This is a genomic window from Bartonella phoceensis (assembly GCF_902825145.1).
Classification (GTDB): Bacteria; Pseudomonadota; Alphaproteobacteria; order Rhizobiales; family Rhizobiaceae; genus Bartonella; species Bartonella phoceensis.
Window position 1 is genome coordinate 288,358 of record NZ_CADEAD010000002.1, and the last position, 57,671, is coordinate 346,028.

Annotated in this window: 44 protein-coding genes and 1 pseudogene (2 of these 45 only partly in view); 24 read left to right on the forward strand and 21 right to left on the reverse strand. The window is 39.2% G+C overall.

Annotated features, from left to right (window positions below):
• Positions 1 to 819 carry the 3' portion of a succinyl-diaminopimelate desuccinylase gene (dapE, locus tag J7R07_RS03425; RefSeq protein ID WP_208435536.1) on the forward strand. Its footprint begins 354 nt before the window's first position, so 819 of the gene's 1,173 nt are visible here — the last part of the coding sequence; the start codon falls outside the window, past its left edge; it ends in the stop codon at positions 817 to 819.
• 99 nt (positions 820 to 918) lie between these two features.
• Here dapE and hemW read toward each other — a convergent pair whose 3' ends face one another.
• Both hemW and J7R07_RS03435 read right to left on the reverse strand, forming a co-directional pair.
• Entirely contained in the window at positions 919 to 2,118 is a 1,200-nt protein-coding gene (gene hemW / locus J7R07_RS03430) for a radical SAM family heme chaperone HemW (RefSeq protein WP_208435537.1), read from the reverse strand.
• A complete protein-coding gene (locus J7R07_RS03435; RefSeq protein WP_208435538.1) occupies positions 2,115 to 2,762 on the reverse strand; it encodes a non-canonical purine NTP pyrophosphatase in 648 nt (215 codons plus the stop codon). The genes hemW and J7R07_RS03435 overlap by 4 nt, the downstream gene beginning before the upstream one ends.
• Before the next feature lie 312 nt (positions 2,763 to 3,074).
• Here J7R07_RS03435 and hrcA point away from each other — a divergent pair, with 312 nt between their 5' ends.
• Both hrcA and grpE read left to right on the forward strand, forming a co-directional pair.
• Positions 3,075 to 4,145 (forward strand): heat-inducible transcriptional repressor HrcA, encoded by a 1,071-nt coding sequence (gene hrcA / locus J7R07_RS03440; protein ID WP_208435539.1) that lies wholly within the window; start codon positions 3,075 to 3,077, stop codon positions 4,143 to 4,145.
• Positions 4,146 to 4,270: 125 nt separating this feature from the next.
• On the forward strand, positions 4,271 to 4,933 hold the full coding sequence (gene grpE, locus J7R07_RS03445; protein ID WP_208435540.1) for a nucleotide exchange factor GrpE: 663 nt from the start codon (positions 4,271 to 4,273) through the stop codon (positions 4,931 to 4,933).
• A gap of 104 nt (positions 4,934 to 5,037) precedes the next feature.
• Here grpE and thpR read toward each other — a convergent pair whose 3' ends face one another.
• From thpR to J7R07_RS03475, 6 genes are all read right to left on the reverse strand, one after another.
• Positions 5,038 to 5,577, reverse strand: coding sequence for an RNA 2',3'-cyclic phosphodiesterase (gene thpR, locus J7R07_RS03450; RefSeq protein WP_208435541.1), 540 nt, complete (start codon positions 5,575 to 5,577; stop codon positions 5,038 to 5,040).
• A 648-nt stretch (positions 5,578 to 6,225) separates the two neighbouring features.
• Positions 6,226 to 6,522, reverse strand: coding sequence for an HPr family phosphocarrier protein (locus tag J7R07_RS03455; protein ID WP_208435542.1), 297 nt, complete (start codon positions 6,520 to 6,522; stop codon positions 6,226 to 6,228).
• Positions 6,523 to 6,547: 25 nt separating this feature from the next.
• The gene (locus tag J7R07_RS03460; protein WP_208435543.1) at positions 6,548 to 6,937 is read right to left on the reverse strand and encodes a PTS sugar transporter subunit IIA; all 390 of its coding nucleotides are present in this window, start codon (positions 6,935 to 6,937) and stop codon (positions 6,548 to 6,550) included.
• A 131-nt stretch (positions 6,938 to 7,068) separates the two neighbouring features.
• Positions 7,069 to 7,533, reverse strand: coding sequence for an HPr kinase/phosphatase C-terminal domain-containing protein (locus tag J7R07_RS03465; protein WP_208435645.1), 465 nt, complete (start codon positions 7,531 to 7,533; stop codon positions 7,069 to 7,071).
• A 23-nt stretch (positions 7,534 to 7,556) separates the two neighbouring features.
• The gene (locus J7R07_RS03470; protein WP_208435544.1) at positions 7,557 to 9,341 is read right to left on the reverse strand and encodes a sensor histidine kinase; all 1,785 of its coding nucleotides are present in this window, start codon (positions 9,339 to 9,341) and stop codon (positions 7,557 to 7,559) included.
• Positions 9,342 to 9,380: 39 nt separating this feature from the next.
• Positions 9,381 to 10,103: a response regulator transcription factor gene (locus J7R07_RS03475; protein ID WP_208435545.1), complete on the reverse strand. Its 723-nt coding sequence runs from the start codon at positions 10,101 to 10,103 to the stop codon at positions 9,381 to 9,383.
• Positions 10,104 to 10,480: 377 nt separating this feature from the next.
• Between J7R07_RS03475 and lysM the strand changes: the two genes are divergently transcribed.
• On the forward strand, positions 10,481 to 10,936 hold the full coding sequence (gene lysM, locus J7R07_RS03480) for a peptidoglycan-binding protein LysM (RefSeq protein ID WP_208435546.1): 456 nt from the start codon (positions 10,481 to 10,483) through the stop codon (positions 10,934 to 10,936).
• 125 nt (positions 10,937 to 11,061) lie between these two features.
• Here lysM and J7R07_RS03485 read toward each other — a convergent pair whose 3' ends face one another.
• Positions 11,062 to 11,616 carry a copper chaperone PCu(A)C gene (locus tag J7R07_RS03485; protein ID WP_208435547.1) on the reverse strand — a complete coding sequence of 185 codons (555 nt, stop codon included), beginning with the start codon at positions 11,614 to 11,616 and terminating at the stop codon, positions 11,062 to 11,064.
• Between the two features lie 861 nt (positions 11,617 to 12,477).
• Here J7R07_RS03485 and dnaK point away from each other — a divergent pair.
• From dnaK to lepA, 5 genes are all read left to right on the forward strand, one after another.
• Positions 12,478 to 14,370, forward strand: a complete 1,893-nt coding sequence (dnaK, locus tag J7R07_RS03490; protein WP_208435548.1) for a molecular chaperone DnaK — start codon at positions 12,478 to 12,480, stop codon at positions 14,368 to 14,370.
• A gap of 158 nt (positions 14,371 to 14,528) precedes the next feature.
• Positions 14,529 to 15,674 carry a molecular chaperone DnaJ gene (gene dnaJ / locus J7R07_RS03495; protein WP_208435646.1) on the forward strand — a complete coding sequence of 382 codons (1,146 nt, stop codon included), beginning with the start codon at positions 14,529 to 14,531 and terminating at the stop codon, positions 15,672 to 15,674.
• Positions 15,675 to 16,298: 624 nt separating this feature from the next.
• Positions 16,299 to 17,204, forward strand: a complete 906-nt coding sequence (gene argB / locus J7R07_RS03500) for an acetylglutamate kinase (RefSeq protein WP_208435549.1) — start codon at positions 16,299 to 16,301, stop codon at positions 17,202 to 17,204.
• A 33-nt stretch (positions 17,205 to 17,237) separates the two neighbouring features.
• Entirely contained in the window at positions 17,238 to 18,152 is a 915-nt protein-coding gene (locus J7R07_RS03505; RefSeq protein WP_208435550.1) for a DMT family transporter, read from the forward strand.
• Between the two features lie 558 nt (positions 18,153 to 18,710).
• A complete protein-coding gene (gene lepA, locus J7R07_RS03510) occupies positions 18,711 to 20,516 on the forward strand; it encodes a translation elongation factor 4 (RefSeq protein WP_208435551.1) in 1,806 nt (601 codons plus the stop codon).
• A 79-nt stretch (positions 20,517 to 20,595) separates the two neighbouring features.
• Here the strand turns inward: lepA and dapD are convergent, their stop codons facing one another.
• Positions 20,596 to 21,444, reverse strand: coding sequence for a 2,3,4,5-tetrahydropyridine-2,6-dicarboxylate N-succinyltransferase (gene dapD, locus J7R07_RS03515; RefSeq protein ID WP_208435552.1), 849 nt, complete (start codon positions 21,442 to 21,444; stop codon positions 20,596 to 20,598).
• Between the two features lie 112 nt (positions 21,445 to 21,556).
• Between dapD and J7R07_RS03520 the strand changes: the two genes are divergently transcribed.
• A complete protein-coding gene (locus tag J7R07_RS03520) occupies positions 21,557 to 22,420 on the forward strand; it encodes an LOG family protein (protein ID WP_208435553.1) in 864 nt (287 codons plus the stop codon).
• A gap of 31 nt (positions 22,421 to 22,451) precedes the next feature.
• Here J7R07_RS03520 and truA read toward each other — a convergent pair whose 3' ends face one another.
• The 3 genes from truA to def are packed head-to-tail and all read right to left on the reverse strand — an operon-like array spanning position 22,452 to position 24,656.
• Positions 22,452 to 23,195 carry a tRNA pseudouridine(38-40) synthase TruA gene (gene truA, locus J7R07_RS03525; protein WP_208435554.1) on the reverse strand — a complete coding sequence of 248 codons (744 nt, stop codon included), beginning with the start codon at positions 23,193 to 23,195 and terminating at the stop codon, positions 22,452 to 22,454.
• A gap of 1 nt (position 23,196) precedes the next feature.
• Positions 23,197 to 24,126 carry a methionyl-tRNA formyltransferase gene (fmt, locus tag J7R07_RS03530; protein WP_208435555.1) on the reverse strand — a complete coding sequence of 310 codons (930 nt, stop codon included), beginning with the start codon at positions 24,124 to 24,126 and terminating at the stop codon, positions 23,197 to 23,199.
• Entirely contained in the window at positions 24,126 to 24,656 is a 531-nt protein-coding gene (gene def, locus J7R07_RS03535; protein WP_208435556.1) for a peptide deformylase, read from the reverse strand. The genes fmt and def overlap by 1 nt, the downstream gene beginning before the upstream one ends.
• Before the next feature lie 89 nt (positions 24,657 to 24,745).
• Here def and J7R07_RS03540 point away from each other — a divergent pair, with 89 nt between their 5' ends.
• A complete protein-coding gene (locus tag J7R07_RS03540; RefSeq protein ID WP_208435557.1) occupies positions 24,746 to 25,930 on the forward strand; it encodes a DNA recombination protein RmuC in 1,185 nt (394 codons plus the stop codon).
• A gap of 101 nt (positions 25,931 to 26,031) precedes the next feature.
• Complete coding sequence (locus tag J7R07_RS03545) at positions 26,032 to 26,619, forward strand: transglycosylase SLT domain-containing protein (RefSeq protein WP_208435558.1); 588 nt, start codon at positions 26,032 to 26,034, stop codon at positions 26,617 to 26,619.
• Positions 26,620 to 27,157: 538 nt separating this feature from the next.
• Here J7R07_RS03545 and J7R07_RS03550 read toward each other — a convergent pair.
• Positions 27,158 to 27,409, reverse strand: coding sequence for a BQ00720 family protein (locus J7R07_RS03550; protein WP_208435559.1), 252 nt, complete (start codon positions 27,407 to 27,409; stop codon positions 27,158 to 27,160).
• A gap of 26 nt (positions 27,410 to 27,435) precedes the next feature.
• Positions 27,436 to 27,867, reverse strand: a complete 432-nt coding sequence (locus tag J7R07_RS03555; protein WP_208435560.1) for an Hsp20 family protein — start codon at positions 27,865 to 27,867, stop codon at positions 27,436 to 27,438.
• A 118-nt stretch (positions 27,868 to 27,985) separates the two neighbouring features.
• Here J7R07_RS03555 and nth point away from each other — a divergent pair, with 118 nt between their 5' ends.
• The 10 genes from nth (at position 27,986) to J7R07_RS03605 (ending at position 37,741) form a co-directional block, all read left to right on the forward strand.
• A complete protein-coding gene (gene nth, locus J7R07_RS03560; protein WP_208435561.1) occupies positions 27,986 to 28,726 on the forward strand; it encodes an endonuclease III in 741 nt (246 codons plus the stop codon).
• A gap of 170 nt (positions 28,727 to 28,896) precedes the next feature.
• Positions 28,897 to 29,100: a 50S ribosomal protein L35 gene (rpmI, locus tag J7R07_RS03565; RefSeq protein WP_208435562.1), complete on the forward strand. Its 204-nt coding sequence runs from the start codon at positions 28,897 to 28,899 to the stop codon at positions 29,098 to 29,100.
• Positions 29,101 to 29,133: 33 nt separating this feature from the next.
• Entirely contained in the window at positions 29,134 to 29,535 is a 402-nt protein-coding gene (gene rplT, locus J7R07_RS03570) for a 50S ribosomal protein L20 (protein WP_208435563.1), read from the forward strand.
• Between the two features lie 96 nt (positions 29,536 to 29,631).
• Positions 29,632 to 30,705 carry a phenylalanine--tRNA ligase subunit alpha gene (pheS, locus tag J7R07_RS03575; RefSeq protein ID WP_208435564.1) on the forward strand — a complete coding sequence of 358 codons (1,074 nt, stop codon included), beginning with the start codon at positions 29,632 to 29,634 and terminating at the stop codon, positions 30,703 to 30,705.
• A gap of 42 nt (positions 30,706 to 30,747) precedes the next feature.
• A complete protein-coding gene (pheT, locus tag J7R07_RS03580; RefSeq protein WP_208435565.1) occupies positions 30,748 to 33,162 on the forward strand; it encodes a phenylalanine--tRNA ligase subunit beta in 2,415 nt (804 codons plus the stop codon).
• Between the two features lie 297 nt (positions 33,163 to 33,459).
• Positions 33,460 to 34,368 (forward strand): metal ABC transporter substrate-binding protein, encoded by a 909-nt coding sequence (locus J7R07_RS03585; RefSeq protein ID WP_208435566.1) that lies wholly within the window; start codon positions 33,460 to 33,462, stop codon positions 34,366 to 34,368.
• Positions 34,365 to 35,195, forward strand: a complete 831-nt coding sequence (locus tag J7R07_RS03590; protein ID WP_208435567.1) for a manganese/iron ABC transporter ATP-binding protein — start codon at positions 34,365 to 34,367, stop codon at positions 35,193 to 35,195. Before J7R07_RS03585 ends, J7R07_RS03590 begins: the two co-directional genes overlap by 4 nt.
• On the forward strand, positions 35,192 to 36,046 hold the full coding sequence (locus tag J7R07_RS03595) for a metal ABC transporter permease (protein WP_246464837.1): 855 nt from the start codon (positions 35,192 to 35,194) through the stop codon (positions 36,044 to 36,046). The genes J7R07_RS03590 and J7R07_RS03595 overlap by 4 nt, the downstream gene beginning before the upstream one ends.
• Before the next feature lie 7 nt (positions 36,047 to 36,053).
• On the forward strand, positions 36,054 to 36,959 hold the full coding sequence (locus J7R07_RS03600; RefSeq protein ID WP_208435568.1) for a metal ABC transporter permease: 906 nt from the start codon (positions 36,054 to 36,056) through the stop codon (positions 36,957 to 36,959).
• A 395-nt stretch (positions 36,960 to 37,354) separates the two neighbouring features.
• Positions 37,355 to 37,741 (forward strand): YbaN family protein, encoded by a 387-nt coding sequence (locus J7R07_RS03605; protein WP_208435569.1) that lies wholly within the window; start codon positions 37,355 to 37,357, stop codon positions 37,739 to 37,741.
• Between the two features lie 380 nt (positions 37,742 to 38,121).
• On the opposite strand, the gene pncB is transcribed toward J7R07_RS03605, so the two are convergent.
• The 5 genes from pncB to aroA all read right to left on the reverse strand — a co-directional run bounded on the left by pncB (position 38,122) and on the right by aroA (position 52,177).
• On the reverse strand, positions 38,122 to 39,417 hold the full coding sequence (gene pncB / locus J7R07_RS03610) for a nicotinate phosphoribosyltransferase (protein ID WP_208435570.1): 1,296 nt from the start codon (positions 39,415 to 39,417) through the stop codon (positions 38,122 to 38,124).
• 125 nt (positions 39,418 to 39,542) lie between these two features.
• Positions 39,543 to 48,125, reverse strand: a complete 8,583-nt coding sequence (locus J7R07_RS03615; RefSeq protein ID WP_208435571.1) for a glycoside hydrolase family 94 protein — start codon at positions 48,123 to 48,125, stop codon at positions 39,543 to 39,545.
• A 245-nt stretch (positions 48,126 to 48,370) separates the two neighbouring features.
• On the reverse strand, positions 48,371 to 50,071 hold the full coding sequence (gene rpsA / locus J7R07_RS03620; protein WP_208435572.1) for a 30S ribosomal protein S1: 1,701 nt from the start codon (positions 50,069 to 50,071) through the stop codon (positions 48,371 to 48,373).
• A gap of 133 nt (positions 50,072 to 50,204) precedes the next feature.
• Positions 50,205 to 50,852, reverse strand: a complete 648-nt coding sequence (gene cmk, locus J7R07_RS03625) for a (d)CMP kinase (protein ID WP_208435573.1) — start codon at positions 50,850 to 50,852, stop codon at positions 50,205 to 50,207.
• Positions 50,849 to 52,177, reverse strand: a complete 1,329-nt coding sequence (gene aroA, locus J7R07_RS03630) for a 3-phosphoshikimate 1-carboxyvinyltransferase (protein WP_208435574.1) — start codon at positions 52,175 to 52,177, stop codon at positions 50,849 to 50,851. Before aroA ends, cmk begins: the two co-directional genes overlap by 4 nt.
• A 188-nt stretch (positions 52,178 to 52,365) precedes the next feature.
• Between aroA and J7R07_RS03635 the strand changes: the two are divergent.
• Positions 52,366 to 52,569 (forward strand): annotated as a pseudogene (locus J7R07_RS03635) (TIGR02300 family protein); the annotation flags it as partial.
• A 447-nt stretch (positions 52,570 to 53,016) separates the two neighbouring features.
• On the opposite strand, the gene mutS reads toward J7R07_RS03635, so the two are convergent.
• Entirely contained in the window at positions 53,017 to 55,752 is a 2,736-nt protein-coding gene (mutS, locus tag J7R07_RS03640) for a DNA mismatch repair protein MutS (protein ID WP_208435575.1), read from the reverse strand.
• Positions 55,753 to 55,962: 210 nt separating this feature from the next.
• On the opposite strand from mutS, the gene J7R07_RS03645 reads away from it, so the two are divergent.
• A protein-coding gene (locus J7R07_RS03645) for an NADP-dependent malic enzyme (protein ID WP_208435576.1) crosses the window boundary here: on the forward strand, positions 55,963 to 57,671 show its 5' portion. The gene runs 589 nt beyond the window's last position; the window shows 1,709 of its 2,298 coding nt (coding positions 1-1,709); its start codon is at positions 55,963 to 55,965; its stop codon lies beyond the right edge, outside the window.

A 57,671-nucleotide genomic window follows, 5' to 3' on the forward strand; every position in this document is an offset into this window, starting at 1 on the left:
CTTGCTCGGGTTCTTGAAAAACGATTCATAAAAGGAATGATAAGCCTTTTGATTACCGGTGATGAAGAAGGTCCTGCAATTAACGGTACAGTCAAACTTCTCAAATGGGCAGAACAAAAAGGTGAAAAGTGGACCGCAGCTCTTGTGGGAGAACCAACGAGTGCCAAGATTGTTGGTGATGTAATCAAAATTGGTCGTCGGGGATCAATTTCTGGTATTATAACGGTTAAAGGGCGTCAAGGTCATGTTGCTTTTCCCGAGCGGGCAGCCAATCCATTGCCGTTAGTCAGTAAGCTCATTCAAGCGTTGACACAAACGGCTTTAGATCAAGGCACAAAAAATTTTCAACCAAGTAATTTGGAATTAACAACCATTGATACGGGTAATTCTGCGGTAAATATTATTCCAGCGCAGACGATGGTTCGTTTTAATATACGTTACAATGATCTTTGGACAAAAGAAGCGCTTATGGCAGAAATTGAAAAGCGTCTCTCTTCAGCGCATTCAAAAAACAAGGGTGATCAATACCCCTCCTACCAACTTGAATGGATTCCAAGCTTGGGGGATGTTTTTTTGACTAAAAATGATAAACTCGTTAAAACTTTATCAAACGCTATTGAAAGTGTAACAGGGAATATACCAGAATGTTCAACTTCAGGGGGGACGTCGGATGCGCGATTTATTAAAGATTATTGTCCCGTGATTGAATTTGGTTTACCGGGGCAAACTATGCATATGGTTGATGAATGTGTGACCCTTGATGCAATGGAAACCCTCACAACTATTTATGAACGTTTTATTGTTGATTTTTTCGCGTAAAAAAGAATTCACTGTTTTTTTAGAAGTCTTTTTACTACGAATTGAAAACTGTGAAATTATATCATAAGTAATATGTAGTAGGTGTAAGTTATGGAGATTTTAATTTGCTAATTGGTTGATGATATAGTCAAGAAGGATCCGTCCTTTGCTTGTCGCTTTTAAGCGCTGGTTTCCTAGCATTTCTACCAGCCCTTGTTGTTGTAAATCGATAAGCTTTTCCATTGGTAAGCTCTTTGCGTTTAAGGTTTCATAACGCGCAAGATCTAAACCCTCACAAAGACGCAAACCCATGAGGAGCATTTCATTTGCTTGTTGCTTAAGAGTCAATAGCTCTGTTTCAATACAACCATGCCCCGTAGTTTCTACCAATTCAAGCCAATGTTCGGGATATTTTTCATTTATTGTCACATAACGCTTACGATGTTCAACGGGAAAGGAAAGTGCTTTTGAAGAGGTGGAGGAATGATTCGATACATGTTCAATAAAGCGACCATGTGCTCCTGGACCAAAGCCTGCGTATTCGTGATAACGCCAATAGAGAAGATTATGTTCTGATTCGGAACCGGGGATTGCATGGTTTGAGATCTCATAGGCTGGAAGCCCACGTGTGGCAGTTATTTCTTGGGTAAGATGATACAGGTCTGCTGCGAGTTCTGCAGCGGGGAGGATAAGCCTTCCTGCAGCATGAAGCCGTTTGAAAGCAGTTCCCTCCTCGATCGTCAGTTGGTAAAGAGAGAGATGATCTGCTGCCAAATCAATGGCTTGAAAAAGTTCACCTTTCCATTGCTCAATTGTTTGTTCAGGGCGCGCATAAATGAGATCAAAGGATAAACGCGGAAAGATTTCTCGTGCTAGAGTGATAGCATAAAGAGCTTGTTTTACATCATGGAGACGGCCAAGTTGTCGTAGCGCCTTGTCATTAAGTGCCTGTACACCTAGGGATAAGCGATTAACGCCTGCTGCGCGATATCCACGAAAGCGTTCTGCTTCTACACTTGACGGGTTAGCTTCCAATGTGATTTCAGCTTTATCATCAATTGTCCACTTTTTTGTAAGTGCTTGCAACAGGGCATCAACAGTTTGAGGCGTCATAAGAGAGGGTGTTCCCCCGCCAATAAAAATACTCGTAATATGACGTGGACCTATTTTATGGTACTGCGTTTCCATCTCGCGTTCAAAAGCAGTTACAAAACGTGGTTGATCAACACCATGGACGCGAACATGGGAATTAAAATCACAATAAGGACATTTTGCAGCACAAAAGGGCCAATGAATGTAAATACCAAAAGATTTATTCATGAAAGTGACAAAAGGTTTTCTGCTAAAAGCTTGAAAGCACGTGCGCGATGCGAGAGGGGTGTTTTATCATCGAGTTTCCAGCCGTGTTTTTGCTCCGTTGACATTTCTCCAAAGGTATTTTCATATCCATCTGGTAAAAAAATGGGGTCAAAACCGAAACCTTTATTTCCACGTGGAGGCCAAATAAATGTTCCTTCGACGCTGCCGCGAAAATAATCTGCATGAGCATCGGGCCAGGCAATACAAATGACCGATATAAAACGACATTTTCGTTGACTTTTTTCCTGCGCTCCTATTTTTTGGAGTTCATCTTCTATTTTTTGCATAGCTTTTAAAAAGTCACGTGTACCATCAGGTTGAAGAGCAAGGTTAGCTGTATAAACGCCTGGTGCCCCATCCAATGCATACACTTCCAAACCTGAATCATCAGAAAGAGCAGGAAATCCTGTACTTTTTGCTGCCGAAAAAGCTTTTATGTATGCATTTTCTTCAAATGTTGTTCCCGTTTCTTTTGGTTCTGGTAATCCGAGCTCTTTTGCGGATTGTATTGTTAAACCGAAGGGAGCAACTAAAGTGGTAATTTCGTGCAATTTACCAGTGTTATGTGTAGCAATTACCAGATTCTTGGCTGCTCTGTTTCTCATAGACATTTCTCCAAAAATGAAAAGGGAATAGTCTGTGCTAAAAACTAGCTTAGACATTCACATATACGCGTTCTGCTAGATTTTATGCAACACAATCTTTTTGCATGTTTATTGATATTCCACTCAAATAAAATCTTTAATATTTTGTAAGGATAATGATCAAAAAGACTTATAATTGGCCCCTTTTTTTGATGATAGTATTTTTTTATAATAATATATAATATGCTTTTGCGCTACTTTAGCCTATTTGACCAAACCTTAGCAAAACTTATATAAGAGAGAAGTATTTTTAAAGTAGTATAAAGAGTCTTAATGAAGCACAAACCTATTGATGAGGAACTGAAATATCTTGATGAGCGTTCGCGTGACATCTTTCGTCATATCGTGGAAGCCTACCTTAGTGATGGTGAACCTGTAGGATCACGAAATCTTTCAAGACTATTGCGACAGACATTATCGCCTGCAACGATTCGCAATGTGATGAGTGATCTTGAACATCTTGGTTTGATTTATGCACCTCATGTATCTGCGGGGCGAATGCCGACACAATCGGGATTACGGTTTTTTGTTGATGCATTTATGGAAGCAGGTGATTTACCAAGCGATGAGCGCGAAAGTATTGAAATGCAAGTTAAGGAAGCTGGCCATGCACAATCAGTTGAACACTTTCTTATTCAAGCGAGCCAGGTTCTTTCAGATCTTTCACGTGGAGCGGGTCTCGTTTTAGCAACGAAACATGAAGGGACATTGAAGCATATTGAATTTGTGCGCCTTGATAGGGAACATGCTCTTGCCGTTTTGGTGACTCAACAAGGTGAGGTTGAAAATCGTATTGTTCATTTACCAGAAGGGGTTACCCATGCGCAATTAACAGAGGCAACGAATTTTCTCAATGCGCATATTCAAGGGCGTACATTGAGTGAAGCTAAAGAAGAAATAGCACGTTTATGCTTAGAAACACGGGCTGCTCTTGATCATTTGTCTCATCATCTTGTTGAAACGGGTTTAGCTCTTTGGGGAGGAGAAGATGCTGATCATAAGATACATCTTATTGTTCGCGGGCGCGGTAACTTGCTTGAAGATGTGAAGGCAGAAGAAGATTTAGAGCGGTTAAGGCATCTCTTTGATGACCTTGAAACGCGCGAAAGTATGGCACAGCTTCTCGATTTAACGGATGAAGGTTCGGGAGTTCGTATCTTTATTGGTTCAGAAAATAAGCTATTTTCTCTTTCTGGTTCTTCTTTAGTAGTGGCACCTTATCGTGATTCAAAACAAAGAGTTATTGGAGCCTTAGGAGTTATTGGGCCCACACGGCTTAATTACGCAAGGATTGTGCCTATGGTTGATTATACCGCTCAACTTGTCTCACAACTGTTGCGTTAAAACGACAAAGTGAATATTTATATTATAGATGTTCATTGTATGTAAGATATGTAAAGACCCCTTGATTTTTGTCTGCAAAATTTCGATATCGAGAATAACAAATCTGATGAAGGAATGGAATTTTTATGTCTGATGAAAAAAACAAATTTACTGATGCTTCATTTGAAAATCGCGATTTGAAAAATCCAACTGATCGCGATGCGCTTAAGCAAGCAGCTGATGCGTTTTTAAAAACGCGAGAAGCAGAAGATCGTGCAGAGGTTGAAGAGGAAAAAGATGAGTTTATCGATCCCTTGGTTGCTTTGCAGGACGAAAATAAAGAGCTGAAAGATCAGCTTTTACGTCTTGCTGCAGATATGGAAAACCTTCGGCGTCGTACCGCGCGTGATGTAGCGGATGCAAAAGCTTATTCAATTGCTAATTTTGCGCGCGATATGTTATCTGTTTCTGATAACCTCAGTCGTGCTTTGGAAGCTATTCCAGAAGGGGCAAAAGAGAATGATGCTGGTTTGAAAACATTGGCTGAAGGTGTAGAAATGACTGCGCGTGCAATGATGGCAGCGCTAGAACGCCATGGAGTACAGAAAATTCATCCCGAAGGGCAAAAATTCGATCCTCACTTTCATCAAGCGATGTTTGAAATTCCTAATTCTGATATGCCAGATAATACCGTTCAGCAAGTTGTTCAGGCTGGTTATATTATCGGTGAGCGTGTCTTGCGTCCTGCTATAGTAGGTGTGGCCAAAGGGGGAACGAAAGAATCTTCTATAGAATCTGATTCGACTTAAAATGTACCATGACAACGTTTGCAGTGTAAAATATAACACAGCATAAAATCCTACATTCGTAAGGCATCTATAAAAGAGAATTCTAAAGGGTGTTAAGCACCCTTTTATTCTTGAAGTGTCCAGCTTCCTTTTAAAATATACGGGGCATTGCTTGAGGGAGAGGGCGATGATAATAAAACAAAATGATTGATCTCAAAAGGAGGAAACGAAAAATCACCTCGAGAAGCCAGATAAGAAGGAAGATCTTCAGGTTTAATATCAAGCAGTCGCGCAACAGTAATATGCGGAATGAATTGTTTTTCATCAGGCATTAAGCCCAACCTATTTCGAATAGATTGCATTTTTTCATGTAAAAGGTTGAGTGTTTCACAAGGCTCAATGCGGACAACAAGAGAATGTGGAACATCGTTTGAAGTAAAAACTTCAAAACCCTTTATCTGTAGTAAAAAAGGAGGGAACTTTATTGTATCAAAAGCATGCATAAGTTCATTTGCTACAGTACTTTCAACTTCACCAAAAAAAGATAAAGTAATGTGAAAATTCTGCGGATTAATCCACTGTGCGTTTGATAAGCCATTTTGCAGTGATATGAGTGCTTCTTTTGTTTGTTGGGGAATCTGAAGGGCACTAAATAAACGATACATAATATCTCCTTACAGTAAAAGAATGCTACCGCAAACGCGATGGCGAAGAAGTTAAAAGTGGTGTACGTCACTAAAGATAAGAAAATGGTGTAGAAAAATAGTGTTTAAAAAATGTCTGCTATAATGATGAATTGCATTCATAAAGCTTCCTAGTTTTGAAAGAATGGCTATTATGATAATAAAAGTTAGATTCATATGCGTTTTATCACGAGGATGTGGAGTGGGAAGTTTTTTGTGCTTTCATCTATCAACACCACAAACACGGCTTAAGATAAGAAAAGTGGAGAGACTTATAAGCGTGAGAACATTTTTACATTTCCTTAAAATAGCTTAAAATTAGCATATTTAGCAAAGGATAAATATCCCTCTTTTCTGTAAATAATTCATCTTACATGTTAAGTGTGAAAACAGTTGTAATGTGTAACAAACATACAAATTGATCAAATAGTGTTAATAGTGAAAGCAAACACAAATATTGTGCACGACACAATTACTACGAACATTTATGCTTAGTATAACCGTAACATCAATCCATAACGAATATTGGTACTTTTAAGAGAAAAACAAAGAAGCAAATCAGAATAATCATAGCAAGAAGTCTTTGCTTATCTTATGAGTGATCTTATATCTTTTTTTGGGTAAGGAACTTTAGTTCTCTTCTCCAAATTTATTATTGATAAGTTTTTCAAGAGCATCGAGAACATCAGTTGCTTCTGGTCCCGAAACACGAATGGTAAGGTTACAACCAGGAGAGGCTGCTAACATCATAAGTCCCATAATTGATGAACCGCCAACGATTTTTCCATCTTTTTCAACTTCAACAATAGCGTTGAAATTATCAACAATTTGGACAAATTTCGCAGATGCACGTGCATGCAAACCACGCTTATTACAAATATTAAAATGACGGCTTAGTTTGGATGGAAGAGGGCTTTTAGAAAACATCAGTGTTTAATTATCCGCTATAAAATCATACTGGTACATTAATATATTTACGTCCTGCTTCTTGCGCTATTCTTAAAGCTTCTGATAACGAAATATCAGGACATTGTCGAATAGAAATTAGTTTAATGAGCATAGGTAAATTAACTCCTGCGATCATTTCAACGCGTCCTTTTTCGATAGCAGGAATAGCTATATTCGACGGTGTTCCACCAAACACATCCGTTAATATGATAACGCCATGGTTTGTATCTATAGAGGAAACTGCGGCTATAATATCACCACGGCGCTGGTCTATATCATCATCGGGATGAATGCATATTGTTGCGAATTTTTCTTGTGTTCCAACAACATGTTCCACTGCATGTAGAAATTCAACAGCCAACTCACCGTGCGTTACAAGCACGAGTCCAATCATTTACACAAACTCCTGTTAACTAGAGATCCGACCATAGTGGTGGGAAGTATATTTTACAAAGCTTTAGCCTGCTGCCAAGAAAAATTTGCAAAAAAAGCAAAAATAATGATTTTTTTATATTTAGAAAAAAATTATACAGATTTACACCATATTTTTCTAAAAAAGAATGCTTCAATGGCCTGACAGATGGCTGTACAATCGGCTTCACGAAGGCTAGGGAGTTTTAAAAGAGGAATATGTATATCTGCAAATTGAAAAGTTTGATTTGTAGAAAAACGCTCATATTCAGGCCCAAGAAGAATAACGCAATCGATAGCCGCTTGTTTTTCAAACTCTATCATATAAAGGCCAACACCGCGAATCTCAATACCGCCTTGCAAATCTTCTGGAGTGCACCCATAAAGTTTTCCATTTTCTACACGGAGCATTGTATAATCATCACTGATAAATTTTGCCTCACGTTTTGACCATTCAGCACGGTCGAGCAAAGAAAGGGTAAGGGTTGATTTTCCTGATCCCGATGGGCCTATAATCAAAAGCCCCTTTCCTCCCAGTTGAAGGCAGTTTGCGTGTAGTATTTCATTTTTTGTTTTCATACCTTCTACTTTAAATAAAAGATTCATTTAGCTAAGGGAAGCATAATAATAAAGCGTGCACCAGTTTTATTACTTCCAAATTCAGAATCAACAATATTTTCGGCTGTAATTGTTCCATTATGAGCTTCTATAATTTGCCGACTAATAGAAAGGCCAAGGCCTGAGTTTTGACCAAAAGTATCTTCATTTGGACGATCAGTATAAAAACGTTCAAAAATGCGTTCAATATTTTCTGAACGAATACCAGGACCATTATCTTCAATAGTTAAAGTGAGGGTTGAAGCATGACTTTTCATAGTTATAGAAATTTTACCACTATCATGAGGAATAAAGGAACGTGCATTCTCAATGATATTAGAAATGACCTGCCCCAAACGAAGTTCATGTCCTAACACGAAATAGGATTTTCCATGAGGACGTGGAACAATCTTAAGGCTTATATCAATAGTTTGCCTATTACGATATACTTCCTGAACAGCATGAACAAGACTTTCTAAAAGCAGTGTCATATCAACAATCTGTGCAGTTTCACGAGCAAGCTCTGCATCGAGCCGCGAGGCATCAGAAATATCAGTAATCAAACGATCAAGACGACGCACATCATGTTGAATAATTTCAAACAATTGTTCCTGCGCTTCTTCATTTTTAGCCAGTGGGAGTGTCTCAACAGCACTACGCAGTGAAGTCAGAGGATTTTTTAATTCGTGGCTTACATCAGCGGCAAAACGTTCAATAGCTTCAATACGTGTATAGAGGGCATTTGTCATATCACGAATAGAGGTTGAAAGGTGCCCAATTTCATCTTCACGCATTGAAAAATCAGGAATTTCTACGCGCTTATTATTTCCGTTGCGTACACGGTTGGCGGAGGCAGATAATTTGCTCAAGGGATGCGCAATCGTGTGTGCCAAAAAGAGGGAAAGCACTAACAGCACACTGCCTACGACGGCAAAGACTTTAAAAATAACGAGTCTTTCACCTTTTACAATATTGTCAATATCTGAACCAGTGGTTGAAAGAAGAAGCGCTCCCACCACTGCACGATAGCGTTGAACAGGCACGGCAACAGAAACGATTAATTGACCTTGTCTGTTGCGTCGTTTGGCAGTAGAAAGAGATCCATTTAATGCCTGATATACTTCTTTATAAGCAATATTACTATTTTTTATTTGCTCTTTATCAAGAGTAATACCATTGCTATAAAATTTACTTGAGAACCATGAATAAAAACGTTCCCATATATTTTGTTCAGTTTTAAGTGGGGGCAAATCATAGCTAAAAACTTCGCCACTAGAATAAAGAACACGTGAATCAAGAAGTAAAGTAGCATCACGATCATAAATACGTGCTCTTGTTGTTTTAGGTGTGATGAGGCGTCGTAAAAGAGGGGCAACTTGTTCAGGATTAATGGGAAAGTCCCAAGAATCAGTTGATTGAGGTGCAGGCGTGACGCTTTCTCCAGCCTGTAATTCTAGAAGTTTTTGTGGGTCAATAAGAATAGAATTCGTATCTACTGTTGCAGAAGCGGCAATGGCCCCAGCAATAATTTTTCCTTGGATGCATAAACTTTTAATTTTAGCTTCAATCAAACCATCACGAAATTGATTAAGGTACAAAATACCCGTAACCAAAATAGCGAGGGCAGCAATATTTAACATAACAATACGGCGTGTAAGACTGGAAAAAAACAACTGTCTAAGGAGACGCTGCACCCTAAGACGCAAATGCATAAACATAGCAAATAACGTCAAAATCATTCCATTGGGTGTTGTATTTTGTAAAGTTTCCAGTTGAGGATCTTTTGTCATAGATTTGATCGCCGTTCAAACTTGTGCGACAAAATAGCTTCATATTTCGTGGAAACGATAGCCTACACCATAAAGTGTTTCAATCATTGCAAAATCATCATCCACCTGTTTAAACTTTTTACGCAGACGTTTAATGTGACTATCGATGGTACGGTCATCTACATAGACTTGATCGCTATACGCAGCATCCATCAAAGCATCACGACTTTTTACAACTCCTGGTCTTTGTGCTAGAGTCTGTAGAATCAAAAATTCTGTAACAGTCAGAATAACAGGTTTATCTTTCCATGTACAGGTGTGACGCTCTTGATCCATCACAAGATCTCCACGTTTGAGAGAAGAGGTCGGAGAAGTTCCTGTTACAAGCGGTTGGTTGCGCGCATTGGAACGGCGTAGAATAGCTTTCACGCGTTCAATGAGGAGGCGTTGCGAGAAAGGTTTGGTGATAAAATCGTCAGCTCCCATTTTAAGGCCAAACAGCTCATCGATTTCATCATCTTTAGAGGTAAGAAAAATAACTGGAATATCAGATTTTTGACGCAATCGGCGCAAGAGTTCCATTCCATCCATGCGGGGCATTTTAATATCAAAAATAGCTAAATGCGGGGGATGAAGTGTTAAACCTTTGAGGGCAGATGCTCCATCTGTATAACTTTCAACCCTATAGCCTTCTGTCTCAAGCGCAAAAGATAAAGATGTCAAGATATTACGGTCATCATCAACAAGTACAATCGTTTGCGTGATTGCTGGTGTATCTTTCATGGCTTCTTAGACCTTTCTATTGTCGTGGTAGCAAACTACTCACGCTATTTATATGGGAGTTCACATTTTTTTTGCAAAATAAATATGATACAAATTGTAGCAAAGTAAAAACCCTTTCATTTTTACGGTAAAAGCTTGTTTTATCTTTGTAATTTTATAATGCCTTTGCGCGTGTTAAGATCCCTTCGATTGAGAGAAAATTTTTATAAAGACGTTTTTTTACAAAGTTTATAGCTACATTTGTCCCATAATTGAACAGGTTTATTTTTGATTGTTGAAGTTTAGAAAAACTGCCTATCTCTTTTTAAGAGCAAAGAAAAGAGTGTGATGACATGTGCGTAAAAAATTTACTTCCACTGTAAACAAAGGAGGCCATAATGGGATTTTTTAATTTTGTGAAAACGGTTGGTGAAAAGCTAGGTATTGGCGATCATGAACCAGAAGAAAAAGATTTTAAGGCTGCATTTGATAATTTTCAGCTTGGTACGGAAAAAGTGAATATTCAGGTTAAAAATGGCAAAGCTGTTTTGAGTGGTGAGGTTCCAGATAGGGAAACACTTGAGAAAGCACTTTTGGTTGTTGGCAATTCGCAGGGTATTTCTTCTGTTGATATTGATCAATTAAAGGTTGCGGATACTACGTCGGTTAAAGCTTCTCGTTTTTATGAAGTTAAATCTGGTGATAATCTTTGGAAAATTGCCGAAGAAGTTTATGGAAAAGGACAAGGTAATAAAAATACATTTATTTTTGAAGCAAATAAGCCGATGCTAAAATCTCCTGATAAAATTTATCCGGGACAAGTTTTGCGTATTCCTGAACTTAATCACGCTTAAATAATAAGGCAGAAGATAAGTTTTTTATATTTTCTTACACTATATTTTCCAGCATTAAACAAAACAAGAAGCGTAAAAAGATTGTCACGCTTCTTGTTTATCGGTATAAGTGATAATAAAAGAACCTAGTGAGTATGAGTGGATTTGGAGGGTGATCCTCCTACCATAGCGTTCACAGAGAAATCAATGTCAACGGTTCCTGCTTTCTCAAACGTCAATTTTGCGCTGATTTTGTCACCTGGTTTGAATGGTTGTGAAAGCCCCATGAACATAACATGATCACCCCCAGGCTTAAGGGTAACTTCACCATTGCCCGGAATTTCAATGCCATGATGAATATTTTCCATTTTCATGATGTCGTTAACGACTGCCATAGAATGAATTTCCGTTGTTTGTACCCCTTGTGTTGAAATAGAAATCAAACGATCTGGGGTATTACCATGATTAATTATGTAGAGATAACCACTTCCAACTTTTATACCTTCAGGTGTTGCGCGTGTCCAGGGATGTAGGATTTCTATGTCTCCAACTCTATATTGCTGAGCGGTTGCAGGTAAAGCTGTGCAAGCAAAAAGAAGAACACACACAATATTTATTATAACTTCTTTGAATGGGTGTTGTGTGCGAGCTGTATATTGAGAGGCGAGCCTCTTTCTCTTCACGACGAGAAATGTTATCATTGATTAACCCTCCTTCATTAGATTTACTTTTTTATGTTTTCTTTTATTTTTAGCAGAGTTTTTGTTCAAAATAAAAGAAAGAATTACCTATCGTTATATGAACAAAGATAGAAGGGCATAGATCTGATTTAAAGGAGCAGTCCATTTCAAGGCGAAGAAGGCAGCCTTAGGATATTTTGCAAATTTCGTATATATATTAAAGAAAAGGTCATGTTGGATGTATTCAGAACGTGTCTTTCAAAGAGCAATTAAGAACTCAAAAATGGAATTATTAAGGATAGGTTAACAAGAAGATATCCTCATAAATAATATATTTAAAAAGATGATGTTTAACGTCATAAGTAAGTGATGTAAAATACATCAACATCTGTTGATGTATAAAGATTGGTATTCATTATAGAGGTTTAGCTAAAAATGGTTGTGATATTTGTGGTGTAAGCCACTTGCTTGTGGCAATATTATAAGAGGGTCTTCCTATCAGGATCTCGTGTGGTTGTGAGAAACCGAGGAGAGATGTGTGGTTATAATCTTTATTTTCCCAATTTTTATAGATCGATATATCATTATGAACATTGTAAGAAAGATATGCTATGATGTTCATATCCTCAGTAGAGATGGTATTTACGTCTAAGTAAAATGCCTATTCTAAAAGAAAAATTTTATTTTGAGAATGTTTCTCTCGTTATTCTCTTGTAGCGATAAGAGCCTGTTCTTATATACGGAGCAGAAAGGCTTGTTGTGACTTGAAGTTTATTGTTTGTATAATTTGAAGTGAGATGCGGCCTTTAAGTGTTATGAGGAGCTGTCTTAAAAAAATGCTTGATGAAGGTTGAGGTAGCTTGCTGAAATGGAGATTATAATATGGCAAAAGTAATTGGTATTGATTTGGGGACAACGAACTCTTGTGTCGCTGTTATGGATGGCAAAAACGCAAAGGTTATTGAAAATTCAGAAGGAGCGCGGACAACACCTTCTGTTGTTGCTTTTACTGATGGGGGAGAACGGCTTGTTGGGCAACCTGCTAAACGACAAGCGGTTACAAATCCTGAAGGCACGGTTTTTGCGGTTAAACGCTTGATTGGTCGCCGTTTTGATGACCCCATGGTTGAAAAAGATAAAGCACTTGTACCTTATAAAATTATCAAAGGCGATAATGGTGATGCGTGGGTTGAAGAAGCGGGTAAAAAATATTCTCCATCGCAAATTTCCGCTATGATTTTGCAAAAGATGAAAGAAACGGCGGAGTCTTATCTTGGTGAAAAAGTTGAGCAAGCGGTTATTACAGTTCCTGCGTATTTTAATGATGCCCAACGTCAGGCTACCAAAGATGCAGGTAAAATTGCTGGGCTTGAGGTTTTGCGGATTATCAATGAGCCGACAGCTGCTGCTTTAGCGTATGGTTTGGATAAAAAAGACGGAAAAACCATCGCTGTTTACGATCTTGGTGGTGGTACATTTGATATTTCTGTGTTGGAAATCGGAGATGGTGTTTTTGAAGTTAAGTCGACCAATGGAGATACTTTTTTAGGTGGTGAAGATTTTGATATGCGATTAGTCGGTTATTTTGCCGATGAATTTAAGAAAGAACAAGGCATTGATCTGAAAAATGATAAATTAGCGTTGCAGCGCCTAAAAGAAGCGGCAGAAAAAGCAAAGATTGAACTTTCTTCCTCACAACAAACGGAAATTAATTTGCCATTTATTACGGCAGATCAATCTGGTCCCAAGCACTTAACAATGAAATTGACTCGGGCAAAATTTGAATCGCTCGTTGATGATTTGGTGCAGCGTACTATCGAGCCTTGTAAAGCCGCATTGAAAGATGCAGGGCTAAAAGCTGGTGAGATTGACGAAGTTGTTCTAGTGGGTGGCATGACACGTATGCCTAAAATTCAAGAAGTTGTGCGTAGCTTCTTTGGTAAGGATCCACACAAAGGCGTTAATCCTGATGAAGTTGTAGCGATGGGAGCTGCCATCCAAGGTGGTGTATTGCAGGGCGATGTAAAAGATGTATTGCTCTTGGATGTAACACCTTTATCTTTGGGTATTGAAACGTTGGGTGGAGTTTTTACACGACTCATTGAACGCAATACCACTATCCCAACTAAAAAATCACAAGTCTTTTCAACAGCTGATGATAATCAAAGCGCTGTGACTATTCGTGTTTTCCAAGGTGAACGGGAGATGGCCAACGATAACAAGTTACTAGCTCAATTTGATCTTGTTGGTATTCCGCCAGCACCGCGTGGTATGCCTCAGATTGAGGTTACTTTTGATATTGATGCGAATGGTATTGTCAATGTCTCTGCTAAGGATAAAGGAACTGGTAAAGAACATCAAATTCGTATTCAAGCATCAGGTGGTTTAAGTGATACCGACATCGAAAAAATGGTGAAAGATGCAGAAGAACACGCGGCTGAAGACAAAAAGCGCCGTGAAAGTATTGAGGCGAGAAATAAAGCAGAAGCTCTTATCCATTCAACTGAAAAAGCGCTAACAGAATATGGTGATAAGGTATCAGCTGAAGATAAGAGCCAAATTGAAACTGCAATATCTGATTTGAAATCTGCACTTGATGGTTCTGATACTGAAGAAGTAACAGCAAAAATGCAGAAATTAGCAGAAGTGAGTATGAAGCTTGGACAGGCTATGTATGAAGCTTCACAAACAGCAACAGCTAACACTGAAACAGATACAAAGGATGATGATGTGGTTGATGCTGATTTTGAAGAAATTAATGACAAGAAGAAATAATGTAAGCAAATGTGGTGATCACTTAATAAACCCGGCCTTTGAAATATAAGGCTGGGCTTTGTTATATGGGATAAGTTGCAACTTTTTTGCTAAAAATATAAATTGGAAGCAAATATTATTCATAAAGATGGATGACAGAAAATTATCAGGAATACATGATGAAAGTAGATTATTATGAAGTTCTTGGCGTGACTCGCGAATGTGATGATAAAAAGTTGAAATCTGCTTTTCGTAAGTTGGCAATGCAATATCATCCTGATCGCAACGCAGGAAATAAAGAAGCAGAACGAAAATTTAAAGAAATTGGTGAAGCTTATGAAGTCTTAAAAGATCCTCAAAAACGTGCTGCTTATGATCGCTTTGGCCATGCGGCTTTTGAAGGGAATGGCCGCGAGGGAGCAAATCCCTTTAGTGGTTTTACCGCAAGTGGTGGATTCGCCGATATTTTTGAAGATTTTTTTGGTGAAATCATGGGAGGGGTGCATCGCAAACGTGGTGATGGCCGCGAGCGTGGTGCTGATCTAAGTTATAATATGGAAGTGACTTTGGAAGAAGCGTTTTCAGGAAAAACGGCACAAATTAATATTCCAAGTTCGGTTACGTGTGATACCTGTGAAGGATCAGGTGCGAAAAAGGGTTCTAAGCCACAAGTTTGTGGAACTTGTCATGGATCTGGTCGTGTGCGTGCTGCACAAGGTTTCTTTTCTATTGAACGAACATGTCCTTCATGTCATGGACGTGGTGAAACCGTTACGGATCCATGCCCAAAATGTCAGGGGACAAGACGGGTAGAAAAAAACCGTTCATTGAGTGTGAATATTCCAGCTGGCATTGAAGATGGTACGCGTATTCGTCTTTCTGGTGAGGGAGATGCTGGCATTCGTGGTGGTCCTAGCGGTGATCTTTATATTTTTCTTTCCATTAAATCTCATGAGTTTTTTCAGCGAGAAGGGGCAGATCTTCATTGTCGTGTTCCTATTTCAATGGTTACAGCTGCTTTAGGAGGTGAATTTGAGGTTTCTGACCTTAATGGTGTCAAAACGCGCGTTAAGGTTCCAGAAGGTACACAAAATGGGCGTCAATTCCGCTTGAGAGGAAAAGGAATGCCCATGTTGCGCCGTCAGCAAGAAAGGGGCGATCTTTATATTCATATCACTATTGAAACACCACAAAAGTTGACACAGGAGCAACGCGAATTATTGCAAAAATTTGAGAAGCTTTCAAATCATGAGAATTCACCACAATCGCATGGTTTTTTTTCACGTATGAAAGAATTTTTTGAAAATATCTCGGGAAAAAATTAACGAATGTGCATCACAATTTTTGGAAGAATGAACATTTTTCTTTTTTGAAGAGGGAAAGGCTAGGTACTTTTCTGTTGCTATCTGTAGATGGTTTCAGATACTAGAGTTATAATGAACAGAAGAAAAAATTGAATGATTTTATAGCTCTCTTCAAGGAATTTTGTATGGTCTAGAGGTACAGAACTGTATTTGTGCTAGAAATTTTCTGATATAGCTCTATACTGGCGACATGGCACTTTATTTCGTCATTATAGAAGGGTTTTATTTTTATCTTATAAAATCAATGATTATATATATTTGTATTCATTTTTAAAGATCCATAGGGTAAAATTAGTGAGTTAAGTGTACGGCGTGGTTTGGAAATTATTCTGAATTCTGCTTCCAGGTTTTAGATATGATGTCATAAGATAATGATGTTTTGTACACCTATTTTGTTTGATTTTTAGATAGTAATTCTTTTTAAGAAAGCTGCTTTTGTCTCATCTCGTTATTACTTTTGTGATAATTTAAAGGAAAATGAATGTTTTTCAGGGGGGATGGATAAAGTAAAACTTGTTTTAAAATTTATTTGCGCTTTTCCTAAGTTCCACTAAGGGTAGGTAAAAGTGATGAGGAGGCTTTTTGATGGATGATGTTGAAAGTGGTGTTACAGATGTCTTTGAAAAACAAGCAGCATTTTTATCGTCTGCTCTACCTTATATGCAAAAATATGAAAATGAAACGGTCGTTGTAAAATATGGCGGTCATGCTATGGGTGATCCTGCTTTGGGGCGGGCATTTGCGCGAGATATCGCTCTGTTAAAGCAATCGGGAATCAATCCCGTCGTTGTTCATGGAGGAGGTCCTCAAATCGCTGAAATTTTGGTAAAAATGGGGATTGAATCACGGTTTGAAAACGGTTTACGCGTAACTGATGAGCGGACCGTTGAAGTGGTGGAAATGGTTTTGGCAGGCTCCATAAACAAGGAGATTGTTGCTCTCATCAATGCTGAGGGTGAATGGGCGATAGGATTATGTGGCAAAGACGGCAATATGGTTTTTGCTGAAAAGGCTTATAAAACTGTCATTGATCCCGATTCGCATATTGAACGTGTTTTAGATTTAGGATTTGTTGGTGAACCTGTGGAAGTTGATCGTACGTTATTGGATCTTTTGGCGTGCTCTGAGATGATTCCAGTTCTTGCTCCTGTGGCTCCAGGTCGCGATGGCAAAACCTATAATATTAATGCTGATATTTTTGCTGGAGCCATTGCTGGTACATTAGAGGCTAAACGTCTTTTATTTCTTACTGATGTTCCTGGTGTCTTAGATAAACAGGGTAAAATTTTAAAAGAATTGACAATTTTTGAAGCAGAAAACCTTATCAAAAATGGAACAATTTCAGGGGGTATGATCCCAAAAGTAGAGACTTGTATGAAAGCCCTTCAAAATGGTGTGGAAGGTGTTGCTATTTTAAATGGCAAGACTCCCCATTCTGTATTGCTAGAACTGTTTACTGAACAAGGAGCTGGAACGCTTATTGTTTCATAAGGCATACAGAGAAATTGGAGGAAGAAAACTTTCATGATTAATATAAAACGATTGAAACACTCTTTCTTAAGCAAGCCGGAACTCGCTTTATTTTTTGCAACAATATTGTGGGGTATTACATTTTTAGTCATTCACATCGCGGTACGTTATAGCGGTCCTCTCTTTTTTGTTGGATTTCGTTTTATTGTTGCATCACTTATATGTGGGACAATTTTTTGGCGCTCTATGAAAAGTATAACTGTTTATGAGATTTTTGCTGGAATGGCTATTGGTTTAGGAATGTTTTTGGGTTACGCTTTGCAAGCGATGGGGCTTCAAACGATTATTAGTAGTCAGTCAGCTTTTATTACGGCGCTTTATGTTCCGATAGTTCCAATATTACAATGGATTGTTTTTAAAAAGCCACCCCGTTTAGCCTGTTGGATTGGTATTATTTTTGCTTTTATTGGTTTGGTCTTTATCTCTGGACAAAAGCCAGGAAGTCTTGATTTTTCAAAAGGTGAAATTCTGACTTTGTTAGGCGCTTTAGCAATTGCAGGAGAAGTTATACTCATCAGCATTTTTGCCAGCAGTGTTGATAGCCGGCGCGTAACAATTGTACAGTTATTTTTTAGCGGTCTTTTTTCGTTTTTTTGTATGCCTTTGATGGGTGAAAGCATTCCTGAATTTTCGTGGGTATGGCTGAATATTGGTATAGGATTGGCTTTGATGAGTGCCATCATTCAATTGGCAATGAATTGGGCACAAAAGTCTATTTCGCCTACGCGTGCAACACTCATTTATGCAGGTGAACCTGTATGGGCTGGTATTGTCGGTCGTTTAGCTGGTGAGCGTTTGTCTCCTTTAGCTTTATTGGGGGGATTACTTATTCTGATTGGGATTGTAGTGGCTGAATTCCAGCTTTCACAATGGCGTAAGAAAGCTAAAGTAACTAAAAAAATTGATTAGCTTTACATCTCTTTTGTCGTAATTTTACCACATAATATTTGTGTTGGAAGAAATATCATTTTGTTTTTTTAATGAAATTAAGTAATTTTTTGATGTTTTTTCATCTTTAAGAAAAAAGAAAAGGAATCTTTTAGAAGATACGTACTTTTTTACAAGAATATTACGCAAGAAAATACATCTCTAAAGTTTTGACAGTTGAGAAAGTCATTGGTTTCGGTATCGAGTTTTTGATTTTATATAAAATTTATAAAACAAGCTGGTTACTGCGCGCAAAGGCAAAACAGTGCTTTTTGTGAATTTTAATCGCAAGTGGAGGCGTTATATGCATTGCTCATAATACAAGAATATATGAGTGATAAGGTCAGCGCGTATGAAAAAATGAAGAGCATTTGAATAGTTCTAATCATTGAGATTGTGTTTAGCAAATAAAAGCCTCATTTTTTATGCTATGCGAAGTTGTGTTTGAAAAAGCTTTTTTCATTTATATTCTTTTGAAAGGTTTTCAAAGGGGTACAATTGGTCTTTGCGTTTTGTACTATTCTTTGCTAAATCGCCTGTATGACAATAGATCGTAATTATATTCGTAATTTTTCCATAGTGGCCCATATAGACCACGGGAAGTCGACTTTAGCTGATCGTTTGATTCAAATGACAGGAGGGCTTGAGACACGTGAGATGAAAGAGCAAGTGCTCGATTCTATGGATATTGAGCGTGAACGTGGCATTACGATTAAGGCACAAACGGTACGTTTACACTATAAAGCAAAGAGTGGTGAAACCTATATTTTAAATCTTATTGATACGCCTGGTCATGTAGATTTTGCTTATGAAGTTTCCCGATCGCTAGCAGCTTGTGAGGGTTCACTGTTGGTGGTGGATGCGAGCCAAGGCGTTGAGGCGCAAACATTGGCGAATGTTTATCAAGCTATTGATAATTCTCATGAATTGGTTGTTGTACTCAATAAGGTTGATCTTCCAGCTGCAGAACCTGAGCGTGTAAAAGAACAAATTGAAGATGTCATCGGTATTGATACATCTCAAGCAGTAGAAATATCAGCAAAAACAGGTTTAGGTATTTCTGATGTTTTAGAAGCAATAGTCGCACAATTACCCCCTCCCCATACTGGTGAAGTAAACAAGCCTTTAAAAGCGATGTTGGTTGATAGCTGGTATGATACATATCTTGGTGTCATCGTTTTGGTGCGAATAATTGATGGTGTATTGAAAAAAGGTCAAACCATTCGCATGATGGGGACCGGGGCAAAATATCCAGTTGAACGGGTTGGAGTTTTTACACCAAAAATGATTCATGTCGATGAATTAGGGCCTGGAGAGATTGGCTTTATAACTGCTTCTATCAAAGAAGTTGCTGATACACGGGTTGGTGATACCATTACGGAAGAACGCTGCTCCTGTGAAGAGGCATTGCCGGGTTTTAAACCAGCTCAGCCGGTTGTCTTTTGTGGACTTTTTCCAGTTGATGCAGCCGATTTTGAAGATTTGCGTGCAGCTATGGGGAAGTTGCGCTTAAATGATGCAAGTTTTTCTTTTGAAATGGAAACATCAGCGGCTTTAGGGTTTGGTTTTCGTTGTGGTTTTTTAGGGCTTCTCCATCTTGAAATTATTCAAGAGCGGTTAGAGCGCGAGTTTAATTTGGATTTAATTGCAACAGCACCTTCAGTTGTATACCGCATGAATATGAATGATGGTACTGTGAAAGAACTCCATAATCCAGCGGATATGCCTGATATTATCAAAATTTCTTCTATCGAAGAACCATGGATTAGGGCGACAATAATGACTCCTGATAACTATCTTGGATCAGTTTTAGAACTTTGCCAAGAACGTCGAGGGAGACAGGTTAGTTTGTCCTATGTTGGGGCGCGTGCTATGGTGACATATGATTTGCCGCTCAATGAAGTTGTTTTTGATTTTTATGATCGTTTAAAATCAATTTCAAAGGGTTATGCTTCCTTCGATTATCAGATAACGGATTATATGGAAGGCGACTTAGTTAAAATGTCTATTTTGGTGAATGGAGAGCCTATTGATGCATTGTCAATGCTTGTGCACCGCACTATTGCAGAAAAACGTGGGCGTTCACTGTGTGAAAAACTAAAGGATCTTATTCCCCAGCATATGTTCCAAATTCCAGTTCAAGCAGCAATTGGTGGTAAAATCATTGCGCGTGAAACAATTCGTGCTTTGCGTAAAGATGTAACGGCGAAATGTTATGGAGGTGATGTCACGCGTAAACGAAAACTTTTAGAAAAGCAAAAAGAAGGTAAAAAACGTATGCGCCAATTCGGAAAAGTAGAAATTCCACAGTCAGCTTTTATTCAAGCACTTAAAATGAACAAATAATAAAAAAATGGAGGTTACTCCCTTAATTGAGTATACTTTTGTATTTTGTTGATTGCTTGGGATTGTTAAAGAATATTTTTTAATCACGTAAAAGATCATTAATAGATGTTTTCTCTCGTGTTTTTTGATCAACGCGTTTTACGATAACAGCACAATAAAGGTTGGGGCCTGCTTCACCATTTGGCAGTGGTTTTCCGGGGAGAGAACCTGGAACAACAACAGAATAGGGAGGCACTTCGCCTGTAAAAATTTCACCTGTTGTACGATCAATAATCTTTGTGGATTTTCCAATAAAAACTCCCATCCCTAAAACAGCGCCTTCACGGATAATGCAACCTTCAACGACTTCAGATCGTGCACCGATAAAACAATAATCTTCAATGATAGTTGGATTTGCTTGTAGTGGTTCTAAAACGCCTCCGATTCCAACACCACCAGAAAGATGAACATGTTTACCAATTTGTGCACAAGAACCAACGGTGGTCCATGTATCAACCATTGTACCTTCATCAACAAAAGCCCCGAGATTCACAAAGGATGGCATAAGTATGACGTTTGGTGCAATATAAGCAGAGTGGCGTACAATTGCTCCAGGAACGGATCGGAAGTCGGCTTTTTGAAAGTCAGCTTCTTGCCAACCAGAAAACTTCGAATGAACTTTGTCCCACCAATATGTTTCATTGACTCCACCGGAAATGATACGCATAGGATTGAGGCGAAAAGAAAGAAGGACAGCTTTTTTCAACCACTGATGAACATGCCATTGTCCATTTTGTTGACGTTCTGCAACACGGATTTCACCTTTATCGAGAAGGTTTAATGCATGTTCGACACTCTCACGAATTTCACCCTTTGTGTTGATATTGATAGAATTGCGATCTTCAAATGTTTTTTCAATAATCATTTCAAGTTTTGTGAGATGCGTCATGATTAAGATTCCATTAAATAAGTTGAAAGCTTCAAGATTTATCCTTTATGATCTACGCGAAGAAATATTTTCAGTCAACAAAACGATAAAGAAGAGAAAGTAGGGTAGGTGTATGAAAAAAGGCTATAAAGAAAAAAGAGAAGAAGCACAAAAAAATTGGGTGCCACTGACTCATGTGAAAGATGCCCTAAAACAGGTAAAAAAAGTTTCTGATTCAGCACAAATGCGTTCCCCTACTTATCGTTTGGCTTATATTGATCAAGAATTTATGATGCGTCCTGAATTACGTTCACAACGTATTGGTCTTGAGTTTTTAAAGCCAGAATTAACGCTTCAAGAATATGGTATTCAATCAACCGTTGTTTTATTTGGTGGTGCCCGTATTCCTGCGCCTGAGCAAGAAGCGTGGGCAGCAAAAAATGAAACGCAAAAGAAAAATTTGCATAGTATGTCGCATTATTACGATGAGGCAAGAGAATTTGCACGTTTGTGTTCACGCTATTCTGCCACAACCGAGTATCGTGAATTTGTGATTGTCACAGGGGGAGGACCAGGGATAATGGAAGCGGGAAATCGTGGTGCCATTGATGCTGATGCACCAACGATTGGTTTAAATATTGTTTTACCGCATGAACAAGAGCCTAATTCTTATGTGACACCACATTTATGTTTTAATTTTCATTATTTGGGGATGCGTAAAATGCATTTTCTCATGCGGGCGAAAGCATTAGCTGTTTTTCCTGGAGGGTTTGGTACTCTAGATGAGTTGTTTGAAACATTAACTTTAATACAGACAGGACGGATGAAACAAGTTCCGATTTTACTTTTTGGCAAAGAATTTTGGAACAAAGTGGTCAATTTTGATTATTTGTCAGCGCAAGGTACTATCTCTCCTTCCGATGTTGATTTGGTAAAATTTGTCGATACAGCAACTGAAGCTTTTGAAGAAATTTGTGCTTTTCATACACTTCCTTAATCACTTTTGAAGAAGTAACTTTGCAAGATAGTTAATATTCCACTTTGGTCAAATAAAGCCCTGAAGGGGGTGCGACAACACCACAACGTGTACGGTCTTTAGCGTGAAGAGCTGCTTCAAGATCTTGAGCCGTCCAGCGCCCAATACCAACTTCCATAAGGCTCCCTGCAAATGAACGGATTTGATGATGAAGAAAAGAACGCGCTTGTGCATAGAGAAAAATTTCTTCTCCTTCTCTTTGAACATCAAGGCGTTCAAGAGTACGGATAGGACTTTTGGCTTGGCAATGTACTGAGCGAAAAGTTGTAAAGTCATGTTTTCCTACAAGTTTTTGGGCTGCTTCATGCATGGCTTGCGCATTAAGGGGTTTTGGCAACCACCACACGCGTTTGGCATTGAGAGCTGGTGGCGAGCGGCGATTGAGAATTTTAAAAAGATAATGGCGTTTGATTGCGGAAAATCTTGCATCAAAGCTATCAGAAACATTTTCTACATTCAAGATTGCAATATCTTCACCTTGTTTTTGTAAATATGCATTGAGTGCATCACGAACAGTATACGTCGGCCAACTTTTTTCAAAATCAACATGTGTAACTTGTCCTGTAGCGTGTACACCTGCATCAGTTCGACCTGCTGTCGTAATGGTTAATTGTTGGCCACAAAAGCTAAAAAGTACCTGTTCAAGAGCTCCTTGGATAGTGTGAAGCCCTACTTGACGTTGCCAGCCAGCATAATTTGATCCATCATATTCAAGAGTAAGTTTAAAACGTGGCATTTTAAAAAACAGCAGAGATATGAGCGCCTCGCAAAAAGGTTGCATTCTCAAGAATTTTACCACCAGATCTTTGGAGATGGGTGATTTCAAGACGTCCTTGTCCACAATGGATAATCAAAGAATCTGGTTCTATTCGACCAATTTCAAGAGAAGGACCTGTTGTTAAGCGGCTTCCAAGAATTTTTACGCGTTCTTCTTTTTCACCGATAATCATGTTACACCAGCAACCAGGATAGGGCAAAAGTGCACGAATATATCTGTGAATACATTCTGCAGATTTTGTCCAATCAATGCGGGTCTCTTCCTTTGTGATTTTTGAGGCATAGGTTACGTCGTTATCTGGTTGTGGGGTAAGTTTAAGCTGACCTTTTTCAAGAGCTGAGAGAGCTTCTACCATAAGTTTTGCACCTATATGTGAAAGTTTATCTGAAAGTTCAGAGGCGGTCATGGTATCGGTGATAGGGATGGAATGGGAGAGAGCGATAGGTCCTGTATCAAGTCCTTCATCCATTTTCATAATCATCATCCCTGTTTCTTTATCACCAGCCATAATTGCACGCTGAATAGGTGCAGCGCCACGCCAACGTGGCAAGAGTGAAGCATGTGCATTAAAACAACCAAAACGTGGTGCCTCAAGGATAGGTTTCGGTAAGAGGAGTCCATAAGCAACAACAACAGCAACGTCAACACAAAGTGCTGCAAATTGTGCTTGCTGTTCAGTTGTTTTCAGTGTTTGGGGCGTGAATACAGGAATGGATTTTTCTTGTGCTGCATTTTGAATCGCTGAAGGGATCAGTTTAAGACCACGACGCCCTGCTGGGCGAGGAGGTTGGCTGTAAACAGCTACAATCTCATGGCCTGCGTCTAACAAAGCATGTAAAATGGGAACAGAAAAATGAGGTGTTCCCATAAAACTTAACCGTAATGCCATTACAAAACTGATTCCTGTGTATTGTTTTCTTTTGCGCGTTTTTTAAATTTTCGTATTACCATATCGCGTTTGATTTTTGAAATATAGTCAATAAAAAGACGACCATCTAAATGATCCATTTCATGCTGTAAGCAAGTGGCTAGAAGATGATCTGCTTCTATTTCTGTTTGTTTCCCTTCGCGATCTATATAGCGAACACAGAGGCGTTTGGGACGTTCCACATCTGCGTAATATTCAGGAATAGAGAGACAGCCTTCTTTGTAAATATTGCGCTCATCTGAAAGCCATAAGATTTCTGGGTTTATAATAACAAGCGGATTTTTCGGGGTATCATTCCCAGAGACATCTATGACCAACATGCGTAGAGGTATACCGACTTGAATAGCAGCAAGACCAACACCTCCGGCATGATACATGGTTTCCACCATATCATCAGCAAGGGTTTGAACAGCTGAATCAACATGCTCTACAGGTTTAGACACTTCCCGCAAAATCGGGTCTGGTAAAATAACTAAAGGTTTAATCGGCATAAGCACAGCTTAATCAATGCTTTGTTATGGGTCAATATTGAATAATGAATCTTGCGCTTTTTTATATTAAGAGCGTTATATTATTTTCCATGTTTGATTCGTTTTTTTCTTTCATGCTCGCTGATGAGTCTTTTGTTAAACTAAGTGCTTTGTTTTTACTGGTAATTTTTTGCTTAGTATTTTTGATGTTGATACATTCTCATCGGAAAAAAGCACTCTGGCAAAGAGAAGCTGCTGAACGCGCCCGTGAAACACAAATGCAGATAACTGCATTACTCAAAACACAAGCTGAAATGCAAGGACGGATGCAAACCATGGCAGAAATTTTTGGTCAAAGACAGGCTGAATTGAATAAGTCACTAAGTGAGCAGCTCAATGGGATGACAGCCAATTTGGGTCAAACGCTTCAGATACAGACCAAATCAACCTATGAAAATTTAAATCGTTTACAAGAGCGTTTAGCGGTGATTGATGCAGCACAAAATAATATCCAGTCACTTACAGGTCAAGTTGTTCAGCTACAGGCTATTTTAAGCAATAAACAGACGCGTGGTACTTTTGGTCAAGGACGGATGGAAGCAATTATTGCCGATGCTCTACCAGCAAATGCTTATGCTTTTCAGGCCGTTCTCTCAAATGGAAAGCGGCCAGATTGTCTCATTTATATGCCCAATAAAGCACCTTCTCTTGTTGTTGATGCTAAATTTCCTCTAGAAGCCTGGAATGCTATGCGTAAAGCAATGACAGCTCAAGAACGTCAAGAGGCAGAACGCCAATTTCGTACCAACATGGAAGTTCATATTCGTGATATTGCACAAAAATATTTAATTCCTGGAGAAACATACGACACTGCTTTTCTCTTTGTGCCATCGGAATCTATTTTTGCCACAATCTATGAGGATTTTGAACCATTGGTACAAAAAGCCAACCGCGCACATGTGATCGTTGTATCACCATCTTTGTTGATGCTTTCTGTTCAGGTTGTACAAACCATTATGAAAGATGCACGGATGCGTGAACAAGCGAATTTGATTCAGTCAGAAGTAGCAAAATTAATGGAAGATTTTGGACGAATGGATAGCCGTGTTCGTGCATTACAGAAGCATTTTTACAAAGCAGGTGAAGATATAGAGGGAATTTTAATATCATCTTCCAAAATTATGAAACGGGCTAACCGCATTGAAAATTTTGAATTAAAGGACAATAATTCTGAACCAACGACAATGACAACATCTGTTCAGTCACAAACATTGTGTTTTGTTGATGAGGAGTAAGACAAGATTCTCAGTATTATTGATATAGTTATACCCTTTATGGATTGGTAATGATTTTTTAGTACCCATACCTCATTATTTTAATGAGAGGAAGAAAGAATATGCGACACCTTTTGTTTTTAGGGGCATTGGTGTTTCTGCTGGAAGGTTGTGCCACAACTGTCCCGATTTATACAAACAATGCTTGTGCCGTTTTAGCTCAAAAAGACAGTTTTTTTGATAATTGGGGAAAGGCTTCTAAAAGAGCAGAAATGCGCTACGGGATTCCTATGCCTATTATTCTTGCAACCATTAATATGGAATCGAGTTTTCGTCATAATGCACGTCCTCCACGCACAAAATTGCTTGGTTTTATTCCCTGGAAGCGCCGATCGACAGCTTATGGTTATTCTCAAGCGCTTGACAGCACGTGGGCAATGTATCTCCGCTCTACAGGAAGGTCTTTTGCACGGCGTACGAATTTTGCAGATGCCGCTGATTTTGTTGCTTGGTACCATCGCCAAACTGTTCAGCGTAATGGTGTGAGGTTTGATGATGCATATAACCTTTATTTAAATTATCATATGGGGCATGGTGGGTATGCGCGCAGTAAGGAGCGAGTGAGTAGTGCACTTGTACAGGCTGCCCAGCGTATGGCAAGAATGTCTAGACAATACGATCAGCAATTAAAAGCATGTGGGCGGCGGTAGGAAAGATTATCAGAATACATGATCAAAAATTGAGTTGATTCGCAATTGGCTTAAGGACGGAATTTCTCATAAGCAGAATAAGCAGCTGTCGCTTTTTTGATCAGACAAATTACATAAATCCATATAACAGAAAATTCTTTCAATGCATTTGAGAACATAACGAAAAGGTTTTTTTCAACAAACTTTTGTGAAACAGAAAATGTAAGATTAAGAGGTAACACGTTCAATCTAAAAGATTGCTAACAGAATAATACAAAATAGCACCAATCAGAAAAGCTCTTTCTTTATAAAAGCCAAACACTAGAGTGTAAAAGTGAAAAAAGAATAGATACTACCATACAAAAAGGTTGATAACCTATACCTATAAGAGAGAGCGTGGAGTTAAGTGTGATCGCACTTTTTGATTAAAGCAGTTACAGTATCTCTGAAACTGGAATGATTTTTTTCCAATTTATTCATAAAAAACTACAATACCACACTTTCTCAGGCATGGTCGACAAAATTTGTAAGGATACCCAATGATTTTTTATGAAACAATCTAGTGTAGAGTTACAATTTGTAGCTCATGCTCATCAGCTCCTGCAAGAGCGATAGAGCGTTCATCAGATAAAATAATTGGATAACCTGTCTCACCAAAAAGAGCCCATATTGTAATGCCTGGGGTCATTGGTGGAAGATCTGGAAAGTTTTTAGCAAGATCGTCTGTACAAACTTTTTTTAAATAAGCGATCTGCCCTGCCTCAAAGTAAGACGTGTTATGCAACGACACATTTTGTTTATGCTCTCCCATTTCATTGTTCCTTTACGCCTTGATTTTTATGACTCATCACTACTGACTTTAATCGGAATCTGTTTTATTTGTTTTTTTGATTTTGGTTGATGTAGATTAATTGATAAAAGACCATTTTTCAACTCGGCATTTGTAACGTGTATTCCTTCAGCGAGAACAAAGGTCCGTTGGAATTGGCGAGCCGCTATCCCATGATACAGATATTGGTGATTTTGATTGTCTGTTTGCTTGCCATGAATGATCAGTTGATTGTCATCGAGCAAGATGTTGAGATTATTGACTTTAAATCCAGCAACTGCCAAAGTTATGCGTATATGGTTTGCATTGTTGTTTTTGTGTAAACGCTCAATATTATAAGCTGGATAAGTTTCATCAGCTTTACCAATACGTCGCAGTATTTTTTCTACCGTTTCAAATCCTAAAAGAAAGGGATTGGAGAAAGGCGTCACATGTGTCATTGTGAAATTCCTCTTCAAAGCGGTTTTGTTTGACCAAGCTCTTAAAAAGTGTTTGCTGCATTCCCCTCATATGGCGAGTGTGGATGATAACTTCAAGAGAGCAGATAGAGAGAGTTCAATGACTCAAAAAGCAATAAAATTGTTAAAGACGCAAGAATCTTCTGGAATATTGTATGCAGAAGATGAAATTGAAGAAATATTTCGCCGTTTTTCTGTTCAACGTCCGATACCTAAGAGTGATCTTTTCTATACCAATGTTTTTACTCTTTTGGTTGCGGTTGTTCTTTCGGCTCAGGCAACAGATACGAGTGTTAATAAAGCAACACAAGAATTATTTCGCCTCGCGGATCAACCAGAAAAGATGGTAGCATTAGGAGAAGAAGAGATTGCACGTTACATTCGTACGATTGGTCTTTGGCGTGCTAAAGCGCGTAATGTTTATGCGCTTTGTAGCTTTTTAATTGATCACTATGGCGGTAAAGTGCCTAATACGCGTGAAGCACTTATGGCCCTTCCTGGAGTGGGGCGTAAAACGGCGAATGTTGTTTTGAATGTTGCTTTTGGTCATCTTACACTGGCAGTAGATACGCATATTTTCCGCCTGGGGAACCGTCTTGGTTTAGCACCTGGCAAAACACCAGAAATTGTCGAAGAAAAGTTGCTCAAGATTATACCGATCCATTATCTTCGTCATGCGCATCATTGGCTCATTTTGCATGGGCGTTATATTTGTCAAGCGCGTAAAGCACAATGTACACGATGTATTATTGCTGATCTCTGTAAAGCAACAATCAAAACAAATGCAATTCCAGCGCCTTTGGTTGAAGTTCAAGGCAATGGAGCTCCCATTTTTTTTTGATACACTCTTGCTATTTTCTGTATACTAGCTTATGAGAAAGCTGTTAGAACCGCCCGGCAGGGCATGCCGTGGCTGTTTAAATGCTTGTTCAAGCGTCGGTCCGCTTGAGTCAGTAAATTCTCTTTAATAAATTAAAGTTGTTAATGAATGAAATTGTATGGAGTAGCAAAATGCCCAAGATGAAGACCAAATCATCCGCTAAAAAGCGGTTTAAAATCACTGCGTCAGGCAAAGTTAAGGTTGCAGCTGCCGGTAAACGTCATGGTATGATTAAACGTTCGAATAAATTTATTCGCGATGCACGTGGAACAATGCTTTTGTGTGAACAAGATGCCAGAAAAGTTATGCACTATTATTTGCCGAATGGTTTTTAAATCTGACGCTTTTGATTTTTAGGAGAGTATTACATGGCACGTGTAAAAAGAGGTGTGACAGCGCACGCTAAACACAAAAAAGTTCTGAAACAGGCTGAGGGTTTTTACGGTCGGCGTAAAAATACCGTTCGTGCAGCAAAGGCGGCGGTAGATCGTTCAAAACAGTATTCTTATCGTGATCGCAAAAATAGAAAGCGTAATTTCCGCGCTTTGTGGATTCAGAGAATTAATGCGGCTGTTCGCGCAGAGGGCTTAACTTATGGGCGCTTTATTGATGGTTTATCGAAAGCGGGTATCGAGGTTGATCGTAAAGTTCTTTCAGATATAGCGATTCACGAAAAGGCAGCATTTTCTGCTTTAGTTTCTTCTGCAAAGAAGGCTTTGGAATATCTGAAAAACACAACGCCTAATGCTTTTGAAGGCGCTGTCAAATAAGCCAGTCGTGTTTCTTAAAGCATTTATTTATTCGGGTTCCCGTACTGGTTTATTGCTAGTGCGGGTTTTTTCTATTCAAGAAAAGTAGGCAAAGATATGAGAGACATTGAGCGTCTGGAACAAGAAATTTGTTTAGCTTTAGAGGCAGCTAGTGATGAACAGGCACTTGAAATAGTGCGTATTGCGGCATTAGGCAAAAAAGGCAGCATATCTGAAAAATTAAAGGCATTAGGAAAAATGGATGCTGAAGAGCGCCAAAAAGTCGGACCAGTTCTTAATGGGATAAAAAATCGCATTTTAGAATTATGGACGCAAAAGCGTGATCTTCTGAAATGCCAGGCAATGAATGCACGCCTTTCTCGTGAGGCGGTTGATATAACTCTACCTGTACGTTCTTCACCTGTAGAACGAGGGCGCATTCATCCTGTCTCACAGGTTATTGAAGAAATTATAGCCATTTATACAAAAATGGGTTTTTCCCTTGCAGAGGGACCAGATATTGAAACGGATTATTATAATTTTACGGCATTGAATTTTCCTGAGGGTCATCCAGCGCGCGAAATGCATGATACTTTCTTTTTTGATGTTGATGACGCAGGAAAGCGAAAATTATTACGTACCCATACATCTCCTGTACAAATTCGTACGATGGAAAAACAAAAAGCACCAATACGTATCATTATTCCTGGAAAAACGTATCGTATGGATTCGGATGCAACACATTCACCTATGTTTCATCAGGTAGAAGGTCTTGTAATTGATAAAACCTCTACCATTGCCCATATGATGTGGCTCCATGAGACTTTTTGTAAAGCTTTTTTTGAAGTTCCTTCAGTAAAGATGCGTTTTCGTCCCTCTTTTTTTCCTTTCACTGAACCGTCTATGGAAGTGGATATCCAATGTGATCGTTCTGGATCAGAGGTAAAGTTCGGGGAAGGAGAGGGTTGGTTAGAAATCTTAGGATGTGGAATGGTACATCCTCATGTATTAAAGAATGTTGGTTTAGATCCCAATGAATATCAAGGTTTCGCGTGGGGCATGGGCATTGATCGCATTGCCATGTTGAAATATGGTATGCCTGATTTACGCGCCTTTTTTGACGCTGATTTGCGTTGGTTAAATCATTATGGTTTTCGCTGTTTTGATATGCCTGCTTTTTTTCCGGCTTAAGCAATGTGTGATCTTATCACAGTTTTCATATGAGGTTTTAAAATGAAATTTACATTGTCGTGGATAAAAGATCACTTAGAAACAGATGCATCTTTGGATGAAATTTGTGATAAACTAACGGCGATAGGCCTTGAGGTTGATCATGTTGATGACCGTTCTTCTTTAAAAGGTTTTGTCATTGCAAAAGTTTTAACGGCAGTAAAACACCCTGATGCAGATAAACTTCAGATTTTGTCGGTAGATACGGGGGCTGGTATACCTCTGCAAGTTATTTGTGGGGCACCAAATGCACGCGCTGGGCTTATTGGTGTTCTTGCATTACCTGGCACTTATGTACCTGGACTTGACGTAACGCTATCGGTAGGTAAAATTCGTGGTATTGAAAGTTTTGGAATGATGTGTTCACAAGCAGAGCTTGAACTATCAAGTGAGCATGATGGAATTATTGAACTTCCAGAAGATGCACCTATTGGAAGTTCATTTATAGCTTATGCAGGTTTAGATGATCCGATCATTGATATTGGTTTGACTCCTAATCGTTCTGATTGCACGGGTGTTCGTGGTATTGCCCGTGATCTTGTTGCCGCTGGAATTGGACAATTAAAAGAATTATCCTTACCACAATTTGACACTTCTTTTGAAACATCGCTTGATGTTTCTTTAGATTTTGCACAAAGCGCGCCATTATGTTTAGGTTTTGCTTGGCGTGAGGTACGAAATGTTCAAAATGGGCCATCTCCACAATGGATACAACAGCGTTTAAGTGCAATTGGTTTGAGACCGATTAATGCCCTGGTTGATATGACCAATTACATAAGTTTTGATCTTGGTCGTCCACTTCATGTTTTTGATGCAGATAAAATTAAAGGCAATTTGTATGTACGTTGTGCTCGTGAAGGTGAACAGCTTCACGCACTAAACGGAAAAATCTATAATTTGGGTGTTAAAGATTGTGTCATTGCCGATGAAGAGGGGATTATTTCAATTGCCGGTATCATGGGTGGTGAGAGAACAAGCTGTAATGAGACGACGCGTCGCGTTATTATTGAGTCAGCACTTTGGGACGCAAAGAGCATTGCACAGACGGGGCGTTCATTAGGCCTTATCAGTGATTCTCGTTATCGATTCGAGCGGGGTGTTGATCCAGCTTTTATGAAAACCGGTCTTGAAATTGCAACAGAATTGTCTTTACGCTTTTGCGGTGGTGAAGTGTCAAAAACGAGAATCGTTGGTTATCATCAACCAGAAGTCAAACAGATTGTATTTCCTTTTTCTGAAATTCAACGTTTAACATATTTGCAAATAGAGCGTGAACAAGTCGTGGCGATTTTAACAAAGCTTGGGTTTTGTGTTGAAGGAGAAGGAGATATTGTTACGGTTCAAGTACCGACATGGCGCCCTGATATTGCCGGTAAAGCTGATTTAGTGGAAGAGGTGATGAGGATTTATGGGTTGGATAAAATTGAGCCTATTCCATTGGAAAGTTTTGCAGAGGGAACCAGTCAAATTTTAACAGATTTACGGTTTCGTTCACGTATCACACGTTTGGCTTTGGCGCATCGCGGTATGAAGGAGGTGGTAACCTGGTCTTTTATTTCGGAAAAACAGGCGTTAGCTTTTGGAGGCGGCCAAGCACAGCTTCAATTAGTCAATCCTATTTCTGCTGATATGTCGGTTATGCGTCCTTCTCTTTTACCCGGTTTGCTGATGGCGGCACAGCGAAATGCGGATCGTGGTTTTCTAGATCTTGCTTTGTTTGAGGTTTCCAGCATCTACGAGGGCGATACTCCTGATAAGCAGAAACATGTTGCGGGCGGTATTCGTCGTGGAACAGAACAGTTTGAAGGGGCTGGGCGCTTTTGGAATGCAAATGCGGCAGCAGTTGATGTTTTTGATGCAAAAGCAGATGCATTAGCTGTTTTAGAAGCATGCGGCGTAGATATTGACAGAGTTCAAATTGAAGCTGGAGCACCTGATTGGTATCATCCTGGTCGTTCGGGCGTCATAAAGCTTGGATCGAAGATTATTCTTGGTTTTTTTGGCGTTTTTCATCCCGCTACATTGGAAAAATTAGATGTCAGTGGACCTGTATGTGGTTTTGAAGTTTTTCTTGATCAAATTCCAGAGTCAAAGAAAAAAGCAATCAAAAGTCGCTCTCCATTGAAAGTATCCCCTTTTCAAATGGTGCGGCGTGATTTTGCATTTGTAGTTGATAAAAAAGTTGCCTCCTCTCTTATTGTACGTGCTGCAAGTGGAGCGGATAAAAAACTTATTCATTCCGTACAGATTTTTGATGTTTTTGAAGATCCCAGCCTTGGTGAAGATAAAAAATCTGTTGCGATTGAAGTTGCTATTCAGCCCATGGAACGGACTCTCACGGATGAAGATTTAGAAGTGCTTACCTTAAAGATAGTGGAAAATGTCACGAAGCAGACAGACGCCTGTTTGCGCTGCTGAATATTCTTATCTTCTCTTGGATTATTTTACAAAAAGGGAGCATTTTTATGTGCTCCCTTATTTTTTTGCCATTTAAGAGCCATAGAGTTTTTTGAAAGAAAATTATACCACAGTAGTGCTCTTTAAGTCATAAGTCTTTTTCAAGGTGAGAAAGAATATTTTCAACATTTTTAAAATTTATTTTTTCTCATAATCCTTCATTGCCAATATGAAAGATAACTGTTAATGCTAAATGGTAATGCAAATCATTCGCAATAAATAGGGGAAACTATGAAAGAAAGAGAAGATCGAATATTAATGAACATAAAAACATTGTTTACCATAGTTTTGGGGAGTATTATTTTTTTTACACCCAATTTTGCTTTGTGTGCTGGTAAGTTTAAAGCTGTTACAACATTCACCATCATTGCTGATATGGCGCGGAATGTAGCAGGTGAAGCTGCTGATGTTGAATCAATCACAAAACCAGGTGCTGAAATTCACGAATATCAACCTACACCTCGTGATCTTATGCGCGCGCAGGGAGCAGATCTTATATTGTGGAATGGGTTAGAGTTGGAGCTTTGGTTTGAAAAGTTTTTTCAAAATATCAAGGATGTTCCAAGTGTCGTTGTGTCAGAAGGCGTTGTACCAATTAAAATTGGTGAAGGTCCCTTTAGTGGTAAGCCAAATCCCCATGCATGGATGTCACCGATCTCTGCTCTAATTTACATTGATAATATTCGTGATGCTTTTGTAAAATACGATCCTGAACATGCTGCTATTTATAAAGAAAATGCCGAAATTTATAAGCAGAAGATTCGTGCAACAATTGAACCCATCAGGGCTGAATTGGCAGCGGTTCCTCAAGACAAACGTTGGCTTGTAACGAGTGAGGGTGCATTTAGCTATTTGGCGCGTGATTTTGACCTGAAAGAACTTTATTTATGGCCAATTAATGCTGATCAGCAAGGGACACCGCAGCAGGTTAAGCATGTTATTGATATTGTTCGTAAACACAATATTCATGCAGTTTTTTCTGAAAGCACTATTTCTCCGGCACCTGCTAAACAAGTTGCGAAAGAAACAGGGGCTAAATACGGTGGTGTTCTTTATGTTGATTCTTTAAGTGAGGAGAATGGTGAGGTCCCAACCTACATCGATTTATTACGTGTCACAAGCGAGCGCATTAGTAATGCCTTATTAGAGGGAGTAAAAGGCCAATGACGAAATCTGGGATATTTGCTCAAGAGGTAACTGTAACTTATCGTAATGGGCACACAGCTTTACGCGAAGTAAATTTTGAGAGCCCAACAGGTTCTATTACAGCGTTGGTAGGCGTAAATGGATCAGGCAAATCGACATTATTCAAAGCTATTATGGGGTTTGTGCGTCCTTCAAAAGGAAAAATTCGCATTTTTGATTTGCCTGTTGACACGGCTTTGAAGCAAAATCTTATTGCTTATGTTCCTCAGAGTGAAGATGTTGATTGGAATTTTCCTGTTCTGGTTGAAGATGTTGTTTTGATGGGACGCTATGGTCACATGAATTTCTTTCGTTATGCACGGGCACGGGATTATGAAGCTGTACGTGTTGCATTAGAACGTGTTGATATGTTGGCATTTGCCAAGCGTCAAATTGGTGAACTTTCTGGTGGGCAGAAGAAGCGTGTTTTCCTAGCACGTGCTCTTGCACAGCAGGCAAAAGCTATTTTATTAGATGAGCCATTTACAGGGGTTGATGTCACAACAGAAGATAAAATTATTGCTTTGTTACAAGATCTTCGTAAAGAAGGGGCTGTGATATTAGTTTCTACGCACAATTTGGGTTCTGTTCGTGAATTTTGTGATCACACGGTTTTAATAAAGGGCACAGTTTTGGATTCTGGGTTAACTGAAACTGTCTTTACAAAAGAAAATCTTGAGAAAACTTTTGGTGGTGCTTTGCATCATCATATTTTTGATCTTCAAGATGCAAAAAAAAATGAGGTTTTCATGGGGAAACAACAGTCTGGAATGCGTGAGAATATTCAAAGAATGGAGCATGTCGCATGATTTCTTGGTTGCTTGAACCACTGAGCTATCAATATATGGTTAATGCGATGTGGGTTTCGGGATTAGTTGGATGTGTTTGTGCTTTTCTTTCCGCTTTTTTGATGTTAAAAGGCTGGTCGCTCATTGGTGATGCGCTTTCTCATTCGATTGTTCCTGGTGTAGCAGGCGCTTATCTTTTAGGATTACCTTTTTCGCTTGGAGCTTTTTTTTCTGGTGGCCTTGCAGCAGCAGCGATGCTGTTTTTTAACCACCGGACAAAACTGAAAGAAGATACCATTATTGGTCTCATTTTTTCTTCTTTTTTTGCTTTTGGATTATTTCTTAAATCATTAAAACCTATGGCTGTTAATATTGATACGATTGTGTTAGGAAATATTTTAGCAGTCAGTTCATCAGATATTATACAATTAGCTTTTATTGGTTTTTTTTCTTTGCTTTTATTGCTTTTGAAATGGAAAGATCTCCTCGTTTCTTTATTTGATGAAACGCACGCGCGTGCTATTGGATTAAATGTAAAGTTTTTAAAAATTCTTTTTTTCACACTGCTTGCCGCTTGTACTGTTGCCGCTATGCAAACCGTGGGAGCGTTCTTGGTTATTTGTCTTGTTGTGACACCTGGAGCAACAGCCTATCTTTTAAGTGACCGTTTTGTGAATGTTCTGGTTATTGCAGTGGTGATTGGGACATTCACAAGCGTGTTAGGTGTTTATGTGAGTTATTTTTTGAATGCGCAAACAGGTGGTGTTGTTGTACTTTTTCAAGCATTTCTGTTTATTTTAGCTTTTATTTTTGCTCCTAAACACGGTTTTATTATTGCACGTTTACGTATCAATGCAGCAAAAAAAGTATGATGTTATTATGATTGATCAATTACTACTTCCTTTTCAGTTTTCTTTTATGCTTAAGGGCATGCTTATTGTTATGATCCTTTCTATTCCAATGGCGATGCTTTCTTGTTTTCTTATTTTGAAAGGATGGGCACTTTTAGGAGATGCAATTTCTCACGCGGTTTTTCCTGGTGTTGTTGTCGGCTATATGACAACGCCATTGGTGATAACATTTTTGGCTTCTTTGCCATTTGCTTGGTTTCAGCATATGCGTCCAGAGAATATTACAATGTCTTTGATTGCTTGTGGAGCTTTTATTGCCGGTATGATTTGTTCTCTCCTGACCGGTTTTTTAGGGAGCAATAGCCGTATCAAACAAGATACGGTAATGGGTGTTGTTTTTTCATCGATGTTTGGTTTAGGACTTGTTTTGGCAACTTCTATTTATAGTAGCCTTGATTTAAATCATATTCTGTTTGGTAATCTCTTAGGGGTTAATTGGCTTGATATTACGCAGACAGCGGTTATTTCTGCTATTGTTACTTTTATTATAGTTGCAAAATGGCGTGATTTTATGCTGTATATTTTTGATTCTGTTCAAGGTCGTGCAATGGGATTACGAATATCTGTTCTCCACTATACTCTTTTAACGATGATTTCTCTTACAATCGTTGCAGCTTTAAAGGCTGTCGGTATTGTTCTTGTTATTTCTTTATTGATAGCGCCAGGAGCAATTGCTTATCTTATCACGAACCGGTTTTCTTTTATGTTGGTAATTGCTGTGTTTGTTGCAGCTTTTTCTGGTTTTTTAGGAATTTATCTAAGCTTATTTGTTGGTTCTGATTCTGCTTCCACAATTGTGTTGATTTTAACGCTAATTTTTATGGCTATTTTTATATCGATTTTCTTTCGTCAGATCAGGGTTCAAAAAATCTAAGTATACCAATTTATGCATATCAGCCATACATTTTTATGAGTTGTCTCTCATGTTTGTTTTAACTAGAAAGCACGCTGCTAGACTGTTTTCCTCCTAATGTCTAGCGGATGGGTGCAGTATGTATTCTCCCCCCCCAACGCTGCATTCGTAGTTAAAAGGCTGTATTGATTTATTCTGCAGCCTTTTTGTTTTCGGTTTACTTAAAAGTTTATGCTGTTTCCTTGAAAAATTTTAAATGATCATCATATTGCGTAAGCTGTTTTGCACTTTAGAAAAATTATCACAAGAAATGTGTTTATGAACAAAATAGATATTGGAGAATAATTGTGTGTTAAAGCGTTTGAAAAGTAGAAGAATACATAATGGTCTTATCGAGAGGAAAATAGTGATAAAGGATGAAAAAAGATTTTAAGACATCTCACTTTTGGCGTATTGGTACTGCTATAGTAGGATGGATAATGGTTGGATTGGGTATTGTTGGTGTTATGTTACCTATTCTGCCAACAGTACCGTTTTTATTGGTCGCTTCATGGTGTTTTGCTCGTTCATCACCACATTTTCATCGTTGGTTGAATAATCACCGCATTTTTGGCCCGCCTATTAAGCAATGGGAAGAAAAGAGAGCTATTTCCACATTTGTTAAAGTTCTTGCGGTGGTGAGTATGGCCGGTGGTTTTTTATCCTTTATGGTAATAGCACATCCTGCTTTGTGGTTTGCGTTGTTCGTTGCTGCTATTTTGCTATTTATTGCCGTTTATATTGTGACACGCCCATCTCCATAATGGCGGAAATAAAAGGCTTTATGAGCTTAATGTCTTTTTATCTTGGCTTTTTTGTAAAAATGATCGACAAAGATTTTTATCTGCGAAATTTAGAGAAACGATCACAGATCAAGGATGTATAAGATAATAAGTTTTTTAGAATAATTCATGAGATAAAATGATATATTCGTAAAACAATCTTATGCGTCGAGAGAACTGTGTGCAAGCATCTTAATAAATATTCGTAAAGTCGCTTTGATGGGCAATGATAAACCACCTTCATAGAGAGACGATATTTCTGTTAATGCATAAAAGAAATGCACATATAGCTGATCCGTCAGTAACGCATTTTACAGCCTATTTGTCTTTAATTTTGCATAAATGAGCTTATAGTCAAGTCTTTATGGGTCTAACAAGTGTTCTTCATTACCAAAAAAGTTGAGATAGCGTTGTATTTCTTGTGGGTCCCCAACAGTTTTTTCAGGATTATCTGAAAGTTTTACGGCCGGTTTACCGTTTGCATGAGTGGCTTTACAAACAAGGGAAAGAGCATCAAAGGTTGCAATTTTTTGGGGTGCACAGCCTGCAAAATCGTTGGTAAGATCTGTTCCCCACCCAAAACTCATACGGACTCTTCCGTGGAAGTGATGGTAGGTTTTTTCAATTGTATCGACATCAAGAGCATCAGAAAAAATCAATAATTTTTCGCGCGGATCTTTTCCTTTTTCTTTCCACCATTGAAGAATACGCTCGCCACCTTTGATGGGTGGAGCACTGTCAGGTCTAAAACCTGTCCAATCAGCTACCCAATCTGGTGCATTGCGTAAAAATGCTTCTGTACCAAAGGTATCAGGTAAAACAATGAGAAGATTTCCACCATAATATCGGCTCCAATCTTGTAGAACTTTATAAGGTGCTTTGCGCAATTGATTATCATTATTGGCGAGAGCAGCAATGACCATGGGCAATTCATGTGCATTTGTACCAAGAGCTTCTAAATCTGTATCCATGGCGAGAAGAACATTGGAAGTCCCGGTAAAAGAGTCGCCAATACCTTCTTTTAATGCTTCAACACACCAGCGTTGCCATAAAAAAGAATGACGACGCCTTGTACCAAAATCAGATATTTTAATATCAGGCAATTTTTTAAGACGTTCAACTTTACTCCACATTTTTGCTTTAGCACGTGCATAAAGCACATCGAGAGCAAAACGATCCAAGTTTTTCATAGCAGCACGTGAACGTAATTCACTGATGATAGCAAGAGCGGGAATTTCCCACATGGAGCTATGGGCCCATGGGCCATGGAAATGAAGAATATATTGGCCGTCTTTGCGGGTAAGTTCATATTCTGGTAGTTGAAAATTCTCAAGCCAATGAAGAAAATCTGGCTTGAAGATTTGTTTACGTCCATAAAATGTATTACCGGCAAGCCATATCATTTCTTTTTTCGTAAAACGCAGACTGAGAGCGTGATCAAGTTGGGCACGCAACTCACCTTCATCAATATCATCGGTAAGACGTATTGTTTTGGTGCGGTTTATGAGAGAAAAAGTAACATTCACATTGGGATAAAGTCCCCAAATCATCTGTACCATAAGAAGCTTATAAAAATCTGTATCAAGTAGTGAACGAATAATGGGATCAAGTTTCCAGGTATGATTGTAAACACGTCTCGCGATATCTGGGTGATTCATAACCCTCTTTCTTTCAATCTTGTAGAATCTAAAATTATTGTGCACTAACACGATCAATATAGGGACTGCAGAAACTATAACAATTCTAAGATTTTGGGCAAGAATAAAAAATCTTGTTATATTTTCTACTGTGAGGATTGAAGAATACGTATAATTTCATGTTTTCCCGTTTTTTGTAATTGTATTCCTGCATGAACTTTTGCATATTTCTTACCATCAATACTGAGCGTATTTTCAGAGCCCCATTTCACTTTAATGGTATAAAGAGCATCATGAAATTTCATTTTTGCTTCATATTCGGGCCATGAAGAAGGCAAATGTGGATGTAAAAATAACCGATCAGCTTGACGATTAATCCCAAGAATGGCTTGTGTTGCGGCGCGATAAAACCATCCTGCCGATCCTGTATACCATGTCCAACCGCCTTGTCCACGCCGTGGTTCAGTGGCGTAAATATCTGCAGCTATAACATAAGGTTCAACACGATAAATTGCAGGATCTTGCCCATGGGTGATTGGGTTGATCATGGAAAATAAAGCATAAGCTTTATCGCTTTTACCCATTTGTGCAAGCGCTAAAATACTCCAAATTGCTCCATGCGTGTATTGACCACCATTTTCTCGAATTCCTGGAGGGTAACCTTTTATATAACCGGGTTCGAGAGTAGTTTTATCAAAAGGCGGCCAGAAAAGACGTAAAAGCCCTCCTTTTTCATCATAAAGATGCTCAAGCATTGATGCTATTGCTTGTTTTTGACGCTTAAGCGGTGCCATTTGAGAAATGACAGCCCAAGATTGAGCAATACTATCAATTTGACATTCATCATTTATTTTAGAGCCAAGGGGCGTTCCATCATCAAAATAACCGCGTCGATACCAAGCACCGTCCCAACCATTTTTTTCTAAGGCTTTTTTCAAACGTTCAAGATAGGCAGTCCATATTTCTATACGGGTGTTGTCACTACGTTTTTTTGCAAGGGGGATAAATGCCTGTAATGTGGAGCCAAGGAACCATCCTAACCAAGTGCTTTCACCCTTTCCTTGTACACCTACTAAATTCATGCCATCATTCCAGTCACCACCTAAAATAAGGGGGAGTCCATGTTGTCCACAGTGTTTGATGGCAAGATCTAAAGCTAAAGCACAATGTTCATAAACTGTGGCGACCTTTGAGGATTGTGTGGGCCTGAAATAAGCATCGTGTTGTTGTGCCGTAAGGGAGATTCCTTCAATAAAAGCAATTAGAGTGTCAAGAAGTGTGTCGTCGCCAGTTGTGTTGACATAAAGCGCTGTTCCATACGCAAGCCAAACAATGTCATCAGAAATACGTGTGCGAATACCTGCATTGGTGTCAGGCAACCACCAATGCTGTACATCGCCCTCAGGGAATTGATGTGCCGCAGCATTTAACAATTGTTCACGCGCCAGCTGTGGTTCTAATAATAATAGAGACAAGCTGTCTTGCAATTGGTCGCGGAAGCCAAAGGCACCACTGGCTTGATAAAAAGCTGCACGTGCCATCATTCGGCAAGCATAGATTTGATAAGGGAGCCAATGATTGACCATAATATCAAAAGAGGGATCAGGTGTTTTAACTTGGAATGGAGAAACAAAATCACTCCATTGCTGTTTTTGTTTTGTGAGCAGAGTTTCAAAATCATTTGTACGGACTTGATCCAGTAATTTTTCAGCTTCTTGCCTATTTTCTGCACTGCCAAGATAGAAAATAATTTCTTTTATTTGCCCTGGTTGAAGATCAATATCATAGGCAAATGCTGAACAAGGATCACATCCTGCTTCAACTGTATTTGAAAGAGCATAAGCTTTACGGATTGCATGAGGATATATAACTGTTCCCGTTGTACCGATAAACTCAGTGCGATCAGTAGTCATGCTGGTTGGCATTTCAGAAGCTGATAAGAATGTCACCTGTTGAGAGTTTTCGAGATGATAAGGATTTTGAATAAAATGTGCGCCACGTTTGACGTCATAAGAGGGAAGTATAAAGGGTGCATATTTTGTGCGGACATTGCCCAAAACCCATTCAACATAATTATAAAGGCGTAAACTGTGTGGTTTTTCCCCTTCATTTTTGAGGATGAGACGTGAAAGACGAACAGGATTTCCTGGATCTAACGTATGGGTTAGTTCTAAGGTGATCTCTGAATGTGTGGATTTAAAGGTTGAGAATCCAAAACCATGGCAAACCTCATAGACAACGTTTTTATCACATTCAATAGCAGAAACAGGAGAAAAACGTTTTAAAGATAGGCGGTCTACAATATAGAGTGCTTCCCCTGGACGGTTAGAAACAGGATCATTACTCCAAGGGGTTAATTGATAATCGCGGCTATTGTTCGCCCAAGTAAAAAGTGCACCTTCAGCAGAGACATGGAAGCCAAAGTTTTTATTAGCAATGACGTTAATCCACGGGTGTGGTGTGGTGGTGTGTCCATGAAGACGGATCACATAATAGTTGTTGTGATTAAATCCGCCATAACCATTCCAATATTGTAGGTCTTTTCCCTCAATAGGGAGAGGAGAAGTTTTCTTTTGACTGATAAGACCAATAGAAGAAAAAAGACTTCGTTCAGTTTGTGTTGTGCTTTGTCTTTCTTTGCTATGTTTTTGGTAGTTTGATTTATAATGGGACTCTTGATTACTCTCACGCGTTGCTAAATCGAAATCACTCCTATCAAGCCGTTTGAGTTGTTCAGATAAAGACCCGTTTTGAGCGTGAAGAACAATACGGGCTGATGCAAGAAGTGTCTTAAAACTCTGTTCATTCATCTGATCACGCCGAAGCGTAAAAATATGTTGGCATTCATCTGTGTTATGCATGTGGGGGCGATAGGATTCACAAACCCATTCAATCGCATGTTGTGTATTTTGTATATAAGAAGATGCTTGTTCATTGAGAATGACCAGATCAACAATGAGACCACGCATACGCCAATATTCATGTGCTTTAAGCAGCTCTCGCAAGACAGTTATGTCTTCTTCATGATCTAACCTGAGAAGACAGATTGGAGTGTCTCCTGAAATTGACATTGGCCAAAGATCGGATTGTTGACCAAGAGTTTTAGCTAAGTTTTTTGCAGGAAGACGCCATGTTCGGTCAGGATATATAAGTGGTGTTGCATACTTTTGATAGATAATAGCTTTTTTAAGGTCAATACCACTTTGATACAGCGAGACTTGTGAACGTGTCCATGCCATTGAAAATTCTTGCTGGAATATATTAGGCTGTCGGTAATGTTTAAGATGATTGAGTAGTGTTTCTTTTGCATGTGCAGCAAAAGTCCAAAAAATGAGTTCAACTTTTTCATGTGCTGGAACTTTTACACGGCATCGCAGTGAGATAATCGGATCAAGAACGCAACCCTGGCTGTTGCTAAAACGGGCATTTTGATCAAATGCTGCAGGTCGGTGAATAGAACGCCCCCGACCAATAAACAGCGAACGGTCAGTTTCAGCTTCTGTTTCTTGGAGTGCTCCCGTTGTATTGCTGACAAAATGGACAATGTAAATCTCAGGATCATTAGGCGAGCCTTTACGCCTTTTAGCAAAAATTATTTTTCCTTCCTCAGCAATTTCTGTCTCTATAAACATACGTGAAAAAACAGGATGTGCACTATCCGAGTCCATGGTGGCGAGTGCAAGTTCACCATAAGAAGTTACTTCAATGAGACGATCTTTATGTGTTGTATTCATAAGTTGAATACGTCTGCCTTCGCCACACCCTTCAGATGCAATAAGACACTCAAGTGTTGATTGAATGCCATCAACCATTTTTGTATATTCAGCTTTTTCATCTGTAAAAATACAGACTGCCTCTTCTTCAACGACGCGTGTTGGTTCAGCAGTAATAGACCACCAACGCCCATTATGTGTATCACGTAGAAAGAATAAAATACCTTGTTGATCTTCTGTTGCATCAGGAATAAAGCGCGTAATCGCATAATCATGCCAACGGCTGTAGCCAGAACCACTGGCTGACAACATTGTAGAATAGGAACCATTGGATAAGAGCAAAGTAGCACGTTGTTTAAGCAGCGGGTTTTTTATAATACGCAAAGGGGCATCATCAAATTCCTGAGAATTATAACGTATACGATGAACAATTTTGTTCTGAATGATGGGAATTTGATGCGGCGCTCTTTCCTGTAATAACAATTGTACAGCTTCAATGATTGGATCACGATGAAAGCGATCACGCATCCGCCCTTGAAAAATAACATTGTTGATAGCGAGAATAGACATGCCATGATGGTGTGCATAATAATTACGTACAACAGCATATTTTTCTCCTACCTTCACCCGTGAAGGGGTAAAGTCAATAGAATCATAATAACCATATGTTCCTAAAGCTCCAAGATTACGCAGCCACTTTAAGTTTATTACCGCTTTGTGAGGTGCATATTGTGCCGCTAGAAGACTGGCATAGGGGGCAACAACAGCATTGCGTGAAAGACCGCGTTGAAGGCCAAGGCTTGGAACACCAAAATTGGCATATTGGTAATTCATTAAGTGATCACGAGCATTGAATGCAGCTTCTGAAATACCCCATGGTAATCCTCGTTTGTGGGCATATTCTATTTGAAGACGAATAATCAGACGATGTGTTTGGTCCAGGAGAGATCCTAAAGGTTCGTACATAACAAGAGATGGCATGAGGTATTCAAACATGGATCCAGACCATGATAAGAGTGCACCTTTCCAACCAATAGGAACGAGGAGCCGACCAAGATGGAACCAATGCTTAATTTTGATATCTCCTTTTGCTATGGCAAAAAGACTTGTAAGGCGTGCTTCTGAAGCGAGCAGGTCATAACAACTTTCATCAAGTTTATTTTCTTGAACACGATATCCAATAGATAAGAGATGTCGTTCAGGCTGTTCTAGAAAGTCAAATTTCATACTAAAAGCTATTTGCCGCGCTCTTATAGCTAAGGTATTTAATTGTTTGCGTAATTTTTCGCTGTCATAGTTGCTTGTAGCATCGTGATGATGAGCATTACAGGTTTCTAAAAGACATTGAGCCCAGGAAAGAGCACGAGCAGATTCTACCGTTTGAATTTTTTCATTCAGTTCATTTGTCGAATGCACAATATCACGGGCAATGAGCGAAAGGTTAGTGGTATAAAAAGTGTTTTTATCTGATTTTTCTACAAAAGCACTGAGGGAGCGATGAAAATTTATGATATGCTCTTCGATTTGGTGACGTAAAGGATGTAAATTATGTTCATCATTTGGAATTTCTTTAATTGTTTCGACAAAAAGAGTATGAACATCAGATAAGCCTTCTCGATCCCCATGAAACAATACATGGGTTTTTTCAGCCCATTCACTCAAGGCTGAAGAAAGTGTTACCAAATGGCCGGCAAGATTTCCTGAATCAACGGTTGACACATAGGTAGGCAAAAGAGGTTTAAGTGTATCTGTTGCATACCAATTGTAGAAGTGTCCACGGAATTTTTCCATTTTTATAAGAGAGTTTAATGTACATTCAATGCGTGTTAGAGTCTCTTGAAAACTAATCCAGCCAAAGTCACGCGCAGCTATAACAGAGAGAAGATAAACTCCAATATTGGTAGGGGATGTGCGATGAGTAATAAGAGGTTCAGGATCTTCTTGAAAATTATCAGGTGGTAAATAATTGCTTTGCGCATTAACAAAGGTTGCATAATAAAGCCATGTTCGTCGTGCAATAGATCTTAGTGTTTTTTTATCCTCAGAAGATATGTCAAGGGTATCTTGAAACGTTGAAGGTTGGCTAACAAACCACGCTATTAAGGGTGAAAAAAGCCAGATGAGCCCAAAGGGTAAAGCAATATAATCTGCGAAAATATCAGAAAAGAGAGACAGTGCTATGGCAAGAATACCCATGAGTGATGCTGGCCACATTGTGAGGATATAGCAGCCAAGACTATTGGGAATCGATTTTGTTGCGGCGGAAGTTTTCCATTCAAGCAGATGTTGTTTTGAAATTATCATGCGATAAAGCGTGCGGATAATGGCATCTGTCATAAAATAAGCTGAATGAGCAAGAAATGTAATTTTAAGAAATATATTTGCACTGGTAAGAATAATTTTGTTCAAAATGAATTGGATGTATTGACGCAAGGAAGAGTCAAGATGAGATGAAAAAAAAGTTTGTAAGATGCCTAAAATTGGTGAAACGAAGAGACTAAGTAGCAAGAGTGTTTGCCAGATGATCGCTGTTTTTAATGGTAAAAAAGTCCATCCCGTTATTGCTGCGATCAACCACATAAGCGGGGTGAGAGAACGACGCAGATTATCTTGTATTTTCCAACGTGTTGTGGAGTTAATTTGATGGGGGGAGAAAAGATAAGGCAAGAGTTGCCAATCACCGCGAATCCAACGATGGTGACGTGCAACATCAACATTATAGGCTATTGGATAATCCTCAATTACTTCTACAGTACTTACCAATGCCGTGCGTGCATATCCTCCCTCCAAGAGGTCATGACTAAGAACAGTATTGTCTTTAATTTTACCATCAAGTGCTTGTTGAAATGCATCAATATGGTAAAGACCTTTACCAATAAAAGTTCCTTCTCCCAAAAGGTCTTGATAAGTGTCAGAAACAGCAAAAACATAAGGATCAATTCCACGATTAGTAGAAAAAATTCGTTGCAGAATTGATGTTTCTTTTCCTGTTGTAAGAGAAGATGTAATACGAGGTTGTAAAATACTATAGCCTTTCACAACTTTCCTATTGTGTGGATCAAAAACCGGGTAGTTGAGCGGATGATTAAGTTTTCCAACGAGTTTTGTGATACTTTCAGGGGTAAGCCGTGTATCTGCATCGAGAGTCATAACAAAACGGCAATCCATAGGAAGATGTGGATTTGGTGGGTAAAAGCTTGTATTTTTATTACCTCTTAATAAAAGATTAAGTTCATGAAGTTTGCCCCGCTTTCGCTCCCATCCCATCCAGCATTTTTCGCTGAAATTATAATGGCGTCGACGGTGTAAAAGGAAAAAGAGAGGAATATCATCACGATGATAACGGTGATTGAGTTTATCAATACTTTTTTGTGCATAACGCAAGAGATCAAGATCATCTTGCGTTTGTTCGAAGAGAGAATCCACCCAATCCGTAATGAGGGCGAAGTGAATGGCACCTTTGGGATTGGAAAGATAATGGACTTCAAGATTATGCACTTGCTCATCAATATAATCACGTGATGTGATTAAAGTAGGTACGGCAACCATTGTGCGTGCATGTCCCGGAATACCTTTTTTATATTCATAACCAATAAGTTGTTTTGGTGGAATAAACCATGAAACAACAGTATTGAAGCAGGCAAAGGCAGCATCCATAGCAGGAAAAATTGCCAATGCGGTAAAGAGAAGTGACATCCAAGGAATGATGTTGGATCTTTGTAAAAAGGCATAGATGGCAAACAAAAAAGCAAGTGTTAGAAAAGAGACCGGAATTGCAATGATTTTTATCTTTAGGCAGGAAAGGGACCGTGCCCATTTTATGAGTAGAGGTGGTGTGTATCCACAAGCTTTTTCAAATGCAAAACGCCCATCATCGACAAGATGCCATCCAACAGACAAATTATTATGATGAAAAATCTCTTTAGAAGAAGGATTCGCCATTTCTATAGCTTTTTGTGCAATTTCCAATTCACTAAGAGGTGAAAGACGTGCAATTTTTTCGATGACTTGTCGATAGATATTGCGTGAATGAGAATCAATTTCGGAAAAGTCACTATTTTCACGCAAAATAGAATCTACAGAACTGACAGTTTCAAACCATACTGTCCAATCAACATCCTCAATAGCTTTAAGGGAACGAATAATATTACCCATAGTTACACCATCTGCTGCTTGGCGGGTATGTTCATCAGCTGTTACAATTTCTAAACTACTACTCTGGCTTTGTAGTTGCTTTTCAAGCCAAGTTAACGCGGTTGTTGAGTCAACAGATGCGCTACGCAGACGATAGAATAAAAGAGCTGAAAAGGTTGGATCAGCAGTGAATGATTCATATTGTGTGAAAAGAGTATGGAGTTTTGTTTCATTTTCCGCGAGAGAGATTTTATCAGCTGCTTTATGAGCAAGATGACGCATATACCGTGTTTGTTCAATACGCTGTGAAATACGACAAACATTTTCAATGAGTAGCATTTGCATAACAGAAGGCAGAGCCCATAATTCACCAATTTTAAGGGCACAAACTTCTTGAAATCCATTGATGAGAGCTGTGAGTGTTTTTTGTGAGAAATTGCTATCAGTATGTGCAATATAAAGCCAAGCTAGAGCGAAGATACGTGGTATGCCTGCCTTTTGTTTATAAAGGGGAAGTTGCTTGATAAAAGACTTAGATAAATTACGACGTAGCTGTTGTATAGTTTTGTCAATGGTATAATGATTATCAAGCAGCCATTGGGCAGATGGTGCAATAGTTTCGTCATTCCGAGTGGCTATATCACAGGTATGAAAGGCATGGAGGATAAGTTTAGCATTTTCACTTAATCTTTTATGAAAATTATTTTCCCCTTTGTATTCTGGAAGTAATATGTCTTTTTGAGAAGCTATATCATGGCCTAATGTATAAAGTTCATCTTGCGATTTATAATGTGAGCGAAGAGGAAAATTGGTTTTAGTAAGATGAAGTGTTTTTATTTGTTGAGAAAAAAAACACTTCATGAAAGGTATTGTGAATGCCATAATATTCTAATTGCTATTCAATTATATAGTTTCTTTATGTTTAAGTTTAAGAGGCTATAAGCAGTTTGTCTTAATAATGAGCAGTTAATAGGAAAAAAATAAACTTTTTATTTTCTTTTAAAAGTATTTACAATTTTTAATGAGAAAATTGAAAAAATAAGCAGACACTTTCTTTAAAAAATAAAAAAAGGCCGCCAAAACGGGGAGCGACCTTCGTTTTCATATAATTGTTTTACAATGCAATATTAATCTTGTTCTTGTTTTTTCAAAGCTGCGCCGAGAATATCACCAAGAGAAGCACCTGAGTCTGTAGAACCATACTGTGCAACGGCTTCTTTTTCCTCTGCAATTTCTAAAGCTTTGATAGACACTGAAAGTTTACGTGTCTTTTTATCAAATGCAGTGATGCGTGCATCAACCCTCTGACCGACTGAAAAACGTTCCGGACGTTGTTCATCACGATCACGTGCCAAGTCAGCACGTCGAATAGTCGTTTCAAGATTATGGTCAATTAATTTTATATCAATACTATTATCATTAACAGCTGTAACTTCACATGTCACAACAGCACCTTTGCGCAGTTCACCTGAGGCTGCTGCTTCTCCAACTTTATCGCTGGAAAGTTGCTTAATCCCAAGAGAGATACGTTCCTTTTCAACATCAACATCAAGGACCACAGCTTTAACGATATCACCTTTGTTGTAAGTATCAATAACTTGTTCACCAGGACGATTCCAATCAAGATCAGAAAGATGAACCATACCATCAACATCACCTTCAAGGCCAATGAAGAGACCAAATTCTGTTTTATTTTTAACTTCTCCTTCGATTTGCGAATTGACAGGAAACTTATTGGCAAAAGCAATCCATGGATTTTCAAATGTCTGTTTTAAGCCAAGAGAAATACGCCGTTTAGAAGGATCAATTTCAAGAACAACCACTTCCACTTCTTGCGATGTGGAGAGAATTTTTCCCGGATGGACATTTTTCTTAGTCCAACTCATTTCAGAAACATGGATCAGCCCTTCGATTCCTGGCTCTATTTCAACAAAACCACCGTAATCAGTAATATTGGTAACAGCACCGGTAATTTTTTTACCAACGGGATATCTTGCACTGATGCTTTCCCAAGGATCACTTTCAAGCTGTTTCATACCAAGAGAAATACGGTGTGTATCTTGATTGATACGAATAATTTGAACTTTAATTGTTTGACCAATCGTAAGAACTTCAGATGGATGGTTAACACGCCGCCAAGCCATATCCGTAACATGTAAAAGGCCATCAATTCCACCAAGGTCAACAAAGGCACCATAATCAGTGATATTTTTAACTACACCTTCAACAATTTGGTTTTCTTCAAGATTTTGTACGATTTCTGAACGCTGCTCAGCACGGCTTTCTTCTAAGACTGTACGGCGCGAGACAACAATATTCCCACGACGACGATCCATTTTTAAAATTTCAAAGGATTGCGCATTGTGCATGAGAGGTGAGACATCACGAATAGGGCGAATATCGACCTGGCTGCGAGGTAAGAAAGCAACAGCGCCATCGAGATCGACTGTAAAGCCTCCTTTTACTTGGCTAAAGATAACTCCATCAACGCGTGCACCGGCATTGAATTTTTCTTCCAAACGAATCCAGCTTTCTTCACGCCGTGCTTTTTCACGCGATAAAACAGCTTCACCCATCGCATTTTCAATGCGCTCAATGTAAACTTCAACTTCATCGCCAACTTGCAAGGAACCGTCTTTTCCTTTAGCTCCAAATTCTTTGAGTGGAATACGTCCTTCGACTTTAAGTCCAGCATCAATAATGGCCATGTCTTTTTCAATAGCAATGACACGGCCTTTAACAACGGATCCTTCATTAAGATCATTAGTTTGAAAGGATTCCATGAGAAGGGCTTCGAAATCCGCTGTTGTGGGGTTGTATTGTGACATAAGAACTCCTGATACATACCTTCATTATAAAAGGTATAAGCGCTAGGTTAGTGTTGACACCGAGTAACTTCCTGCCTTTTTCCTTAATACAGGAAGAAAAATTAGCGCTAGGCCGGAAATCACCTTGACGATTTCATACAATTATACGCCCTTTTATGATCGGATCAATAAAAGTGCATGCAATTGCAAATGTTGCTTCTATACTCAATTCTGACGTATCAAGCAAGTGGGCGTTTTTCGCTGGTCTGAGAGGGCTATGTTCGCGGGTTATATCGCGACTGTCACGTTGCTCAAGTTGAGCAAGGATTTCATGATAATCCGCTTGGAATCCTTTTTTTAAAATCTCTTGATAGCGGCGTTTTGCGCGTATTTGAACATTGGCTAGAATATAAAGCTTAATATCGGCATTGGGGCATACGACAGTTCCAATATCACGTCCATCAAGTACACTGCCGGGCAGAATTTCGGCAAAGTTGCGTTGTTTGGCGACAAGAATTTCCCGAACAGCAGGGTTGAGTGCTATTTTTGAAGCGGCTTCGCCAAGTTCGTGAGAAGAGAGAAGAGCTGGATTTAAAGTATCAAAATCAAGCTCTGTGGCACAAGCAAAAGCGCTTTTTTTATCATCGAGAGCCAATTTTTGCTGTAAAAGTGCATGTGCCACACCGCGATAAGTAAGACCAGTATCGAGATGGCGAAGATGATAATGGGCAGCAATTTTGCATGCTAATGTCCCTTTCCCTGAAGCTGCTGGACCATCGATTGCAATAACAAAAGGTTTCAAGCAATTTTCCCCCCAAGTTTTTTTATAAAAGGGATAAATTCTGGAAAGCTAGTAGCGATCATTCGTTTATCATCAATAGTAACAGGTTTTTCTGATGCTAGCCCAAAGACAAGAAAGCACATAGCAATTCGATGATCAAGATATGTAGTGACGTTTCCACCACCCAATCTTTTTTCGGAGCTTTTTCCATGAACAATAAGAAAATCTTTCCCTTCTTCACATTCCACGTGATTCATTTTTAGTCCCTGAGCAAGTGCAGATAGTCGATCTGATTCTTTAATACGCAATTCTTCAATTCCTAGCATAACTGTTGTACCTTCAGCAAAAGCTGCTGCTACTGCTAAAGCGGGATATTCATCAATCATTGATGGAACTCTTTCTTTGGGCACGGTAACACCTTTCAACATTGATGATTGGACGCGCAAATCAGCAACATCCTCTCCACCTGTTTGGCGTTGATTTAAAAGTTCAATTTGAGCGCCCATTTCCCACAATGTTTCGATAAATCCCATTCGAGAAGGGTTTATAAGAACATTTTCAAGAGTAATATCAGAGTCCTCTACAAGAAGAGCAGCGACCAGAGGAAAAGCTGCAGAAGAGGGATCACCTGGGATATCAAGAGTTTGTCCAGTAAGGTGTGGTTGGCCATTGAGATGAATAAAACGCGTACCTTCTGCATTTGTTTCTATCTCAAGTGTAGCACCAAACGCTTTTAACATTTTTTCCGTATGATCTCGTGTGGGAACTGATTCAATAACTGTTGTGGTACCGGCTGTATTGAGTCCAGCAAGCAGCAGTGCTGATTTAACTTGAGCAGAAGCCATTGGAATACGATAGCAAATCGGATTGGCCATTTTAGGACCATAAAGTGTTAAAGGGAGGAGATCACCATAGGTTGATTCAATTTCAACACCCATGAGACGTAACGGATCAAGAATGCGTCCCATGGGGCGTTTGGAGAGAGAGGCATCCCCAATAAAGGTTGTTTTCATGTGGTAAGGGCCCACCAATCCCATAACCAGGCGAACACCTGTTCCAGCATTGCCGAAGTCTAAAGGGTTTTGTGCAGCTAAAAGGCAACCATTTCCGGTTCCTCGTATGATCCATAGCTCATTTTTCTTTTTAATACAGGCGCCCATAGCTTGCATAGCGGCAGCTGTTTTTAGAACGTCATCACTTTCAAGTAGTCCGTAAATGTGCGTTTCACCACTTGCGATCCCTCCTAGTATAAGAGATCGATGAGAAATTGATTTATCTCCTGGTATTTTAATTTTTCCAGAAAGACTGGCAGATTTGTAGGCGGTTATGGGTATTGCTTTTTGCATAGAATTTCTATTTATTTTTATTTGCATTTGATTAAATTAAGCCCCCTTTAGCATATGGATTTAAAGTCGTCATGAGGAAATCCATATGAAACGATGTATTTATCTTTGACAAAGACATTATTTTTTGATTAAGCACCATGAGATTTATTTTTTTAATGAAATTATAGTTAACTAAAGAGGCACGGTTCATGACAAAACAGGATCTTGGAACTAAGCGTGTTGATCCAGAAACGGGAAAGAAATTTTATGATCTTAATCGCGACCCTATTGTGTCGCCTTATACGGGTATTTCTTATCCGCGTTCGTATTTTGAAGTCGCAGCAGCGGAAGCAAATAGTGAAGAAGATGTTGATACTGAAGAACTTGATACAGCACTTGAAAAATCTGCCTTTTGAAAAGCGTGAACGCAAGGTCTCAAAGGCTCTCCAAGTTTATGCAGCAATGACGACTTCTGCCGCAAAGGGTGCAGTTCGTAGTATATGATTTGAGTGAAAGTCCAGTTTTTTGAGGATGAAAAGGATAGGTAGAGGTTTTGTGAGGAGTTTTCACAATATTCCAAATTGATTATTTTACATACTCTGGAAAAATATTTTAAATCAGAATGCATAAGATTTGAGCAAAGAAGTAAAAATGGAGTAATACAGTTATTGGGTGTTATGAATTTTTTTTTTTATCTAAAATAAACAATTTGTTTCAAGAAGTATTATACCCTTACTTTCTCGGTAATGACTTGAGAGCGTCTTAAGAAACCTTACATAAAAACGATGATAATCTGGTGAAGATTAAATATAAACAAGAATAATCAGAGAAAACACTTTCTTTTATTTTCTATAAAGGATTTAGTTTTCTTCTAGTTGTTTAAGGCGATAAAGTACTTCTAAAGCTTGCTTAGGAGATAGTTCATCAGGATGGATATTTTTAAAAGCCTCATAAAGTGCAGAATGTTTTTGTGTTTCTTGATTGGCAGGAGATGTTGCTTTAAGAGAGAAGAGTGGTAAATCATCAATGAGTTTATGTCCTTTTCCAGTTATTTCTCCTTGTTCTAATTGGTATAGAACGTTTGTAGCACGGGTAATAACTGCTTCGGGAAGTCCAGCAAGTTTTGCAACTTGTACGCCGTAGGACCGATCTGCTGCTCCTGGTGTTACTTCATGAAGAAAAATCACATCACCACCCCAATTTTTGACTTTCATAGTTACATTATGAAGGCGATCAAGTTTCTCAGTCAATGCTGTCATTTCATGAAAATGTGTGGCGAGAATTGCACGACAGTGATTCACTTCATGAAGATACTCAACGGCTGCCCAAGCGATCGAAAGTCCATCAAAGGTTGATGTTCCCCGTCCAATTTCATCAAGAATAACGAGAGACCGGTTATTTGCATGATTAAGAATCGTTGCTGTTTCGACCATTTCCATCATAAAGGTTGAGCGTCCCCGTGCGAGGTCATCAGAAGCACCAACACGGCTAAATAAGCGATCAACAACGCCAATATGTGCGGAAGTTGCCGGAACAAAGGAACCCATTTGCGCCATAATAGCAATAAGGGCATTTTGCCGTAAAAAAGTTGATTTACCTCCCATATTGGGACCTGTCAAAAGCCAAATTGCTGCATATTGATGATTTTCTTGCACAGAGAGATCACAATTATTAGCAACAAAGGGTTCTGCTGCTTGTTTTCGGAGTGCTTGCTCTACAACAGGATGGCGTCCCGCGGTGATATGAAAGGTAAGGGAATTATCAATTTTAGGGCGACAATATCCTTGTTCTTCAGCCAGATGCGCTAATGCAACGGATACATCCAAAACAGCAAGTGCTTCAGCGGCTTTACGGATGAAATCAACCTGCTCAGTAATTTCATAAACAAGAGTATCAAAAATTTCCAATTCGAGCGTCAATGCGTGATTTGCAGCATGAGCAATACGGCTTTCAAGATCGACAAGCTCTGTTGTAGTAAAGCGCATAGCATTTGCCATTGTTTGCCGATGAATAAAACGTGCTTTAGCTTGAGGGATATTTGTGAGTGCGGATGCTTGTACATTGGTAACTTCAATGAAGTAGCCCAGAATATTATTATGCTTAATTTTAAGAGTCTTAATATCTGTTTCTTGAGCATATTGTGCTTGAAGTTCAGCAATGATACGGCGTGACTCATCACGTAAAGCACGCATTTCATCAAGCTCTTTATGATATCGAGGGCGAATAAAACCGCCATCACGTTTCAGCAGTGGGAGATCATCAGCTAATGCTTGTTCTAAATGACAATGTAAAGCTGTAGGTAAATGTGAGAAGATCTGTTGTACATCACTTATTTCCTGAGGAAGCAATTCATTGTTCACAAGCTGATGAACTTCACGGATAATTTCAAAACCACGTTGAATTGCAGCCATATCACGGGGACCTCCTCGTCCCAGAGCTAAACGTGAAACGGCGCGGGGCATATCTGGTCCCCCTTTTAAAATAAGCTTTATGGCTTCTGCAAGGGATGTGTTTCGTAAAAAAAAGGCAATCGAATCGAGACGACGATCAATAGCTGAAGGTGTTGTGAGAGGTGCGATGAGACGATCGACGAGAAGGCGTGATCCTCCTCCTGTTACGGTACGATCAATAGCTTTTAATAAGCTTCCATCACGTTGTCCTGATGTGGTTCGAACAAGCTCAAGGCTTATTCTGGTGGCTGCATCAATGAAAAGAGTAGCACTTTCATTTTGGCGTTCAGGGCGCATGAGAGGAGGGCGATGCGTAATTTGTGTTTTTTCAATATAACGGATGGCAGCGGCGATTGCGGAGAGTTCGGAGCATGAATAATCGGCCACACCTTCAAGGGTTGAGAGTTTAAAATAGCTGCAAATATCGCGTTCAGCGGTGATTGCGTCAAAGAGGCTAGCGGGTTGAGGTGAAACGATGCGATCAAGAACATGAAAAAGTGATTTGTGGGATTTATCATGAAAAAAAGAGTCAGCGACAATGATTTCTTGTGGATCCACACGCATAATGTCTGCCAAAAGCTTTTCCTGACGGCTTTCTGTTACACGAAATATGCCTGTTGAAATATCAATCCAAGAAAGGGCAAAATCCTCTCCGTCGCTGGTTTTAATACGCGCAAGTGTCATGAGATAATTTGCACACGCTGGATCCAAGAGTTTTTCTTCGGTTATGGTTCCAGGTGTTACAAGGCGGACAACATCCCGCCGGACGACTGATTTTGATCCACGTTTTTTTGCTTCTGCAGGATCTTCTGTTTGTTCACAAACAGCCACACGATAACCGCGCGCAATGAGTTTTTGCAAATAATCATCAGCAGCATGAACAGGCACCCCACACATAGGAATATCTGCACCCAAATGTTTGCCGCGTGTTGTGAGTGTGATCCCCAAAGCTTGAGCAGCTTCAATGGCATCATTAAAAAATAATTCATAGAAATCACCCATTCGGTAAAAGAGAAGAGAATCATTATGAATTGCTTTGATTTCTATATATTGCTCCATCATAGGCGTGAGGCGCTGTTGATGGGGAGTAGATGAAGTGTCAGGCTGTGGGATTAAATGACTTTTATAACTAGTTTTCTTATCCATTTTTACGTGCCTGTCTCCTTCAAGTAAAGCTTTAATACCCTTTTTTATTTTACTTCAAGGTTTATCTTCATTATCTATCAATTGAAACACATGATCAGGTTTGTTAAGGCAAGCATAACGATTTCTAGTATATGAATCAAATTTTAAAATCGAGTCATTACATGCATCATAGAGCAGAATTTACACCGTTTTTGGAGAAAATTGAGTGAAATGAAAAAAAGGGAGCAAGAGCAGAAAATGCCCCAAATGATTTATAGTGCTAGCGAGCGAGAAGCTCTTGATTTTCATAGCCGTGGTCGGCCTGGGAAGCTTGAAATTGTTGCGACAAAATCTATGGCAACGCAGCATGATTTAGCACTTGCTTATTCACCAGGTGTTGCTGTTCCGGTTAAAGCAATCGCTCAAAATCCAGCGTTAGCTTATGACTATACAGCAAAGGGTAATCTTGTGGCTGTTATATCAAATGGAACAGCTATTTTGGGTTTAGGCAATTTAGGTGCGCTGGCATCTAAACCAGTAATGGAAGGCAAAGCAGTGCTTTTTAAGCGCTTTGCGGATATTGATTCCATTGATCTGGAAATTGATACGAATGATACAGAAAATTTTATAAATTTAGTGCGTCATTTGGAGCCTTCTTTTGGCGGCATCAATCTTGAAGATATTAAAGCGCCGGAGTGTTTTATTATTGAGAGTCGCTTACGTGAGATCATGAATATTCCTGTTTTTCATGACGATCAACATGGTACAGCGATTATTGTCGCTGCTGGTGTGCTAAATGCCTTATATCTGACTGGGCGCAATATGCAAAATACGCGATTAGTCTGTAATGGCGCTGGTTCTGCTGGAATTGCTTGTATTGAATTGATTAAAGCGATGGGATTTCGACCTGAGAATATCATACTCTGTGATACGAAGGGTGTTGTCTATGAAGGACGCAAAGAAGGAATGAATCAGTGGAAATCTGCGCATGCTATTCGGACAGATAAACGCACACTTGCTGAAGCAATGGAAGGTGCTGATATGTTTTTCGGGGTTTCTGCTAAAGGTGCAATTACTCCTAAAATGGTGAAATCAATGGCACCTCAGCCGATCATTTTTGCCATGGCTAATCCCGATCCAGAAATTACGCCAGAAGAGGTTGCGCAAGTGCGCAGTGATGCCATTGTAGCAACGGGTCGTTCGGATTATCCAAACCAAGTGAATAATGTTCTTTGTTTTCCTTATATCTTTCGTGGTGCGCTTGATGTGCGTGCAACGGTTATCAATGAAGATATGAAGATCGCTGCGGCAAGGGCCCTGGCTCAGTTGGCACATGAGGAAGTTCCTGACAGTGTTGCAGAAGCTTATCGTGGAAAGCGATTGAAATTTGGACCGAATTATATCATTCCTGTTCCTTTTGATCCACGTTTGTTTACTGTTGTTTCAATGGCGGTAGCAAAAGCGGCGATGGAAAGTGGTGTTGCTCAGAAACACATTGATGATTTAGAGGCTTATGAACGTGATTTGAATGCACGACGTGATCCTATTTCCTCTATAATGCGTGGAGTTTATAATCATGTCCGTCAAGCACCCAAACAAATTGTCTTTGCAGAAGGTGAAGAAGAACCTGTAATACGGGCAGCTGTTTCTTATGTTCATCAAAAATTAGGGCAAGCGATTTTGATTGGTCGTGAAGAACAAGTGAGAGAAACTGCTGCTGTTGCCGGTATTGACCTTGAGCGTGCAGGCATTTCTATCATGAATGCTAAGCTCTCCTGTCGCACAGATACTTATGCAAATTATCTTTATAAAAAGATGCAACGTCAAGGCTGGCTGTTACGTGATTGTCATCGTCGTATCAATAATGATCGAAATTATTTTGCTGCTTGTATGGTAGCATTGGGAGATGCTGATGCAATGGTGACAGGGGTGACACGCAA

What these genes read in the sequence shown, in the direction of transcription:
- J7R07_RS03545 (WP_208435558.1), top strand. Translation starts at nt 26,032, where the DNA reads ATGCGACACCTTTTGTTTTTAGGGGCATTGGTGTTTCTGCTGGAAGGT.
- J7R07_RS03600 (WP_208435568.1), top strand. Translation starts at nt 36,054, where the DNA reads ATGATTGATCAATTACTACTTCCTTTTCAGTTTTCTTTTATGCTTAAG.
- fmt (WP_208435555.1), bottom strand. Translation starts at nt 24,126, where the DNA reads ATGGCATTACGGTTAAGTTTTATGGGAACACCTCATTTTTCTGTTCCC.
- J7R07_RS03505 (WP_208435550.1), top strand. Translation starts at nt 17,238, where the DNA reads ATGATTAATATAAAACGATTGAAACACTCTTTCTTAAGCAAGCCGGAA.
- dapD (WP_208435552.1), bottom strand. Translation starts at nt 21,444, where the DNA reads ATGACGCATCTCACAAAACTTGAAATGATTATTGAAAAAACATTTGAA.
- J7R07_RS03590 (WP_208435567.1), top strand. Translation starts at nt 34,365, where the DNA reads ATGACGAAATCTGGGATATTTGCTCAAGAGGTAACTGTAACTTATCGT.
- J7R07_RS03585 (WP_208435566.1), top strand. Translation starts at nt 33,460, where the DNA reads ATGAACATAAAAACATTGTTTACCATAGTTTTGGGGAGTATTATTTTT.
- hrcA (WP_208435539.1), top strand. Translation starts at nt 3,075, where the DNA reads ATGAAGCACAAACCTATTGATGAGGAACTGAAATATCTTGATGAGCGT.
- hemW (WP_208435537.1), bottom strand. Translation starts at nt 2,118, where the DNA reads ATGAATAAATCTTTTGGTATTTACATTCATTGGCCCTTTTGTGCTGCA.
- pheS (WP_208435564.1), top strand. Translation starts at nt 29,632, where the DNA reads ATGAGAGACATTGAGCGTCTGGAACAAGAAATTTGTTTAGCTTTAGAG.
- J7R07_RS03520 (WP_208435553.1), top strand. Translation starts at nt 21,557, where the DNA reads ATGAAAAAAGGCTATAAAGAAAAAAGAGAAGAAGCACAAAAAAATTGG.
- J7R07_RS03460 (WP_208435543.1), bottom strand. Translation starts at nt 6,937, where the DNA reads ATGATTGGACTCGTGCTTGTAACGCACGGTGAGTTGGCTGTTGAATTT.
- pheT (WP_208435565.1), top strand. Translation starts at nt 30,748, where the DNA reads ATGAAATTTACATTGTCGTGGATAAAAGATCACTTAGAAACAGATGCA.
- J7R07_RS03615 (WP_208435571.1), bottom strand. Translation starts at nt 48,125, where the DNA reads ATGGCATTCACAATACCTTTCATGAAGTGTTTTTTTTCTCAACAAATA.
- J7R07_RS03485 (WP_208435547.1), bottom strand. Translation starts at nt 11,616, where the DNA reads ATGATAACATTTCTCGTCGTGAAGAGAAAGAGGCTCGCCTCTCAATAT.
- rpmI (WP_208435562.1), top strand. Translation starts at nt 28,897, where the DNA reads ATGCCCAAGATGAAGACCAAATCATCCGCTAAAAAGCGGTTTAAAATC.
- nth (WP_208435561.1), top strand. Translation starts at nt 27,986, where the DNA reads ATGACTCAAAAAGCAATAAAATTGTTAAAGACGCAAGAATCTTCTGGA.
- dnaJ (WP_208435646.1), top strand. Translation starts at nt 14,529, where the DNA reads ATGAAAGTAGATTATTATGAAGTTCTTGGCGTGACTCGCGAATGTGAT.
- J7R07_RS03540 (WP_208435557.1), top strand. Translation starts at nt 24,746, where the DNA reads ATGTTTGATTCGTTTTTTTCTTTCATGCTCGCTGATGAGTCTTTTGTT.
- J7R07_RS03475 (WP_208435545.1), bottom strand. Translation starts at nt 10,103, where the DNA reads ATGAAAGATACACCAGCAATCACGCAAACGATTGTACTTGTTGATGAT.
- J7R07_RS03555 (WP_208435560.1), bottom strand. Translation starts at nt 27,867, where the DNA reads ATGACACATGTGACGCCTTTCTCCAATCCCTTTCTTTTAGGATTTGAA.
- pncB (WP_208435570.1), bottom strand. Translation starts at nt 39,417, where the DNA reads ATGAATCACCCAGATATCGCGAGACGTGTTTACAATCATACCTGGAAA.
- J7R07_RS03605 (WP_208435569.1), top strand. Translation starts at nt 37,355, where the DNA reads ATGAAAAAAGATTTTAAGACATCTCACTTTTGGCGTATTGGTACTGCT.
- truA (WP_208435554.1), bottom strand. Translation starts at nt 23,195, where the DNA reads ATGCCACGTTTTAAACTTACTCTTGAATATGATGGATCAAATTATGCT.
- thpR (WP_208435541.1), bottom strand. Translation starts at nt 5,577, where the DNA reads ATGTATCGTTTATTTAGTGCCCTTCAGATTCCCCAACAAACAAAAGAA.
- lepA (WP_208435551.1), top strand. Translation starts at nt 18,711, where the DNA reads ATGACAATAGATCGTAATTATATTCGTAATTTTTCCATAGTGGCCCAT.
- grpE (WP_208435540.1), top strand. Translation starts at nt 4,271, where the DNA reads ATGTCTGATGAAAAAAACAAATTTACTGATGCTTCATTTGAAAATCGC.
- def (WP_208435556.1), bottom strand. Translation starts at nt 24,656, where the DNA reads ATGCCGATTAAACCTTTAGTTATTTTACCAGACCCGATTTTGCGGGAA.
- J7R07_RS03595 (WP_246464837.1), top strand. Translation starts at nt 35,192, where the DNA reads ATGATTTCTTGGTTGCTTGAACCACTGAGCTATCAATATATGGTTAAT.
- rpsA (WP_208435572.1), bottom strand. Translation starts at nt 50,071, where the DNA reads ATGTCACAATACAACCCCACAACAGCGGATTTCGAAGCCCTTCTCATG.
- dnaK (WP_208435548.1), top strand. Translation starts at nt 12,478, where the DNA reads ATGGCAAAAGTAATTGGTATTGATTTGGGGACAACGAACTCTTGTGTC.
- J7R07_RS03435 (WP_208435538.1), bottom strand. Translation starts at nt 2,762, where the DNA reads ATGAGAAACAGAGCAGCCAAGAATCTGGTAATTGCTACACATAACACT.
- J7R07_RS03455 (WP_208435542.1), bottom strand. Translation starts at nt 6,522, where the DNA reads ATGTTTTCTAAAAGCCCTCTTCCATCCAAACTAAGCCGTCATTTTAAT.
- lysM (WP_208435546.1), top strand. Translation starts at nt 10,481, where the DNA reads ATGGGATTTTTTAATTTTGTGAAAACGGTTGGTGAAAAGCTAGGTATT.
- mutS (WP_208435575.1), bottom strand. Translation starts at nt 55,752, where the DNA reads ATGGATAAGAAAACTAGTTATAAAAGTCATTTAATCCCACAGCCTGAC.
- J7R07_RS03550 (WP_208435559.1), bottom strand. Translation starts at nt 27,409, where the DNA reads ATGGGAGAGCATAAACAAAATGTGTCGTTGCATAACACGTCTTACTTT.
- aroA (WP_208435574.1), bottom strand. Translation starts at nt 52,177, where the DNA reads ATGCAAAAAGCAATACCCATAACCGCCTACAAATCTGCCAGTCTTTCT.
- argB (WP_208435549.1), top strand. Translation starts at nt 16,299, where the DNA reads ATGGATGATGTTGAAAGTGGTGTTACAGATGTCTTTGAAAAACAAGCA.
- J7R07_RS03465 (WP_208435645.1), bottom strand. Translation starts at nt 7,533, where the DNA reads ATGAAAACAAAAAATGAAATACTACACGCAAACTGCCTTCAACTGGGA.
- rplT (WP_208435563.1), top strand. Translation starts at nt 29,134, where the DNA reads ATGGCACGTGTAAAAAGAGGTGTGACAGCGCACGCTAAACACAAAAAA.
- J7R07_RS03470 (WP_208435544.1), bottom strand. Translation starts at nt 9,341, where the DNA reads ATGACAAAAGATCCTCAACTGGAAACTTTACAAAATACAACACCCAAT.